Annotated in this window: 40 protein-coding genes, 1 tRNA gene and 7 pseudogenes (2 of these 48 only partly in view); 22 read left to right on the forward strand and 26 right to left on the reverse strand. The window is 63.0% G+C overall.

Going from position 1 to position 57671, the window contains the following annotated elements:
• Positions 1-709, reverse strand: a pseudogene (ppk2, locus tag EJ077_RS18720) (polyphosphate kinase 2) (it extends 211 nt beyond the left edge of the window).
• 281 nt (positions 710-990) lie between these two features.
• On the opposite strand from ppk2, the gene EJ077_RS18725 reads away from it, so the two are divergent.
• On the forward strand, positions 991-2034 hold the full coding sequence (locus tag EJ077_RS18725; protein WP_208695579.1) for an aldo/keto reductase: 1044 nt from the start codon (positions 991-993) through the stop codon (positions 2032-2034).
• 20 nt (positions 2035-2054) lie between these two features.
• Here EJ077_RS18725 and EJ077_RS18730 read toward each other — a convergent pair whose 3' ends face one another.
• Both EJ077_RS18730 and EJ077_RS18735 read right to left on the reverse strand, forming a co-directional pair.
• Positions 2055-3026 carry a glycosyl transferase family 90 gene (locus EJ077_RS18730; RefSeq protein WP_208703039.1) on the reverse strand — a complete coding sequence of 324 codons (972 nt, stop codon included), beginning with the start codon at positions 3024-3026 and terminating at the stop codon, positions 2055-2057.
• A 252-nt stretch (positions 3027-3278) separates the two neighbouring features.
• The gene (locus EJ077_RS18735; protein ID WP_208695580.1) at positions 3279-4250 is read right to left on the reverse strand and encodes a glycosyl transferase family 90; all 972 of its coding nucleotides are present in this window, start codon (positions 4248-4250) and stop codon (positions 3279-3281) included.
• A 198-nt stretch (positions 4251-4448) separates the two neighbouring features.
• Between EJ077_RS18735 and EJ077_RS18740 the strand changes: the two genes are divergently transcribed.
• A complete protein-coding gene (locus EJ077_RS18740) occupies positions 4449-4595 on the forward strand; it encodes a hypothetical protein (protein ID WP_084637067.1) in 147 nt (48 codons plus the stop codon).
• Positions 4596-4655: 60 nt separating this feature from the next.
• On the opposite strand, the gene EJ077_RS18745 is transcribed toward EJ077_RS18740, so the two are convergent.
• Both EJ077_RS18745 and EJ077_RS18750 read right to left on the reverse strand, forming a co-directional pair.
• On the reverse strand, positions 4656-4916 hold the full coding sequence (locus EJ077_RS18745; RefSeq protein WP_208695581.1) for a DUF982 domain-containing protein: 261 nt from the start codon (positions 4914-4916) through the stop codon (positions 4656-4658).
• 101 nt (positions 4917-5017) lie between these two features.
• A complete protein-coding gene (locus tag EJ077_RS18750; RefSeq protein WP_135918746.1) occupies positions 5018-5683 on the reverse strand; it encodes a GntR family transcriptional regulator in 666 nt (221 codons plus the stop codon).
• Between the two features lie 115 nt (positions 5684-5798).
• Here EJ077_RS18750 and EJ077_RS18755 point away from each other — a divergent pair.
• Both EJ077_RS18755 and EJ077_RS18760 read left to right on the forward strand, forming a co-directional pair.
• Positions 5799-7051: pseudogene (locus EJ077_RS18755) on the forward strand (MFS transporter).
• A 38-nt stretch (positions 7052-7089) separates the two neighbouring features.
• Positions 7090-7455: a DUF423 domain-containing protein gene (locus tag EJ077_RS18760; RefSeq protein ID WP_135918748.1), complete on the forward strand. Its 366-nt coding sequence runs from the start codon at positions 7090-7092 to the stop codon at positions 7453-7455.
• Positions 7456-7472: 17 nt separating this feature from the next.
• Here the strand turns inward: EJ077_RS18760 and EJ077_RS18765 are convergent, their stop codons facing one another.
• Together EJ077_RS18765 and EJ077_RS18770 are read right to left on the reverse strand one after the other, a co-directional pair.
• The gene (locus EJ077_RS18765) at positions 7473-7619 is read right to left on the reverse strand and encodes a hypothetical protein (protein ID WP_189524437.1); all 147 of its coding nucleotides are present in this window, start codon (positions 7617-7619) and stop codon (positions 7473-7475) included.
• A 57-nt stretch (positions 7620-7676) separates the two neighbouring features.
• Positions 7677-7820: a hypothetical protein gene (locus EJ077_RS18770; RefSeq protein WP_208695582.1), complete on the reverse strand. Its 144-nt coding sequence runs from the start codon at positions 7818-7820 to the stop codon at positions 7677-7679.
• 161 nt (positions 7821-7981) lie between these two features.
• On the opposite strand from EJ077_RS18770, the gene EJ077_RS18775 reads away from it, so the two are divergent.
• On the forward strand, positions 7982-9058 hold the full coding sequence (locus EJ077_RS18775) for a substrate-binding domain-containing protein (protein ID WP_208695583.1): 1077 nt from the start codon (positions 7982-7984) through the stop codon (positions 9056-9058).
• A gap of 16 nt (positions 9059-9074) precedes the next feature.
• On the opposite strand, the gene EJ077_RS18780 is transcribed toward EJ077_RS18775, so the two are convergent.
• Positions 9075-10274: an OpgC family protein gene (locus EJ077_RS18780; RefSeq protein ID WP_208695584.1), complete on the reverse strand. Its 1200-nt coding sequence runs from the start codon at positions 10272-10274 to the stop codon at positions 9075-9077.
• A gap of 201 nt (positions 10275-10475) precedes the next feature.
• Here EJ077_RS18780 and EJ077_RS18785 point away from each other — a divergent pair, with 201 nt between their 5' ends.
• A complete protein-coding gene (locus EJ077_RS18785) occupies positions 10476-11141 on the forward strand; it encodes an alpha/beta hydrolase (protein WP_208695585.1) in 666 nt (221 codons plus the stop codon).
• Positions 11142-11169: 28 nt separating this feature from the next.
• Here the strand turns inward: EJ077_RS18785 and EJ077_RS18790 are convergent, their stop codons facing one another.
• Positions 11170-11790, reverse strand: a complete 621-nt coding sequence (locus EJ077_RS18790) for a TetR/AcrR family transcriptional regulator C-terminal domain-containing protein (protein WP_208695586.1) — start codon at positions 11788-11790, stop codon at positions 11170-11172.
• 85 nt (positions 11791-11875) lie between these two features.
• Here EJ077_RS18790 and EJ077_RS18795 point away from each other — a divergent pair, with 85 nt between their 5' ends.
• Together EJ077_RS18795 and EJ077_RS18800 are read left to right on the forward strand one after the other, a co-directional pair.
• Positions 11876-13075 carry a TCR/Tet family MFS transporter gene (locus tag EJ077_RS18795; protein ID WP_208695587.1) on the forward strand — a complete coding sequence of 400 codons (1200 nt, stop codon included), beginning with the start codon at positions 11876-11878 and terminating at the stop codon, positions 13073-13075.
• Between the two features lie 25 nt (positions 13076-13100).
• Positions 13101-13295, forward strand: a pseudogene (locus EJ077_RS18800) (hypothetical protein); the annotation flags it as partial.
• Between the two features lies 1 nt (position 13296).
• On the opposite strand, the gene sthA reads toward EJ077_RS18800, so the two are convergent.
• On the reverse strand, positions 13297-14685 hold the full coding sequence (sthA, locus tag EJ077_RS18805; RefSeq protein ID WP_208695588.1) for a Si-specific NAD(P)(+) transhydrogenase: 1389 nt from the start codon (positions 14683-14685) through the stop codon (positions 13297-13299).
• 213 nt (positions 14686-14898) lie between these two features.
• On the opposite strand from sthA, the gene EJ077_RS18810 reads away from it, so the two are divergent.
• From EJ077_RS18810 to EJ077_RS18820, 3 genes are all read left to right on the forward strand, one after another.
• Positions 14899-15369: an RDD family protein gene (locus tag EJ077_RS18810; protein WP_208695589.1), complete on the forward strand. Its 471-nt coding sequence runs from the start codon at positions 14899-14901 to the stop codon at positions 15367-15369.
• A gap of 140 nt (positions 15370-15509) precedes the next feature.
• Positions 15510-16268 carry an arginyltransferase gene (locus EJ077_RS18815; RefSeq protein ID WP_208695590.1) on the forward strand — a complete coding sequence of 253 codons (759 nt, stop codon included), beginning with the start codon at positions 15510-15512 and terminating at the stop codon, positions 16266-16268.
• A 134-nt stretch (positions 16269-16402) separates the two neighbouring features.
• A complete protein-coding gene (locus EJ077_RS18820; RefSeq protein WP_208695591.1) occupies positions 16403-17299 on the forward strand; it encodes a DMT family transporter in 897 nt (298 codons plus the stop codon).
• A 9-nt stretch (positions 17300-17308) separates the two neighbouring features.
• On the opposite strand, the gene EJ077_RS18825 is transcribed toward EJ077_RS18820, so the two are convergent.
• On the reverse strand, positions 17309-18523 hold the full coding sequence (locus tag EJ077_RS18825; RefSeq protein ID WP_208695592.1) for an AI-2E family transporter: 1215 nt from the start codon (positions 18521-18523) through the stop codon (positions 17309-17311).
• A 252-nt stretch (positions 18524-18775) separates the two neighbouring features.
• A complete protein-coding gene (gene parC, locus EJ077_RS18830) occupies positions 18776-21028 on the reverse strand; it encodes a DNA topoisomerase IV subunit A (protein WP_208695593.1) in 2253 nt (750 codons plus the stop codon).
• Positions 21029-21359: 331 nt separating this feature from the next.
• On the opposite strand from parC, the gene EJ077_RS18835 reads away from it, so the two are divergent.
• Positions 21360-22550 carry a hypothetical protein gene (locus EJ077_RS18835; RefSeq protein ID WP_208695594.1) on the forward strand — a complete coding sequence of 397 codons (1191 nt, stop codon included), beginning with the start codon at positions 21360-21362 and terminating at the stop codon, positions 22548-22550.
• Positions 22551-22661: 111 nt separating this feature from the next.
• Here EJ077_RS18835 and aspS read toward each other — a convergent pair whose 3' ends face one another.
• Together aspS and EJ077_RS18845 are read right to left on the reverse strand one after the other, a co-directional pair.
• Positions 22662-24452: an aspartate--tRNA ligase gene (aspS, locus tag EJ077_RS18840; RefSeq protein WP_208703040.1), complete on the reverse strand. Its 1791-nt coding sequence runs from the start codon at positions 24450-24452 to the stop codon at positions 22662-22664.
• Between the two features lie 134 nt (positions 24453-24586).
• Positions 24587-25345 carry a DeoR/GlpR family DNA-binding transcription regulator gene (locus EJ077_RS18845; RefSeq protein ID WP_208695595.1) on the reverse strand — a complete coding sequence of 253 codons (759 nt, stop codon included), beginning with the start codon at positions 25343-25345 and terminating at the stop codon, positions 24587-24589.
• A 115-nt stretch (positions 25346-25460) separates the two neighbouring features.
• Here EJ077_RS18845 and EJ077_RS18850 point away from each other — a divergent pair, with 115 nt between their 5' ends.
• The 3 genes from EJ077_RS18850 to rnd all read left to right on the forward strand — a co-directional run bounded on the left by EJ077_RS18850 (position 25461) and on the right by rnd (position 29297).
• Positions 25461-26687: an MFS transporter gene (locus EJ077_RS18850; RefSeq protein ID WP_208695596.1), complete on the forward strand. Its 1227-nt coding sequence runs from the start codon at positions 25461-25463 to the stop codon at positions 26685-26687.
• Between the two features lie 138 nt (positions 26688-26825).
• Complete coding sequence (locus EJ077_RS18855) at positions 26826-28070, forward strand: MFS transporter (protein ID WP_208695597.1); 1245 nt, start codon at positions 26826-26828, stop codon at positions 28068-28070.
• Positions 28071-28145: 75 nt separating this feature from the next.
• Positions 28146-29297: a ribonuclease D gene (gene rnd, locus EJ077_RS18860; protein WP_127279863.1), complete on the forward strand. Its 1152-nt coding sequence runs from the start codon at positions 28146-28148 to the stop codon at positions 29295-29297.
• Positions 29298-29350: 53 nt separating this feature from the next.
• On the opposite strand, the gene EJ077_RS18865 is transcribed toward rnd, so the two are convergent.
• From EJ077_RS18865 to guaB, 3 genes are read right to left on the reverse strand one after another with little or no spacing between them, the layout of a single operon-like run.
• Positions 29351-29770, reverse strand: coding sequence for an MAPEG family protein (locus EJ077_RS18865; RefSeq protein WP_208695598.1), 420 nt, complete (start codon positions 29768-29770; stop codon positions 29351-29353).
• Between the two features lie 25 nt (positions 29771-29795).
• Entirely contained in the window at positions 29796-30338 is a 543-nt protein-coding gene (locus tag EJ077_RS18870) for a hypothetical protein (protein ID WP_208695599.1), read from the reverse strand.
• A gap of 31 nt (positions 30339-30369) precedes the next feature.
• Positions 30370-31872 (reverse strand): IMP dehydrogenase, encoded by a 1503-nt coding sequence (guaB, locus tag EJ077_RS18875; RefSeq protein WP_127279866.1) that lies wholly within the window; start codon positions 31870-31872, stop codon positions 30370-30372.
• Positions 31873-32153: 281 nt separating this feature from the next.
• On the opposite strand from guaB, the gene EJ077_RS18880 reads away from it, so the two are divergent.
• Entirely contained in the window at positions 32154-33575 is a 1422-nt protein-coding gene (locus tag EJ077_RS18880; protein ID WP_208695600.1) for an MFS transporter, read from the forward strand.
• Positions 33576-33585: 10 nt separating this feature from the next.
• Here the strand turns inward: EJ077_RS18880 and EJ077_RS18885 are convergent, their stop codons facing one another.
• Together EJ077_RS18885 and EJ077_RS18890 are read right to left on the reverse strand one after the other, a co-directional pair.
• Positions 33586-34383 (reverse strand): RlmE family RNA methyltransferase, encoded by a 798-nt coding sequence (locus EJ077_RS18885; RefSeq protein WP_208695601.1) that lies wholly within the window; start codon positions 34381-34383, stop codon positions 33586-33588.
• A gap of 376 nt (positions 34384-34759) precedes the next feature.
• Positions 34760-36118: a Ppx/GppA phosphatase family protein gene (locus EJ077_RS18890; protein WP_208703041.1), complete on the reverse strand. Its 1359-nt coding sequence runs from the start codon at positions 36116-36118 to the stop codon at positions 34760-34762.
• A 411-nt stretch (positions 36119-36529) separates the two neighbouring features.
• On the opposite strand from EJ077_RS18890, the gene EJ077_RS18895 reads away from it, so the two are divergent.
• Entirely contained in the window at positions 36530-37462 is a 933-nt protein-coding gene (locus tag EJ077_RS18895) for a lysylphosphatidylglycerol synthase domain-containing protein (RefSeq protein ID WP_208695602.1), read from the forward strand.
• 161 nt (positions 37463-37623) lie between these two features.
• Positions 37624-37697 (forward strand) — tRNA-Gln (locus EJ077_RS18900).
• Positions 37698-37982: 285 nt separating this feature from the next.
• Here EJ077_RS18900 and EJ077_RS31600 read toward each other — a convergent pair.
• Complete coding sequence (locus EJ077_RS31600) at positions 37983-38252, reverse strand: hypothetical protein (protein ID WP_210212119.1); 270 nt, start codon at positions 38250-38252, stop codon at positions 37983-37985.
• Between the two features lie 410 nt (positions 38253-38662).
• Between EJ077_RS31600 and EJ077_RS18905 the strand changes: the two genes are divergently transcribed.
• The 3 genes and pseudogenes from EJ077_RS18905 to EJ077_RS18915 all read left to right on the forward strand — a co-directional run bounded on the left by EJ077_RS18905 (position 38663) and on the right by EJ077_RS18915 (position 41900).
• Positions 38663-39169 (forward strand): hypothetical protein, encoded by a 507-nt coding sequence (locus tag EJ077_RS18905; protein ID WP_208695603.1) that lies wholly within the window; start codon positions 38663-38665, stop codon positions 39167-39169.
• A gap of 268 nt (positions 39170-39437) precedes the next feature.
• Positions 39438-40067: a hypothetical protein gene (locus EJ077_RS18910; RefSeq protein ID WP_208695604.1), complete on the forward strand. Its 630-nt coding sequence runs from the start codon at positions 39438-39440 to the stop codon at positions 40065-40067.
• Between the two features lie 148 nt (positions 40068-40215).
• Positions 40216-41900: pseudogene (locus EJ077_RS18915) on the forward strand (hypothetical protein).
• A 14-nt stretch (positions 41901-41914) separates the two neighbouring features.
• Here the strand turns inward: EJ077_RS18915 and EJ077_RS18920 are convergent.
• Positions 41915-42601: a D-lyxose/D-mannose family sugar isomerase gene (locus EJ077_RS18920; protein ID WP_127278655.1), complete on the reverse strand. Its 687-nt coding sequence runs from the start codon at positions 42599-42601 to the stop codon at positions 41915-41917.
• Between the two features lie 186 nt (positions 42602-42787).
• On the opposite strand from EJ077_RS18920, the gene EJ077_RS18925 reads away from it, so the two are divergent.
• Complete coding sequence (locus EJ077_RS18925; RefSeq protein WP_208695605.1) at positions 42788-43846, forward strand: D-TA family PLP-dependent enzyme; 1059 nt, start codon at positions 42788-42790, stop codon at positions 43844-43846.
• Between the two features lie 336 nt (positions 43847-44182).
• Here the strand turns inward: EJ077_RS18925 and EJ077_RS18930 are convergent, their stop codons facing one another.
• From EJ077_RS18930 to hutU, 5 genes and pseudogenes are all read right to left on the reverse strand, one after another.
• Positions 44183-44941, reverse strand: coding sequence for a heme ABC transporter permease (locus EJ077_RS18930; protein ID WP_208695606.1), 759 nt, complete (start codon positions 44939-44941; stop codon positions 44183-44185).
• A 99-nt stretch (positions 44942-45040) separates the two neighbouring features.
• Positions 45041-46812 (reverse strand): annotated as a pseudogene (locus EJ077_RS18935) (glucan ABC transporter ATP-binding protein/ permease).
• Positions 46813-47184: 372 nt separating this feature from the next.
• A pseudogene (locus EJ077_RS18940) lies at positions 47185-55772 on the reverse strand (glucoamylase family protein).
• A gap of 289 nt (positions 55773-56061) precedes the next feature.
• Positions 56062-56639 (reverse strand): annotated as a pseudogene (locus EJ077_RS18945) (HutD family protein).
• An 11-nt stretch (positions 56640-56650) separates the two neighbouring features.
• Positions 56651-57671: the 3' portion of a urocanate hydratase gene (hutU, locus tag EJ077_RS18950; RefSeq protein WP_208703042.1), read on the reverse strand. It continues 650 nt past the right edge of the window; the window shows 1021 of its 1671 coding nt (coding positions 651-1671); its start codon lies beyond the right edge, outside the window; it ends in the stop codon at positions 56651-56653.

A 57671-nucleotide genomic window follows, 5' to 3' on the forward strand; every position in this document is an offset into this window, starting at 1 on the left:
AAGGTTTCTTCCTTGGCCTTGGTGTACTGCTCCCAGCGCACGCTCGACTGCAGATCCATCGGCGACAGCTTCCACTGCTTCATCGGATCGTGGATGCGCATCAGGAAGCGCATCTGCTGTTCCTCATCGGTGATCGAGAACCAGTATTTGACCACGGTGACGCCGGAGCGCACCAGCATGCGCTCGAACTCCGGCACGTCGTGGAAAAACTCCTCGACCTGATCGGGGCTGGCAAAACCCATCACCCGCTCGACGCCCGAGCGGTTATACCAGGAGCGGTCGAACAGCACGATCTCGCCGCCTGCCGGCAAATGCGGGACATACGTTGGAAATACCATTGCGACTTCTCGCGTTCGGTCGGCGCTGGAAGCGCCACGACGCGACAGATCCGCGGATTGAGCCGCTGGGTTATGCGCTTGATAACGCCACCCTTGCCGGCGGAATCGCGCCCCTCGAAAATCACCACGAGCTTCTTCTTGTGATAGGCGACCCAGGATTGCAGCTTGATCAATTCGGACTGCAGGGTGATCAGGTCGCGAAAATATTGCATGCGATCGATCGAAGGCGGATGCGAGTTTTTGTAGATCTTGGCGATCTCCATCGACAGCGCCGGCTCCGACAATTCGAGCTCATAATCTTCGTCGAGCGTGTCGGCGAGTTCGGCTTCAAGCCAGTCCTTGGCAGGGGAATTCTGTCTTAGCTCGGTCATATCAACTGCTCCGCTTGCAAGCCTGTCGGGTCCCTGGGGCGTCCCCAAATTACCTGCCAGCGGCCAAGAATGGAAACACCTGAGCCGACTTCAATATAGGCCGGCAATGACGGTTTTATTGCAGCCCGGGCGCGATTGCCGCCATTGCAAATTCCGCAACGCATGATCGATCGACGTCATCGCATGGCGACAAGCCGACCGAGTTGTCCTACAAATCCCCGGTCGCGTTCCAGGCCTGCCCTTGGCGGCGCGCCTCTTCAACGAAATCCTGAGGATATGACATGGAATACCGCACCCTTGGCCGCTCCGGCCTGAAGGTTTCGACACTGACGCTTGGCACAATGACCTTCGGCGGTGCCGGGCCTTTCGCTGCGGTCGGCAACAGCGATCTCGCCGAAGCAAAGCGGATGATCGACATGTGCATCGACGCCGGCATCAACCTCATCGACACCGCAAATGTCTATTCGAACGGCCTGTCGGAAGAGATCATAGGCGAAGCGCTCGGCGGCAAGCGCAAGAACGACGTGCTGATCGCGTCCAAGGCCCGGATGCGGATCGGCAAGGGTCCGAACGACGAAGGCCTGTCGCGCCATCATCTGATCCGCGAATGCGAGACAAGCCTGAAGCGATTGAAGACCGATGTCATCGACATCTATTTCGTCCACCAGTGGGACGGCCTTACGCCGCTCGAGGAAACCGTTGCCGCGCTCGACACTTTGGTGAGCCAGGGCAAGGTGCGCTACATCGGCTGCTCCAACTATTCGGGCTGGCAGGTGATGAAGGCGCTTTCCATCAGCGACAGCCGCCACCAGCAACGCTTCGTCACCCAGCAGATCCACTATACGCTGGAAGCGCGCGAGGCCGAGTACGAGCTGCTGCCGATCTCGGTCGACCAGGGGCTGGGCGTGCTGGTCTGGAGCCCGCTCGCCGGCGGCCTGCTATCGGGTAAATACCGCCGCGACAGCCCGACCGCCCGCCAGCTTGCCGGCTGGTCCGAGCCGCCGATCCGCGACGAGGACCGGCTGTGGCGGATCGTCGATGTGCTGGTCGAGATCGGCAGGGATCGTGGTGTGTCGGCGGCACAGGTGGCGCTTGCCTGGCTGCTCGGCCGCCCTGCCGTCTCCTCGCTGGTGATCGGCGCCCGCAATGACGTCCAGCTGAAGGACAATCTCGCTGCCGCCGCCCTGGACCTCGGCACCGAGGAACGCCAGCGTCTCGACGCCGTAAGCCGGCCGCCCCTGCTCTACCCCTACTGGCACCAGCAACTGACAGCGAACGATCGCTTCGGCCCCGCCGATTGGGTTCTCGACCGCAGTGAGATCTGATCAACGTCACGTCGAGAGAGCTAGCTCTCGATGAACCGCCAGAGTTCGGGATCGGGTTCGATCTGGCCGCCGAGCACGAAATATTTGTAGAGGACGAGCAGGGAGATTGCCTGCTCGTCCCGTTCATTGGAGAATTTGCGGCAATAGGCATTGGCCGTGGCGATGATGCGCTCCGCCGCGGCCGGATGCCGTTCGAAATAATCTACCTTTTCACGGAGATCGGAGAAGTCCGGGTCGAGCGGCGCATAGTGGACTCCAGCCTCGAGCTGGCTCTCGCCAAACCATGTCTCGTAGGTCGGCGGCGGCATCAGACAGAGCGAGTTGGAGTTCATGATCCATTTGAGGTTGGTCGCCACGTCATTGCCCTCCAACGAGACGATGTAGCGATAGCGCAGGTGCTGGCTGATGCTGAGGAAGGGCTTGCTGTACTCAGCCGGTGCATTGCGCTTGTGCGAACCGACGTCGCAGAACGGCAAGTCGCACGCGACATCCAGGAACCGTGTCCGGATCGGATTGTTGAGGTCGCCGCGCCAGACCATGACCGGGCGTTTGTCGGTGAAGGCGACGGCGTCGGCGGGCATGTGAAAGTGGCGGAACTTGTTGAACTTCATGATGACAGCGTTGCCGTTGTCGGCGCGGATCGGCCGGTCCTTGACGAGCGTCGGCAGCTCGGGCACGCCTTTGACGTCGCCGAACTTCAGGTCGATGAGCAATGACGGATCGAAATAGCGGGCAAATTCCTTGAGGTCGTAATAGTACATGCTCGGATCAAAAGGCAGCTGGTCGATGCGCACGGCATCCGGGCTTGGCGTAAAAGCGTCCTGCAGCTTGTTGTAGTGATTCAGCCGTCGGCGCACGGCCCCATCCGAGAGCCTGGCCTGTTCCAGGCGGCCCGCCAACCGTCGTCGGAAGACCGCCTGGGGTGCTATATCGCGCATGACGTTTCGCGCGTAGTAGAAGACCCTTGCCGTCGTTCGTTTTATGGTGGCCATCGCTCTCGTGATCAAAACAAGCGTCACTAAACAGACAACAGCCGGGATGGTTCCGGCGGCATGATCGCGCATCATTGGGTCACGCAATCCGGCGCTGCCCAAACACGTGGCGGCCGGCCGCGACGAGGCGGACCGGGGATGCACCGGCAGCTAAAGCGGTTCAGCGTTTGATAGAATCGCCGACCCGCTCTAACTCTTTGTTTTCACGCAATTCCGGACGGAAAACCGTTACACACTTTTCCTGGAATTGCTCTAGCCCGCTATGTAGCGCCACACCTCGGCATCAGGTTTGATCTGGCCCGAGAGCACGAAGTATTTGTAAAGGACCAGCAGAGAGATCGCCTGTTCGATCCGCTCGTCGTCGAATGTCCGGCAATAGGCGTTCGCGGCGGCGATGATGCGTTCCGCCTTGGCCGGATTCCGCTCGAAATAGGCCACATGGTCCGCTAGGTTCGAGAAATCCGCATCGAGCGGCACATAGTGCACATTGGCTTCGAGCTGCCGCTCCGCGAACCATGTCTCATAAGTCGGCGGCGGCATCAGGCAAAGCGACTTCGAGTTCATGATCCATTTGAGGTTGGTCGCTACATCATTGCCTTCGAGCGAGACGATGTAGCGGTAGCGCTGGTGCTGGCTGATGCTGAGAAAAGGCTTGGCGTATTCGGCCGGCGCGTTCGGCTTGTGCGAGCCGGCATCGCAGAACGGCAGGTCGCGCACGGCCTTGAGGAATCTTGTCCTGATCGGATTGTTGAGATCGCCGCGCCAGACCACGGTCGGCAGCTTGTCGGCGAACGCAATAGCGTCAGCCGGCATCTGGAAGTGACGAAACTTGTCGAGCTTCATGATGACGGCGTTCCGGTCGTCATCGCAGATTGGCCGATCCTTGACGATAGCGGGCACCTTAGGCACGTTCCTGACGTCGCCGAATTCGAGGTCGATGAACAAATCCGGATCGAAGTAGCGGGCGAATTCCTTCAGGTCGTAATAGTACATGGTCGGCGTGAAGGGCAGCTTGCTGATGCGCTTGGCACTGGCGCTTGGCGCGAAACCATCCTGCAGCTTGTTGTAATAGTTCAGCCTGCGGCGCGCCGCCTCACCGGAAAGCCCGGCCCTTTCGAGACGGCCGGCCAGCCTGGCGCGAAACAGCGCCTGCGGAGCGACATCGCGCACGACGTTTCTCGCATAATAGAAAACTCTTGCTGCGGTCCGCGAAATTGTGGCCATCGGTCACTTGATCAAAACAAACAGGCAGCTCTCAATTCATTGGCGCCCCGCATTTCCTACATCATTGTGGCGCCCATCTGGCAAGCCCCCGCATCTCTTCCAGCCAGCATCCAGGCATTGTCGCTTCAGCTGTTGTGTTTGACGGCTAATGCTCCTAGGCAGGTTCAGGGCCGCAAGGCAGGGATAAAAGGAGCCGATATGGCGCGAGCACCAAACTACGATCAGGAACGCAAGGAGCGCGACCGCCAGAAAGCGGCCAAGAAAGCTGAAAAGCTGGCAGCCAAGGTTGCCGCGCGCGAACGTTCGAAGCCTGAGACCGAGACTGAGACCGAAACCGAGGAGTAACGGCATGCAGCCCGCGAATGCGGGCCGTGCGTCAATCCGAATTGTCGGTATCAGCCTATGTCAGGCTGGCGCCTTGTCGCTGATGAAAACATCCACCTCCCGCGCCGCGGCGATGAAAGCGCGTCGGGCATTCATCGCCGGCTTGTCGCCGGCGAGTGCGTCGTGGCAGGCCTGCAGCGCCGCACGATGCTTGGCGCTGCGCTTGCCGGGCCAGCTGTTGAGCAGGTAATCGGAAGCTTCCCTTGCCGAACGCAAGAGCTGAGTGCTTCCCGCCGTGACGGACTTGACGGTCACGGATGTTTCAAACCGATTGTTTTCCATCGCCGCTCTTACGCCATCGGCTTGCTTGAAGCGAGGCCGAAAGTGCGCTTCGCGTCAGATGCCGCCTGTTTTCCGGCGAATGCTGCGCTGCATAGACCGCACTAGGCGGCGACGACGGCAAACCCCCTGGCGCGAAGGCCACGTCGGTCGTTGGCAAGCGACGTCACCAGCCGATCACGGCTGCCGACGATGTGGGCCGACAGCAGCCGCGCGGCTTCATCGGCCTGGCCAAGGCGTGTCGCGGCAAGGATGGCGCGATGTTCGAGCCAGGCACGGCCAAGGGCCGTTTCGTCACGCACTTCCAGCCAGCGGGCGCGCGACAGCCGCGTCATGGCGTCGCGAACCGCCCGGAACAGGAATTCGTTGCCGGAGAGCCGCGCCAGCTCGATGTGAAAATCCATGCCGACACGATGCCATTCCTCACGCGGGGTACTTTCGTCGCAGGAATCGAGCATCGCCTCGATGACATCGATGGCGCTCTTGTCTGCCTGCCCGCACGTCAGCCGCAGCGCCGCGACCTCGACCGCCTCGCGATAGACCGCGATCTGCTCGAGTTCGGCCAGGTTGATTGGCGAGACCGTCCAGCCGCGCCCGTCCCTGCCGACCAGCCCCTCAGTCTCCAGCCGCAGAAGTGCCGCCCTGACCGGCGTGCGCGAGGCGCCGAAACGGCCTTCGATCCAGCGTTCGGTCAGCCGCTCTCCCGGGCCGACCTCGAGCGCCAGAATCATCTCGCGAAGCTGCCGTTCGACATTCTGCATCTGCGACATCGCGCATCCTTTCCGAAGCCGCATTGACAGCTGCGGGCTTGAAGTTCATGACGGATACCAGGTTGGTATCCCAAAATGGTATCCGCAACAAGCGCCGATACCAGGCAGGCAGGACATGACACAGAAAGACACGCGGCAGAGCGGCTACAACATTCACTGGCGGCGCAATCTTGCCGTCTGTTTCGCGGGCTCGTTCAGCACGCTCATCGCCATGACCCTGCTTTTGCCCTTCCTGCCGCTCTATGTCGAACAGCTCGGCGCACAGGGTCATGCCGCGATCGTGCAGTGGTCCGGCATCGCCTATGGCGCCACCTTCTTCGCCGCGGCAATGGTCGCGCCGCTGTGGGGACGCCTGGGCGACCGCTACGGCCGCAAGGTGATGCTGGTCCGCGCCTCCTTCGGCATGGCGATCTGCATGTCGCTGACAGGTATGGTTGAGACGGTCTGGCAATTGGTTCTGCTGCGCCTGCTGATCGGCTTCGCCGGCGGCTATTCCTCGGGTTCAACCATATTGGTTGCCATGCAGACGCCGAAGGAGCGCTCCGGCTGGGCGCTTGGCGTCTTGTCGGCGGGCATCACTGCGGGCTCGCTGGTCGGCCCGTTGCTCGGCGGCGTGCTGCCGCCGGTGATCGGCATTCGCGCCACCTTCCTCTTGTCGGGCGGCGTGATCTTCCTCGCCTTCCTGGCGACGACCTTCCTCATCAAGGAAAGCCCGCGCCCAAGGCCGGCCGAGGCCGCGCCGGCGGCAAAGCCGAAAAGCGGCTGGTCGCAGATCCCGGACAAGCGCCCGGTCGCGGCCATGCTGACCACCGGCATGCTGCTCGCCTTCGCGACGATGTCGATCGAGCCGATCATCACCGTCTATGTGCAGCAACTCATCGAGGACCAGAGCCGGGTGACGCTCGTCGCCGGCGTTGTGATGTCGGCGGCCGCGCTCGGCACCATCCTGTCGGCGTCCTGGCTCGGCAAGCTCGCGGACCGGATCGGACACTGGAACGTTGTCGTGGGAGCCCTGGCCGTCTCGGCGCTGCTGCTCATCCCGCAGGCTTTTGTCACCAACAGCTGGCAGCTTATCGGCCTGCGTTTCCTGATGGGTCTGGCGTTGGGCGGCCTCCTGCCCTGCATCACCAGTGTCATCAGGCACAATACCCCGACGGCGTTGGCGGCAACGTGCTTGGCCTGGCGATCTCGGCGCAGTATGTCGGGCAGGTCGCGGGACCGCTGGCCGGCGGTTTTGTCGGCGGCCATTTCGGCATGCCGTCGGTGTTTCTCGGCACATCGGTGCTGATGACGCTCGGTGCCGTCTACAATTGGATTGTCCAGTCGCGCCGGACGCGGCATATGGCGCTGGAAGCGGGCAAGCCCTGACGCTTGCCCGACCTGCAAAAAGAAGGAGCACGCCGACCATGAACCTCGCCGATCCAAACGGCAGCCGCCTTCTCGTGCTTGCCGGCGGCCTCGTCGGCGCGGCGGGCGTGGCGCTGTCGGCAGCGGCGGCGCACCGTGGCGGCGCCTTCACCGGCACGGCCGCATCGTTCCTCCTGATGCATGCGCCGGCCTTTCTCGCTATTGGCCTTGTCGGCGCGAACCGCTGGCTGCGAATGGCCAGCCTGGCGTTGCTCGTCGGTCTCGTGCTTTTCACGGGCGATCTTCTCGCCCGCGATTTTCTGGGATCGAGACTGTTTCCGATGTCGGCGCCAATCGGCGGCACCTTGCTCATCTTCGGCTGGCTGGCGATTGCAATTTCTGCCCTGGCTCGCCCACGTTCCTGAGGTTCAAGCCAGCAGGATCAGCGCCGACGTTCGGGTCGGATCAGCAGATCACGATTGCGCGCGGCCGGCTTCCTCAGGCGTCTTGCCTCTGGCCGCTCGGTGGCGGGCGTGATGCCCCAGTAGTTGCGGTAAATGTCGTCGAACAGATGATGGATGGGGTGCATGTCTTTTCTCCTTCCAATTGAATCGATCCAATCGCGAGCACAAAAAAGCAATGCCGATCAGCTCCGCTTGCGCCCTACGAGGAAGCGCAAGTCGCGAATCCACGGACCGGTTCTGTCGCGGCGCTTCTGGCTATTGTTCGCCGACCCGATATTCCAGTCGTTGCGATAGACGTCTTCGAACAAACAGTTGATGGGATGCATCGCTCCCTCCGAGGTCATCAAACGGGCCAAATCCGTCATTTTGGATCGATTCAAATATAGATCAACCATCAGCGCCGGTCAAGCAAAATTTGAATCGATCCAACGAAAGTGCTAGATGCAGCCCGAGAACGTGCTAAATGCATGTCAGGAGACCCGCGCAAATGGCGTCACTCACCGCAGGCAATCGACGACCCGTCCGGCTGGCCGACATCGCCAAGGCAGCCGGTGTTTCGCACGGCACCGCGTCCAATGTTTTCAGCCGCCCCGAGATCGTGCGCGAGGAAGTTCGCGAACGGGTTCGCGCAGCCGCCGAGGCCATGGGGTATGGCGGCCCCGATCCAAAGGGCCGGCTGCTGCGGGCCGGCAAGGTCAACGCCATTGGCGTTGCCACCGCCGAGCCCCTCTCCTATTTCTTCGACGATCCGTTTGCGCGCGTCATGATGGCAGGCATCTCACAGGCTTGCGATGCGACCGGAGCCGGCATCTCACTGGTCTCGGCCGCCAACAACGAACAGCTTGCCTGGAACATCCAGAGCGCGCTGGTCGACGGCTTCATCGTCTTCTGCATCGAAGGCGGCTCGCGCCTGGTGGAACTGGCACGCGAGCGCAAGCTGCCCTTCGTCGCGCTCGACCTCGATTCCGAGGACGGATCGGTCGCCGCGATCGGTGTCGATAACATCGCCGGTGCCGGCATGGCGGCCCGCCACCTCACCGATCTTGGACATCGCCGCTTCGCCGTCCTGGCGCTGCCCTTCGCCGACGACAGGACCGGCATTGTTTCAGCCGAACAGGTCCGGGCCGCTACGTATGCAGGGACGCGCAATCGCCTCACGGGTTATCTCCGGGAGCTTTCGCGTGTTGGCGTCGACATATCCAAAGTGCCCGTCTACGAGACCGCCAACGACGTGGCGACCACGAAGGCGGGGCTCGAAACCATCTTCGCCTCCGACGCGCCGCCCACCGCCATCCTTGCCATGTCGGACAGAACGGCCCTGGTGGCGCTCGAATGGCTGAGCGCACGCGGGCTCAGCGTGCCCGACGATGTTTCCGTCGTCGGGTTCGACGATGTTCCGGAAGCAGCGGCGTCCAAGCCGCCATTGACCACGATCGCCCAACCGATTGCCGAGATAGGCCGCCTTGCCGTCAGGGCGATCCTGGAGAGCGATGGGCCGGTCAGCCGGCATCAACTGCCGGTCGAACTGATCGTGCGTGGCTCGTCGGGTCCGCCCCGCCGTTGAACCGCCGCCGAACCACCTATCGATTGGCTCTTGCCATGGCGGAGAGGCCCAAAGGCGCGCGAACCGGCGCGGGATCCTTTTGGGCCGTGCGGGCCTTGGTCGAGCCGCCGATGGTCGACAGCCATTCGAGATAGAAGGCGAGTGCGAACTGCATGGCGATGCCGGCCGATATCAGCAGGCAGTCATAGACGAATCCGCCCGGATTGATCAGCTTCATCACCTGAGCGACCATGGCGATTACCGTGCCGGCGATGAAGACCGGCAGCGATCGTTTGCCCAGTATCGCCAGCGGATGGTCGGGGCTGGTGCGGAACAGGCTGGAGAGCGCCGGCAGGGCGACGACGAGGTAGCTGACCGCCAGGATGTGCAGCAGCCGCGGCAGCGACAGGAAGGTCTTGTCAAAGCCGCCGATCACCACCGGCAGGTTGAACCACGTTATCTGCCCCCAGAGCGGGCTGTGCACCCAGACCAGCGCCGCCAGCACATAAGCCGCGGCCGCGCCGACCAGCCAGCGGTTGACCGGAATGACACCGCCGCGCCTGACATGCAGCATCGCGGCAAGGCCGATGTTGAACAGGAACTGCCAGGACAGCGGGTTGAGGAACCAGAAACCGGGCTCGGGATAATTCGGCGGCGCGATCTGCCAGATACCGGCAGCGAGCCACAGCGTGCCGGATACGACAAGGGCCGCAGCGGGCCTGTAGCTGACGAACAGGACGAAGGCCGGCGCCATCAATAGCAGTGCTGCATAGACCGGCAGGATGTTGTTGTAGCCGAGCTGGTGGCCGAGCGTGACAATCCCGACCAGCACTTGCGGCGGGTTCTTCATCAGCGGCTCGATGTTGATCAGCTTGACCAGTTCCGGCCGCCTGGCAAACACCGCCACGGCGCAGAACAGGGCCATCACCACCATCGTCGTGACGATATGGGCGACGTAAAGCACGCCCGCCCGCCGCCACATCTTCAAGGTCGCCAGAAGCCGGCCACCCGGCCGGAACTTCGTGCCGTAGGCGAGCGCGACCGAGATACCGGAAATCAGCACGAACGCCTCGGCCGCGTCCGAGAAGCCGAAATTCTTGTAGGTCAGGGCCTCGAAAGCCGTGCCCGGCACATGGTCGATGAAGATCGTGAGCAGGGCCAGCGCGCGCAGTACATCGATACGCGTGTCGCGTTCGGGGATACGCAAATTGCGATCCGGCAGAACAGGGGTAGTCATCGACAAAAGGCCTCAAAGCTGGTTGTTCATGTCCAGCAATGCGACCCCCGACGCACCGCTTCGATTCCTCCCACAGGGAGTGTATCGGCGCAGAAACGGGCTGGAATGCGCCTGGTTCAATCAACTTTCGCGGAGCATGAAAATATTGCGTTTTGAAGCCGGCAAATTGAGCGGAACCTCATATAATCAAAGGGATGCGAGATGACCGGCGATAATGTTGAAAGCGGCCCGCTAACACTGGATCTGGCCTTTCCGTATCGTCTCCTCCGCCCCGGCGACAAGAGCCATGAGTGCCTGTTCCTGCTGCATGGATCGGGCGTCGACGAGACAAGCATGGTGCCGCTGGCGAGACGCATGGCACCCCACGCCGTCCTGATCGCGGTGCGTGGCCGTGTCCCCCAGGAGGACGATTTTCGCTGGTTCGAGCGAATCACGCCGACCACTTTCGACCAGCAAAGCATCCATGTCGAAACGGCCGCCTTCGCGGCATTCGCAAGCGAAGCCGCAGCGCGCCATGGGCTTGATCTCGATCACGCGACATTCCTTGGCTATTCGAACGGCGCCAATCTGGTTTCAAGCCTGATGCTGCTCCATCCCGGCATCGTCCGCAGCGCTGCGCTGTTGAGGCCGATGCCGGTGCTCGACAAGGTCCCGGCGACGGACCTTGCGGGAACACGAACGTTGATCATTGCCGGCGCCGCCGACGAGACCTACGGCCCTTTCGCGCCGGCGCTGGTGACGCTGCTCAGCCGGCACGGCACCGAGATCGACGCCCGGATTGTTCCATCGGGCCACGAAATCGGTGAGCCGGACGCCGCGATCGTCGGGCGATGGCTGCCGGGATCGGCGGCGGCGCAGGCAGGCTGACCGTCTTTCCGGACTGCTCGCTGTCCGATCAGGATTGGGTCATCATCCGAACTTCTGCTCCGGCGATCAGCAGCGCAAGCCCGCTTTCAAACAACGCCTCGTGTCCGCCAGCGCGGTAGTGCGACAAGGCTTCACGCAAAAGCGGATGATCCCGCGCCGCCGCATCCAGCGCTTCGCCACGCCCCGGGCTCGACGGATAGTCGGCCTGCTCCTCCATGACGCAGCCAACCGTGTAGCGGCCGATCGTCATCAGCAATTCCATGGCTGGAATGGCGGCCATGCCCTCGCCCGCCAGAAATTCCAGCAACCGCTCGAAATGCCCGAGCTCTTGCGGATCCGCTTCCGTGCCAGCGTGGACGCGCGCGCCATCGCGATAGGCAATCAGGGCACCTCGGAAGCTGCGGGCATTCTTGCGCACGAAATCCTGCCAGGCCTCGCCGGGCTGTGGTGTTCGATGCCGATGACCGCGCCGCAGGATTTCCTCGTTCATCGCATCGAGCAAGGCGCGCTTGCTCCTGAAATGCCAGTAAAGCGCCGGCTGCTGGACCTTGAGCCGCTGCGCCAGGAGGCGGGTCGACAGCGCATCGATGCCGACCTCGTTGAGCAAGCCCAGCGCTTCGTCGACGATCAGTGTCCTGTCCAGCTTCACGCGAATCCCTCTGCCCCCTCCGCCTTGCAAAGCCAATTTATCAGTGATAAACGCTCCTTATCAACGATAAATTTTGAGTCCGATCATGAAAAGAGCTTATCTCGTCGTCCTGATGGCGATGGCGCTCGACGCCGTGGGCATCGGGCTGATCATGCCTGTGCTGCCGGGCCTGCTGCGCACGGTGGGCCATGTCGACGATATCGGCTGGATCTTCGGCGCCTTCCTGTCCGCCTATGCCGCCATACAGGTGTTTTTCTCGCCATTGCTCGGCGCCCTGTCCGACCGCTACGGGCGCCGGCCAATCCTGCTTCTCTCGCTCGCGGGATCTATGGCGGACTATCTGTTCATGGCCTTCGCGCCAACACTGCCGCTGCTGTTCCTCGGCCGGCTGATCGCGGGCATCACCGGTGCCAGCATGGCGGTGGCTTCCGCCTACATGGCCGACATCAGCAGCCAGGACCATCGCGCCCGGGCCTTCGGCCATCTCAGCGCCGCCTTTGGCGTCGGCTTCATAGCCGGCCCGGCGCTCGGTGGCGTGCTCGGTGATATCTGGCTGCGCGCCCCCTTCCTGATCGCCGCGGCGCTCACCGGGATCAACCTGGCGCTGGCTTTCTTCCTGCTGCCGGAGCCCAAACGCGCAGGCGGCACAGGCGAAATGCCGTCTTTCAACCCACTGGCGCCGCTGCGCTGGGCTCTGACCTTTCCAGCCCTTTTGCCGCTGCTTGGTGCTTTTGCCGTGCTCGCTTTGGTCGGTGAAGTCGGCGGCACCATCTGGGTGCTCTATGTCCAAGGCAAATTCGCCTGGGACCTGTTCACTGTCGGCATCTCGCTGGCGCTGTTCGGACTTTTCCATGCCGGAGCCCAGGGCTTTGTTGCCGGGCCGATCACCGAGCGCTGGGGCGAGAAAGTAGCGTTGGTCATCGCCATCCTCGCCGACAGCACGGCCTATCTATCGATCGCGCTGGCCTGGCGGGGCTGGATGGTCTTCCCGCTGCTGCCGCTGTTCTGTCTCGGCGGCATAGGGGCGCCGGCGCTGCAATCGCTGTTGACGTCACGCGTCGGCGCCGATCATCAGGGGCGGCTGCAGGGCGTGCTCACCAGCATGAGCAGCCTGGTCTCTGTGTTCGGGCCCTTCGTCATCGCCACGCTCTATTTCCGCACACGGACATTTTTCCCGGGAACGGTATGGATAGCAGGCGCGGCCCTCTACGTTCTGTGCCTGCCCCTGCTTCTCGCGGCCGGGCAACCGGCCCCGGAGGAAGAGCACGTCGAACGCACAGGTTGAAAAACGGCTCATCTACCGGCCATGCTTGCTGGAGGCGCTGACAAGCCCGAAGCTGCAGGAACTGGCCTGGTCCAAACACGGGTTCCGCGGACCGCTCGGCACCGTCACCGGCGGTGCCGATGCCGCCATCGCCGGCGTGCGGCCGGCGGAGATCGAGGCGGTGCTGCCGATGCCATCAGCCGAGGTGATGCTGGCGCTGCTCGCCCAGATGAAGGGGTAGCCTACCCCCGCCCCATCCTGTTCCAGGCGTCGAGGCCCGCGATCTTGTAGGCCTCGGCCAGCGTTGGGTAGTTGAAGGTGTTGTTGACGAAGAAGTCGACCGTGCCGCCGAGATTGATCACCGCCTGGCCGATGTGAATGAGTTCGGTGGCGCCCTCGCCGACGATGTGCGCGCCGAGCAGGCGCCGCGTCTCGATCGAGAACAACAGCTTCAGGAAGCCGGTGTCGACGCCCATAATGTGGCCGCGCGATGTCTCGCGGAAGCGTGCGACGCCAACCTCATAGGCGGCGCCGCTTTGGCGCACCTGTTCCTCGGACTGACCGACCGTCGAGATCTCCGGCACCGCATAGATGCCGTAGGGAAAGGTCTCCGGCGGCGCCGGCAGGGTCACGCCAAAGGCATGGCAGGCGGCCACCCTGCCCTGCTCCATCGAGGTGGAGGCGAGGCTCGGAAAGCCGATGACGTCGCCGGCGGCGTAGATATTGGGCACGCTGGTCTGAAACGTCTGCGGATCGACCTTGATGCGGCCCCTGGAGTCGGCTTCGATGCCGACCACGTCGAGGCCGAGGCTGCCGACATTGCCGGTGCGGCCGGCGGCGTAGAGCACGACCTCGGAGCGGATGGTGCGGCCATCGGCCAGTTCCACCTCGGCGGCTTCCGGCTTGGAGCGGATTTCCTTGACCGCGCTGCCCAGCCTTATCGTCATGCCACGGTCGCGCATCTGGTGGATGAAATCATCGACGATCTCGCGGTCGACAAAATCAAGGATGGAGTTGCGCGGCTCGACCAGCGTCACCGGTACGTCGAGCGCGGAAAAGATCGTGGCGTATTCGACGCCGATGACGCCAGCGCCGATCACCGTCAGCGTGCGCGGCAATCGGTCGAGTTCAAGCATCTCGTCGCTGTCGAAGACACGGGTCTTGTCGAAGGGCACGTCGCGCGGCCGATGCGGCCTGGTGCCGACGGCGATCAGCGCATTGGCGAAGCCGACTTCGCTATAGTCGCCATTGTCCGATGTCAGGCTGACCTTGTTGGGGCCTAGAAATTTCACCGCCGCGCGCGCGCTTTTGACCGTGTTGCGCATGAACTGATGTTGCAGCACCTCGACCTCGTGGTCGAGCGTCTTGTGCAGGCGCTCGATCAGGTCGCCGACCGAGATGTCCTGCTTGACCCGGTAGCCGCGTCCATAAAAGCCGCGCTCGCGCCAACCCGAGAGATTGAGCACAGTTTCGCGCAGCGTTTTCGAGGGAATGGTGCCGGTGTGCACCGAGACGCCGCCGAGACGCCGGCCGCGGTCGACCACCAGCACCGATTTGCCGAGTTTGGCCGATTGCACCGCCGCGCGGCGGCCCGAGGGGCCGCTGCCGATGACCAGCATGTCGTAATCCATATGTCCCCGTCCCTGCCCCCTCGGCGCCCATTTTGTTGCGCCGCAACAAGCTAACGCCATCCGTGCCGCGAATTCAACCTATTCGGACTGTCGGGCGTCTGGCTCCGCCGTGCGAGCCGACGAAAGGCCCGATCTTGATTCCGCGGCGAGCCCTTACCATTTCATCATCGAGCGGTCCGCACCCTATGTCGGACCCTGTTACGAGGAAATGACATGAACGCTCGCGTTCTCGACGGCGAAATCATCAACACCCGGCTCGACGATGTCAGGGCTTATGAAGGCGTGCGCACAAGGCGCATCCTGGCCTTCGTGCTCGACTATATCATCGTTGCCCTGCTCACCATTCCGTTCGCCATCCTGGTGTTCTTCCTCGGGCTTTTGACCCTCGGCCTTGGCTGGATGCTGTTCGGCGTCCTGGTGCCGGCAGTCGCCATCCTCTACATCTGGAACACGCTGGGCAGCGCCGACCAGGCCACTACGGGCATGAAGATGATGGGCATCCGCCTCGACCGTCTCGACGGCCGGCCGATCGACGGCCTCACCGCAGTCGTCCATTCCGTACTGTTCTGGGCCGGCAACGTCATCTTGTCGCCGCTGGTCCTGCTGGTGACCCTGTTCTCCGACCGCAAGCGCACGCTGCATGATCTTTTGCTCGGCACCGTGGTTAGCCGCAACGGCCGCTAAAAACCGGTCCTCAAGAGAAGTCGCAGCCCCTTGAGCGCAAATGTGAAGGTGTTCAGGCAACCACACCTTCACAATCCTGTTGAATTTTTCGCCGCCCGAGCCAAAGGTAGAGCGATTCGAAGGAGTGTTTCCAAGGCTCGATGACGCAGCATCCGACCCATTCGCCGCAGTTCTTCCTGACCGCGCCGTCGCCGTGCCCTTACCTCGACGGCCAGTTCGAGCGGAAGGTGTTCACGCATCTGGTCGGCGACAAGGCCTCGGAGATGAACGACCTGCTCACGCAAGGCGGCTTCCGGCGCTCGCAGAACATCGCCTACAGGCCAGCCTGCGAGACCTGCCGCGCCTGTGTGTCCGTGCGCATCCTGGCCCAGGAGTTTAACGCCAGCCGCAACATGAAGCGTGTGCTGCAGCATAATTCCGATCTCGTCGGCGCCATGCACAATGCCGAGCCCTCGACCGAACAATATTCGCTGTTTCGCGGCTATCTCGATGCCCGCCACCGCCGTGGCGGCATGTCCGACATGACGGTGCTCGACTACGCCATGATGGTCGAGGACACGCATGTCGACACCAAGGTCATCGAATACCGGCGGCGCGGGCCCGATACCTTCATCACCGGCAAGGGTCAGGGTGAACTCATCGCGGTGGCGCTCACCGACAAGATGGCCGACGGCCTGTCGATGGTCTATTCCTACTTCAATCCCGATTTCGAAAGCCGCTCGCTCGGCACGTTCATGATCCTCGACCATATCGCCCGTGCCAAGGCGATGGGGCTGCCCCATGTCTACCTTGGCTACTGGGTCAATGGTTCGCGCAAGATGAATTATAAGATGCGTTTCATGCCGCAGGAGCATCTCGGCCCGAAAGGCTGGGAGCGCTATACTAACGAAGCGGTCTGACGCTGAGTTTTCCCACGATCCACGCTTAAACTGTTTCAAGGCAGGGGATGCTGGTCTTTCAGCCGCTCGGCTGGAGAGAGTGCGCGCTTGCGCCGATCGGCCGCCGCCTGCAATTCGATTGCGAAAGTTCCTGCATGTCCTCTCACCACGATCACCAGAAGGGCCTTTTGATAACCGCCATCGGCGGACTGATACTGACCGTCGACATACCGTTGATCCGGCTTGCGGATGGCGGCGCGTGGACGATCCTTTTGCTGCGCACCGGAACCACTTTCATCGCCGCGATGATCATCTGGTCGGTCTGGCGCGCGCTGAGCCGCAACGCCCCGCCGCTCATCCCCGGTTGGGACGGGCTGATCGTGGCGATATGCTATGGGCTGACCTCGATCACCTTCGTCACCGCGGTCTTCCACACCTCGACCGCCGATCTGGTTTTCATCCTGGCCTTCAACACCGTGTTCGCGGCGCTTCTGTCGTGGATATTCCTGCGGGAACGACCGCGGACGGTGACCATCGTGGCGATGCTGGTCATGATCCTCGGCGTGCTGCTCATCGTCGGCGGTTCGGTCGGCACCGGCAAGCTGTTCGGCGATTTCATGGCGCTCTGCTCGGCCTTCTTCATCGCGGTCGCCATCACCATCTCGCGCGCAAGCGGCAAGGATATGGGGTTCACCTCGCTCATCGGCGTCCTTCTGCCGCTTGGGCTGGCCGCGTTCATGGTGACAGGCGAAGGCTTCCACGTGAACGCGCCAGGGTGGATCATCTTCAACGGCGCCGTCATCATGCCGATTTCGTTCTTCTGCCTCGCCGCCGGGCCGAAGTACATTTCAGGACCGGAAGTGGCGATGTTCTACCTGCTCGAAACGGTGCTCGCGCCGATCTGGGTGTGGATGATCTTTGCCGAGACGCCGACCCGCAACAGCCTGATCGGCGGCGGCATCCTGATCGTCACGCTGGTCGCCCATTCGCTCTGGCAGCTGCATGATGGACGCAAGCGTCGCGGCGACCTTGCGGTGCATCATCCAGCGTAAGGTTCGAGATCAGGCGCTGGCCTTCTTCGCGGCGCTTGGTTCGGGCAGGACCTCGATTCGCGGACCGGCCTCGATCTCGGCGGCCGATCCGGCCGCCGTCTCATCGGCCATCTCCACCTCGCGCAGCCACTCGCGCCAGATCGCGACCAGCAGCGCCATCAGCACCGGACCGATGAACAGGCCGAGAAAACCCATGGTCTTGACGCCGCCGATCAGGCCGAAAAAGGTCGGCAGGAAGGGCAGTTTTATCGGTCCGCCGACGAGCTTCGGCCGCAAGGTCTTGTCGACGATGAACAGCTCGACCGTCCCCCATATGAACAGCGCCAGGCCGGCCATCGGCGAGCCGCTGGCGGCGAGGTAGATCGACACCAGCGTGAAGGACAATGGCGCACCGCCGGGGATGAGCGCCATCACGCCGGTCAGCGCGCCCAGCGTCACAGGTGACGGCACCCCGGCCAGCCAGTAGGCGACGCCCAGCACCAGACCCTCGCCGATGGCAATCACGGTCATGCCGGTCACGGTCGAGGAAATGGTCGCCGGCACGACGCGCGAGATCCGCTCCCAGCGGGTCGGCAGGATGCGTTCGCCGAGGCGGTCGATCTGGCCGGCGAAATTCTCGCCGTCGCGATAGGCGAAAAACAGGGCGATCATCATGAACAGCAGCGTCAGAAAGAGGCTGAAAGCGCTGCCGCCGGCGGCGAGCGCGCCTCGGTAAATGCTGCCGATATTGGCGCCGCTGACCAGTTGGATCAGTTCGCCGATGCCGCCGGGATGGCCGAGATTGGTCGTCCACTGCTCGTTCAGCCACTCACCCACGACAGGCATGGTTGCGATCCAGTGCGGCGTCACCGCACCGTGGCGGTTGGTCTCTATCGCCCAGCCGACCCACTCGCGCACCTCGTTGATGGCATAGGTGCCGGCGAGCGCGATCGGTATGACCAGGAAGGCGAGGATGAACAGGATGGCAAATGTGGCGGCGATGGTGCGGTTGCCGCCAACGCCGACCAGCAGGCGACGGTAGAGCGGCCAGCTGGCGAAGGCGATGACCAGCGCGGCCAGCACAGGGAACAGGAAACCGTGGAAGAAATAGACGCCGGCGGCAACGATCAGCACCAACAACCAGCGCGCCGCCGACAGTGGCGGGATGACAGCCGAACGGAGCGGCGTCGACAGCCCGAACAGGCGCTGCTGCCGTTCCGGTTTCTGGATCTTTGCTTCCTTCAAACGCCCTGTTCTCCCTGACCCATCCGGTCAGTTATGCGCCGATATAGTGCAGCAATCGTGACGATAGTCCAAATGAATGGGAAGCGTGTTTTCCTTCTCCCCCTGTGGGAGAAGGTGGATCGGCGCGCAGCGCCGAGACGGTTGAGGGGTGTTCCAGCGGAGTGAGGCGTCGGTGTTCCCTGGAGCACCCCTCATCCGACCTCGCTTCGCGAGGCCACCTTCTCCCACAAGGGGAGAAGGAAAGGCGCTTGGCTACCCAAATTTGCCCGTCCTCGGGAAACCTTTCGGCACCATACGCCCTGCCGACGCCCTCGCGCCGATCCACTCGGCCAGTTCCTCGCGCGACCGGGTGAAAGTACGGTCGGCCGAATCCTGCCAGGAAAGACCGGTCTCCAGCGTGAACGGCTTGAGGTCGAGAAGGCCGCCGTCCTTGTATTTCTGCAGCCGCACACCCTTGCCGCGACCCATCTCCGGAATTTCCGAGAGCGCGAACACCAGCATCTTGCGGTTCTCACCGACGATGGCCAGATGATCGCCGATGACCGGCACGCAGCGCTTGGCTTCGTCGGGAGCCTTGACGTTCATCACCTGCTTGCCCTTGCGGGTGTTGGCGACCACCTCTTCCTCCGGAACGATGAAGCCGTTGGCGTCGAACGAGGCGAGCAGCAGCTTGCGCTTGGGATCGTGGACGAAGGCGGTGACGATGTCCTGGTCATTGTCCATGTCGACGATGATGCGGATCGGCTCGCCATGGCCACGGCCGCCCGGCAACCGGTCGGCGCCGATCGTGTAGAACTTGCCGCCGGTGGTGAAGACCAGCACCTTGTCGGTCGTCTGGGCATGGAAGGCGAGCTTGAGGCTATCGCCCTCCTTGAAGGTCAGCGTCGAGAGATCGGCCAGATGGCCCTTCATCGCCCGCAGCCAGCCCTTTTCCGAAACCACCACGGTGACCGGCTCGCGCTCGATCATGGCGTGGGCGATGTCGGTCAGGTCGTGCTCGGGCGCATCGGCGAACTGGGTGCGGCGCTTGCCGAGCTCGGTCTCCGGGCCGAACTTGTCGCGAACCTGGGTGACTTCCCACTTGATCGTCGACCACTGCTTGGCGTCGGACGCCAGCAGCGCCTCGATCTGCTTCTTCTCGGCGGTCAGGCCATCGAATTCCTTGCGGATCTCGAATTCCTCCAGCTTGCGCAAAGCGCGCAGCCGCATGTTGAGGATCGCTTCGGCCTGGGTGTCGGTGAGCGACCAGCGGGCCATCATGACCTGCTTAGGCTCATCCTCCTCGCGGATGATCTTGATCACCTCGTCGATGTTCAGATAGGCGATCAGGTAGCCGGCTAGGATTTCCAGCCGCCTCTCGATCTCGCCAAGGCGATGTTTCGAGCGACGGATGAGGACATCGCGGCGGTGATCAAGCCATTCCTGCAGCACGCCTTTCAGCGACAGCACATTGGGCACCTTGCCGCGCGACAGCACATTCATGTTGAGCGGAAAACGGCTTTCGAGCTCGGTCAGCTTGAACAGCGATTCCATCAGGATGCCTGGGTCGACGGAACGGCTCTTGGGCACCAGCACGACGCGGATGTCCTCGGCACTTTCGTCCCTGATATCCTCGAGCAGCGGCAGCTTGCGGGCCATCAACAGCTCGGCGATCTTCTCGATCAGCCGCGCCTTCTGCACGCCATAGGGGATTTCGGTGACAACGATGCTCCAGGTGCCCCTGCCCTGGTCTTCCTGGCTCCATTTCGAGCGCACGCGAAAGCCGCCGCGGCCGGTCTCGTAGGCTTCGAGGATGGAAGCGCGGCTGTCGACGATGATGCCGCCGGTCGGGAAATCCGGGCCCTGGACGAAATCCATCAGCTTCGCCACCGGCGCATCGCGATGCTCGATCAGGTGCAGCGCGGCGTCGCAAAGCTCGGCCGCGTTGTGCGGCGGGATCGACGTCGCCATGCCGACCGCGATGCCGGACGAGCCGTTGGCCAAGAGATTGGGGAAGGCACCGGGGAGCACGACCGGCTCCTCGTCCTCTTCATTGTAGGTCGGCCGATAGTCGACCGCGTCCTCGGTGATGCCGGCAAGCAATTCGGTCGCCACGTCGGTCATGCGCGCTTCGGTGTAGCGCATGGCGGCCGCGTTATCGCCGTCGATGTTGCCGAAATTGCCCTGGCCGTCGACCAGGGGGTAGCGCATCGAAAAATCCTGCGCCAGCCGCACCAGCGCATCATAGATCGACTGGTCGCCATGCGGGTGGAACTTGCCCATCACCTCGCCGACGATACGGGCGCATTTGGCAAAACCCTGGTCGGGATTGAGGCGCAGCAGGCGCATGGCGTGCATGATGCGGCGATGGACCGGTTTCAGCCCGTCACGCACGTCCGGCAGCGCCCGGTGCATGATGGTCGACAGCGCATAGGCCAGATAGCGCTCTTCCAGCGCCTTCTTCAGATCGACCGGTTCGATATGATCGCCACCGCCATTGTCAGGCGGCAAAAGCCTTTTTCCCATGGGCTGGACCTAGCCGAGCGGGTGATTCGCGGCAAGAGGCGCACGCCGGACCGGTCGATTTGCGCACGTTTCCGCAACAGGAACCCGCAAGGTCGAGCTTGCCGTCCAACATCATTCTGTTACATGCCGCATCTATTGCGAAGCACGCTGGCGGCCCGACCTTCATGCCAAATTCACCGCATTCTCCAATAGCGTTCGGATCGGGTTTGCCTTTCACCGCGATTTTCGACCATTGTGCCGGAACACGCCTTTTTCCCGTCCAGTTCGTCACGGAATGGTGATGGCGCAAAGAATTGAAAAACAATTTCAGGACACTCTCAGGGACCTTGCGATGACAATCAAACGCTCAACTCTCCGGAAATTCGCTCTTTCGACCTTCTTGCTCACACTGCCGCTGAATGCGGCCCTTGCCCAGGACGCTGCGGTCGCGGACCGGCTGAAGGCAGCGCTCTCCGCACAGGGTGTCGACATCTCCTGGACCGGCGTGACCGGCGACAACACCAGCATGGTGCTGCAGGGCGTGTCGGTGAAACCGGCCGCGGAAAAGGAAGCGCTGGCGATCGGCGACGTCAAGCTCGAGAACGTCACCGAAGCCAATGGCGGGTATGAGATCGGCACCGTGTCGACCTCGGCCTTCGAACACAGCAAGGACGGCGTCACCCTCGATCTCAGTCCCTTCGTCATCCACGACATGACGGTACCGGCCGACGGCTCCACCAGCCCGCTTGGTTCGCTGATGATGTACAAATCCGCCGAACTGTCGAACATGACGGTCAAGGTGGCCGACAAGACCGCCTTCTCGATGGACGGCCTTGCCATCGAGATCACGCCGCCCGCCGACGGCAAGGCGATGGAATTCACCGCCAATACCGAGAAGTTCACGGCCGACCTCTCGCTGGTCGACGACCCCAAGTCCAAGGAGGTCATCAACGCGCTCGGCTACCAGAACATCTCGGGCAATCTCGAGATGGCCGGCACCTGGCAGCCATCGGACGGCAAGATGGAACTGTCGAAATACGACATCTCCGTCGAGAACGCCGGCACACTCGGCATGACCTTCGACCTTGGCGGCTACACGATCGACTTCATCAAGTCGCTGCAGGAAATGCAAAAGAAGATGGCCGCGCAGCCGGAAGGCGCCGACAATTCGGCGCAAGGCATGGCGATGCTCGGCCTGTTGCAGCAGCTTTCGTTCAACAGCGCCTCGATCCGCTTCGACGACGATTCGCTGACCGGCAAGGTGCTGGACTATGTCGGCAAGCAGCAAGGCATGTCTGCCAAGGACATCGCCAACCAGGCCAAGGCAATCGTGCCGTTCGGCATGGCGCAGCTCAACAATCCGGAGTTGACCGCTCAGGTGACCGCTGCGGTCAGCAAATATCTCGACGATCCGAAGAGCCTCGAAATCTCGGCCGAGCCGCCGGCATCGGTGCCGTTCGCGCTGATCATGGCGGGCGCCATGTCCAACCCGCTCGACCTGCCGAAGACGCTCGGCGTCAGCGTCAAGGCGAACGAGGACTGATCGAAACGGCCTCAGGACAAAAAAAGCCCGGCAGCGATGCCGGGCTTTTTGTTGGATTGCCGAATCGAAAGAACCGGTTCGAGCAAGTTCCTGAAGTGAAAACCGAAGCGGTCAGGCGTCCTTCTTGGTCGGCGCGACGCGCAGCGCCAGTTCGCGAAGCTGCTGCGGCGAAGCTTCCGACGGCGCGTTCATCAACAAATCATAGGCCTGCTGGTTCATCGGGAACATGGTGATTTCGCGCAGGTTCTTGGCGCCGACCAGGAGCATGACGACGCGATCGACACCGGCGGCCATGCCGCCATGCGGCGGCGCGCCATACTGGAAGGCGCGATAGAGGCCGCCAAAGCGTTCCTCGACCGTGGCGCGGTCCAACCCGACCGTCTCGAACGCCTTGACCATGGTTTCGGGCAAATGGTTGCGGATACCGCCGCTGGCGATCTCGAAACCGTTGCAGACCATGTCGTACTGGAACGCCTTGATGCCGAGCAGGTCCTCCCCGTTCAGCGCATCGATGCCACCTTGCGGCATGGAGAACGGGTTGTGGGCGAAGTCGATCTTCTTCTCTTCTTCGTTCCATTCGAAGAACGGGAAGTCGACGATCCAGCACAGTTCGAAGCGTTCGCGATCGACAAGATTGAGTTCCTCGCCGGCACGGCTGCGCGCAGCGCCCGCGAAAGAGACGAACTTCTTCGGGTCGCCGGCGACGAAGAAAGCGGCGTCGCCGTCGGCAAGGCCGAGCTGCAGGCGGATCGCTTCGGTGCGTTCCTCGCCGATGTTCTTGGCGAGCGGCCCGGCGCCTTCGAGCTTGTCGCCCTCCTTGCGCCAGAAGATGTAGCCCAGCCCCGGCTGGCCCTCGCCTTGCGCCCAGCTATTCATGCGGTCGCAGAAGGCGCGGCTGCCGCCGGTCTTGGCGGGAATGCCCCAAACCTCTGCCCTCGGGTCGTTGGCCAGGATGTTGGCGAATACCTTGAAGCCGGAATCGCGGAAGTGATCCGAGACGGCCTGCATCTCGATCGGGTTGCGCAAATCGGGCTTGTCGGAACCGTATTTGCGCATGGCGACATCATAGGGGATGCGCTGGAACTTCTGCGTCACCGGCTTGCCGTTGGCGAAGGTCTCGAAGACGCCGCGCATCACGGGTTCCATGGTCGACAGCACGTCGTCCTGCTCGACGAAGCTCATTTCGAGGTCGAGCTGGTAGAATTCGCCGGGCAGACGGTCCGCGCGCGGATCCTCGTCGCGGAAGCAGGGCGCGATCTGGAAATAGCGGTCGAAGCCCGACACCATGATCAATTGCTTGTACTGCTGCGGCGCCTGCGGCAGCGCGTAGAAAGTGCCGGGATGGATGCGCGACGGCACCAGGAAGTCGCGCGCGCCTTCCGGCGACGACGCGGTGAGGATCGGCGTCGAGAATTCGGTGAAGCCGACCTCGCCCATGCGCTTGCGCATCTCTGCGATGATTTTCGTGCGCGCCACGATGTTCCGATGCAACGTCTCACGGCGCAGATCGAGGAAGCGGTATTTCAGGCGGATGTCCTCGGGATAGTCCGGTTCGCCGAACACCGGCAGCGGCAACTCCTTGGCGGCGGACAGCACCTCAATCTCGCGGGCGAAAATCTCGATCTCGCCGGTCGGCAAATTGGCGTTCGTGGTCTCCGGCAGGCGCGCCTTGACCTCGCCGTCGACGCGGATCACCCATTCGCCGCGCACGGTCTCGGCGACCTTGAAGGCAGGCGAATCGGGATCGGCGACGATCTGGGTCAGGCCGTAGTGGTCGCGCAGGTCGATGAAGAGCAGGCCGCCATGGTCGCGCACGCGATGCACCCAGCCCGACAGCCGGACGGATCTGCCGACGTCGCTCTTTCTCAACTGGGCACAGGTATGGCTGCGGTAACGATGCATTGTCATGGATAAAGTCCGGGGTGCTGGGTGGCAGGCCAAAGCATTACGGCCCGGCCTCAAAATTTGCGCGAAAAGCGCATGGGAGGCCGGATTTGTCAAGGCAAGCGGTCACACAGGCTCGCGGCTTCTACCGTTCACGCGAAGTGGATTTGGGCGCCCTGACGTTCAAAATCGACAAGGATGGCAGCGGGCGCGGTCTTCTCGACGACGAGGTGGCTGATCATCCCGGCAGTAGCGACGCGGTACGGCGCCGCGGTGGCCAGCTTGTCATTGGTGACGGCAATGAGGATGCCGGCGCTGTTCCCCGCCATGGCCCGCTTCACCTCGGCCTCGGCCGAATCGAAGGCAGTCACGCCTCGCGTGGCATCAAGGCCGCAGGATCCCAGGAAAAACAGGTCGGCGCCAAGCTGCGCCACGGCGGCCAGCGTATCGGCTCCGACACAGGTGCCAAGGTCGCGGACATACCTGCCGCCGAGCACGATCAGTTCGACCAGCGGATGATCCGACAGGACCGAGGCGACGCCAAGCGAATTGGTGGCTACGGTCAGCTCGATGTCGCGCGGGATGGCCCTGGCGATCGCCTCATTGGTCGTGCCGCCATCGATGAACAGGCTTTTTCCAGCGCAGAGCAACGCGACCGCCGCATTTGCCAGACGCGCCTTCTCCTCGATCGCATGACCGCCTCGCTGGCTGATCGTTGCCGCTGCAAAGGGCGCGGAAGCGACCGCGCCGCCGTAAACGCGACGGCACTCGCCGGCCTTCGCCAGTTCCCTCAGGTCGCGGCGTACGGTGTCTTCCGAAACACCGAAGCGGCTTGCCAGTTCGCCGGCCAGGACACTCCCCTCCGCAGCAAGGCGGTCACGGATAAGCTGGTGCCTTTGATCGGTGAGCATTGCCGAATCCTGTTTTCTTGTTCTGCACGTTCTTGCATGTTTTGCACGTTTATGCAAGAAGTCGACATGTCTGGCTGCTGGACAAAGTAGCCGCCTTTTTTTTGAAAGCACCGCGATGAGCTTCAGCCTCGACCTTGCCCCTCAACACCGGGTCTATGCCGGGTTTGCGACCTATTCGTTCGCCATGGGCAACATCTTCCCGCGACTGCCCGACATCAAGCATGCCATGGGCATCGCGGACGGCACGCTGGGGCTCAGCCTGATCGGGACACCGATCGGCACCCTCACCGCACTGACGCTGGCCACGCCCCTCCTGGAGCGCATCGGCTTTCGCCGCGCGCTGCTCACGCTGGTTCCGCTGCTGGCGCTTCTCTATGCCATCGCCGTGCATGCGCCGGATCCCGTCGCACTGTTCCTGATGCTGTTTCCCATCGGCCTGATGATCGGCAGCGTCGAAATCATCCTGAATGTCGAGGCCGACAGGACGGAATTCCAGCTCAAACGCCGGATCATGAACCGCGCCCATTCGTTCTGGAGCGCGGGCTTCTTCGGTGCCGGACTGTTCGGCGGCGCGATGGCGCATCTCGGCCTGTCGCCGCAACTCCATCTGACGCTGGTCGTCCCCATAGTGGCTGTCTCGATGGCGATCTTTCTCGGCGGCTACGAGCCGGCCCCTGCCCGTTTCGCCGCTACCGGCGACAAGGCGCCCATGCTCGCCCGGCCGACATTGCCTATACTCGTCCTCGTCGCGGTGACGCTTTCGGCGATGCTGCTGGAAGGCGCCAGCATCGACTGGTCGGCAATCTACATGCGCACCGTGTTCGAATCCGGCCCCTTTGTCGCCGGCTTCACAGTGGCGCTGTTTGCATTCTCGCAGGCGACGACGCGCTTCTTCGCCGACAGCTTCGTCGACCGCCATTCGCCAAGCGGCGTGGCGCGCGTCCTCCTGGCGACGATGGCCGCCGGCGTTTTCCTGGTCTTCTTCTCGCCCGCGCCATTTATCTCGATGCTCGGCTTGGCGCTTCTGGGCGTTGGCAGCAGCGCCATCTTCCCGCTGGCGATTTCGGCCGCCGCGCAGCGAAGCGATCGCCCCGCGGCGATCAACGTAGCGGCATTGTCACAAATCTCCTTCACTGCCTTCCTGCTCGGCCCGCCGCTGCTTGGCTTCGTCTCGGACCATTGGGGCATCCGCTCGGCCTTCGGCATCGGCATCCCATTCATCATACTCAGCCTGCTGACCGTCGGCTCGCTTGGCACCAGGCCATCTTCTTCCGCCACCTCCGCAAGGGCAGGCTCCAGCGGGACGCGGGAGGAGGCACTGGCGCGGGCCAACGAGGCATAGGCGGCTCGCCTACCCGTCCACCGGACGGCTGGCGCGGCCTGCCCAAGGCAGGTCGCCTCGCAAGAACTAAGGATTGTCCGCTGGCATTGACGGTCGCTTTGGTTCAAGAAGGGATCACCGATACCTGATCGCCGCTTCATGTCCTCCATCCGCCCGCTGATTCCGCTCCTTCTCGCCGCAGGCATCCTGCTCGGCGGCAATGGGCTGCAGAGCACGCTGATCGCGCTGCGCGGCGCGCAGGAAGGGTTTTCGGCGTCCGACATCGGGCTGATGGGCACCTTCTATTTCGCCGGCTTCCTGCTCGGCTGCCTGGCCATCACCCGCATCATGAAGGCGGTCGGCCATATCAGGGCGTTCTCGGCGCTGGCGGCGATCGCCTCGGTCGGCACCTTGCTCCTGGTACTGGTCCTCGACCCGGTGATGTGGTGCGCCGTGCGCTTTGCCGGCGGCTTCTGTTTCGCCGGGCTATTCACCATCGTCGAAAGCTGGCTGAATTCAGGCGTCACCAACCACGACCGCGCCCGCGTGCTGGCCATCTACCGGATGGTCGATACCGGATCGGTGACATCAGCCCAGTTCCTGATTCCGGTCTTCGGTGCCGGCGGCTTCAGCATCTTCGCCATCATGTCGATCATGATCACGCTGTCGCTGGTGCCCGTCTCACTTGGCGACCGTTCCAACCCGACGCCGCCGGAAGAGGTCAAGCTAGATCTGGCACGCGTCTGGCGGATTTCGCCGCTTGGCTGCTTCGGCTGCATTGCCGTTGGCGTCACCAACAGCGCGTTTCGCACCTTGTCGCCGGTCTATGCCGAGCAGATCGGCATGTCGGTCGCCGACGTCGTCACTTTCGTCAGCGTCGGCATTTTCGGCGGCGCGGTCATCCAGTATCCGCTCGGTTATCTCTCCGACCGCTGGGACCGGCGGCGGGTGCTGCTGATGACAACTTGCTGTGCGATGCTTTCGGCACTGGCGCTGGTGTTCATAGCCGGCAGCAATCCGCTGCCCAACTTCATCGCCATCTTCATCTTCGGCTGTTTCGCCATGCCGCTCTATTCGCTGTCGGCGGCGCATTCCAATGATCGCGCGGATGCCGGCGAGTTCGTGCTGATCAATGCAGCCCTGATGCTGTTCTATTCCTTCGGCGCTATTAGTGGCCCTTTCGCGGCCTCGACGGCGATGCAGTATTTCGGGCCAAGCGCGCTGTTTGTCTTCAGTGCCGCGGTCTACGCGGTGTTCATCGCCGTTATCCTCTACCGCATGCAGGCCCGGTCCGGCGTGCCGGCCGGCAAGCGCAGCCGCTTCACCGCGCTGTTGCGCACCTCGACCATTTTCGCGCGGCTGGCCAGGAGAAATAGTGATCCAGACAGTCCGGAAGGGCCGTGACGGTGGCAGCACAGCTTGACGAAAGCCTTCCCGGCTGAAATCTAGGAAGACCCTACTCCTGCCAAAAGCGATTTGATGCACGTCATCACCACCCAGAAAGAACTCGAGACCGTTCTCGCCGCTTTCGAAAAGTCGGATTTCGTCACCGTCGACACCGAATTCATCCGCGAAACGACCTTCTGGCCAATCCTGTGCCTGATCCAGATGGCCGCGCCCGGCGTGACAGCGCTGATCGATCCGCTGTCATCAGACATCGACCTGGCTCCGTTCTTCAAGTTGATGGCCAACGAGGCGGTGGTCAAAGTCTTCCACGCCGCCCGGCAAGACATCGAAATCATCGTCCATCTCGGCGATCTCGTTCCGCATCCGGTGTTCGACACCCAGGTGGCGGCAATGGTCTGCGGCTTCGGCGACAGCGTTTCCTATGATCAACTCGTGCAGCGCATCACCGGGGCGCGGCTCGACAAGTCGTCGCGCTTTACCGACTGGCGCCACCGGCCGCTGTCCGACAAGCAGCTCGACTACGCGCTGGCCGACGTTACCCATCTGATCGAGGTGTATCAGCACCTCAACGCCGAGCTGGCGCGGGAAAACCGTGCTCACTGGCTGAATGAGGAGATGGACGTCCTGACCTCGCGCGAGACCTACGATCCGCACCCCGAGGATGCCTGGAAGCGGCTGAAGATGCGACTTCGCAAACCGCAAGAGCTGGCGATCGTGCAGACCGTGGCGGCATGGCGCGAACGCGAGGCGCGCGAGCGCGACGTGCCGCGCGGCCGCGTGCTCAAGGACGACGCGATCTACGAGATCGCGCAACAAGGGCCGCGCGATGCGGCAGCCCTGGCCAAACTCCGTACCACGCCAAAAGGCTGGGAACGTTCCTCGACGGCGACCGCACTGCTCGGCGCGGTCAACACGGCGCTCGCCTTGCCCAAGGAGCAGATGCCGAAACTGCCGAAAAACTTCCAACCGCCCGAAGGCTCGAATGCGGCCGCGGAACTCTTGAAAGTGCTGCTCAGGATCGTCGCCGAAAAACAGGGCGTCGCCTCGAAGGTGCTGGCCTCCAGCGACGATATCGACCGTATCGCTGCCGAAGGCGAGGATGCCGATGTGCCGGCGCTGCAAGGCTGGCGCCGCGCCGTGTTCGGCGAACAGGCGCTGAAACTGGTGCGCGGCGAGATCGGCATCAAGTTCGACAAGCGCAAGATAGCCGTGTTCGATCTGTAGAAATCGGGCTCTCTTCCTCCGCCACGGGAGAAGAGAGCCAGCGCCGCTTCTGCTCAAACCACCTGGAGCAGGTGAAGAGCGAACCAGATCCAGCCCAACAGGATAATGATCGCGCCGAGAAAGAAAGACCGCCTGCGCAGGCGCAGATCGTTGCTGGTCAGGTGAACCCAGGCGTGGAAGTAGCGCGAGGCGACAAAGATCCACATCAGCGCCAGGGTCAGATAATTGACGCCGTTGGTGACGTGCAGCGCCAGGCACAGCACGTAGAAAAGCACCGGCAATTCGAACTGGTTGTTGAGATTGGCGGCGACCGTGACGCTGGACGCCGGCTCGGTCGAACGCACTTTGTATTGGCCTGTCTTGGCTTCGCCTGACTTGACCGCACCGTATCGGCGACGGCCGAGGACGCAGTAGACGATGTAGATCAGCAGCACATGCGCCAGGACCGGCCAGAAGATGGTGGTCTGGTTCATGAAGTGGCCCCTGCCCTTTTCGGCTTCAATTCTGACGTCTTTGGCCCGTCAGCCAGAAAGCGGCAATGACGATGACCGGGACGGCGAGAAGCGCGAATTTGGTGACGATCAGCGCCGAGGCGAAAGACAGCGAGTCCGGGTTGGCATAGAGGAAATCTGACAGAAGCCGCGCCACGGCGATATTCTGGACGTAGTCGGCGAGCGTGTAAGGCAGCACCAGGACCAAGGCGAAGATCGACTGCATCTGCGCCGGCAGCACACGGAAAACCTTCAGGCGCCGACCAGTTGCCAGGATCAGGCTGACCAGCGTCAGCGACAGCAGCGCCGGAAACAAAAGATCGAAGGTCAGGTAATGCCAGACCAGGATGATCTCGCTGCCGCGTCGGCCAAGCGCCGTCAGCCAGGCCATGCCTTCGTCGGGCGTGAATCCGAAATAGCGCATGTCGAGCGAGGCCAAGCCCCCGCTCAACTGGCGGAAATAGAAGAACTCCATCCCGGTCATGGCAATGAAAACCGCCGCCGAAAGAAAGCAGAGCGCCCCGACATGGCGCGACAAGCGCAGCACCATGGCGGTCAAGTTGCGCCAAAGCCCGGAAGAATCAGGCTCCGCCGGGATAGTTGGGGCTTTCGCGGGTAATCGTGACGTCATGGGCGTGGCTCTCACGAAGTCCGGCGTTGGATATGCGCACAAAGGTGGCGCGGTCGCGGAAATCGGCAAGGTCGCGGCCACCGACATAACCCATAGCGGCTTTCAGCCCGCCTGCAAGCTGGTGCAGCACGCCAGACACAGGTCCTTTGTAGGGAACCTGCCCTTCAATGCCTTCCGGCACCAGTTTCAGCGTGTCGCGCACCTCGGCCTGGAAGTAGCGATCGGCGGAGCCCCGCGCCATGGCGCCGACCGAGCCCATGCCGCGATAGGCCTTGAAGGAGCGGCCCTGGTGCAGATAGACCTCGCCCGGGCTTTCGTCGGTCCCGGCAAGCAGCGAGCCGATCATGGCGGCACTGGCGCCGGCGGCGAGTGCCTTGGCGAGATCGCCGGAATATTTGATGCCGCCGTCGGCGATCACCGAGGCGCCGGATTTATGCGCCGTCTCGACCGCCGACATGATGGCCGAAAGCTGGGGAACGCCGACCCCGGCCACGATGCGGGTGGTGCAGATCGAGCCCGGACCGATGCCGACCTTGACGGCGTCGGCGCCGGCGTCGATCAGCGCCTGCGTGCCTTCGGCGGTGGCGACGTTGCCGGCCAGGATGCGCACGGAATTGGAAAGCTTCTTGGCCCGCGTTACCGCGTCCAGCACGCGCTGCGAGTGGCCATGCGCGGTGTCGATCACCAAAAGGTCGACGCCGGCCTCGATAAGACGCTCGGCGCGTTCGAAGCCGTCATCGCCGACGCTGGTGGCGGCCGCGGCGCGCAGTCGCCCCTGCGCATCCTTGGTGGCATGCGGGTTGAGCTGCGACTTCTCGATGTCCTTGACGGTGATCAGCCCGACGCAATTGCCCGCCTTGTCGACCACGACCAGCTTCTCGATGCGGTGCTGATGCAAGAGCCGCTTGGCCTCGTCCTGGTCGACATTCTCCTTGACCGTGATCAGGTTCTCACGGGTCATCAATTCGTAGACTTTTTGCGCCGGATCGGAAGCGAAGCGCACATCGCGGTTGGTCAGGATGCCCACCAGCCGGCCGGTCTTGTGGCCGCCGGCGCCGCCATTCTCTACCACCGGAATGCCTGAAATCGAGTAGGTGCGCATCAGTGACAGCGCATCAGCAAGCGTGGCGTCGGGACCGATGGTGACCGGGTTCACCACCATGCCGGATTCGAATTTCTTGACCTGCCGCACCTGCTCGGCCTGCTCGGCGGGCGAGAAATTGCGATGGATGACGCCGATGCCGCCGGCCTGCGCCATGGCGATGGCAAGCCGTGCCTCGGTGACGGTGTCCATCGCCGCCGACAGGATCGGCACGTTGAGGTCGATGTCGCCGGCGATGCGGGTGCGGATGTCGGTCTGGCCGGGCATCACCTCGGAATGACCGGGCTGTAAAAGCACGTCGTCAAAGGTCAGCGCCAGTGCGCCGGTGGACGTTTCGATGATTTTTGCCATGGCCAGCCCTTTGAATGCGAAAAAGCGCTGGACCGGAATGGGCAGCGCCGACTCGTTATTCCCTTTCAGGATTGGCGGTGGCTGGTAACACGTCCCGGGACGGATGAAAAGCCGATCATTGCGTTGCACAACAGGATCACGACGAGCCTGGCAACGCCACCCCTGGTTGCGATCGCACAAAAGTGACAGCAAATTAATGCGACATCGGGGTCCAGCCGTGATACCCGCCCTGCGTGCCGGCAAGGTCGGCAACATCTGGAATCAAGCCCGGACGCGTTTTTGTGAACCGCACCATTCCGCTCATACTGGCGGTCGCTCTTTTCATGGAAAACATGGATTCGACCGTCATCGCGACATCGCTGCCGGCGATCGCCATCGACATCCATACCAGCCCGATCGCGCTCAAACTGGCGCTGACGGCCTATCTGGTGTCGCTGGCGATCTTCATTCCGATCAGCGGCTGGATGGCCGACCGCTTCGGCGCCAAGAACATCTTTCGTGCGGCGATCGCGGTATTCATTGCCGGTTCGGTCGCCTGCGCGCTGTCCGGTTCGCTCCCGGCCTTCGTGGTGTCGCGCTTCCTGCAAGGCATTGGCGGCGCCATGATGACCCCGGTCGGGCGCCTGGTGCTGGTGCGCGCCACGCCCAAGAGCGATTTGGTCGCCGCCATGTCCTGGCTGACCGTTCCAGCACTCGTCGGCCCGCTGGTCGGTCCGCCGATCGGCGGCTTCATCACCACCTATTTTACCTGGCACTGGATCTTCCTGATCAATGTGCCGATCGGCCTGATCGGCATCTGGCTCGCCACACGCTTCCTGCCGGAAACCGAAGCAACCGAGACGCCGCCGCTCGATGTCATCGGCTTCGTGTTGAGCGGGCTTGCCGCATCCGGCGTCGTGTTCGGCCTGTCGGTGGTCAGCCTGCCTTATCTGCCGCCGGCCACCGGCTTCATCACGATCGCGGTGGGGCTGCTGTCGGGCGCGCTCTACCTGACGCATGCGCGCCGCGCCAGGAATCCGCTGCTGGCGCTTGAGCTGTTCCGCAACCAGGTGTTCCGCTCGTCGGTGCTTGGCGGCAGCCTGTTTCGCATCGGCATTGGCGCCGTACCGTTCCTGTTGCCGCTGATGTTCCAGATCGGTTTCGGGCTGACCCCGTTCCAGTCCGGGATGATCACCTTCGTCTCGGCGGTCGGCGCCATCGGCATGAAATTCGTCACCGCGCTGATCTTCCGCGTCGTCGGCTTCCGCCGCGTGCTGATCGTCGGCTCGCTTGTCGCTGCCGCATCGATCGCCATCTACGGCCTCTTCACCCCCGAAACGCCTTACGCGCTGATGCTGGCCATTTTGCTGGTCGGCGGCTTTATCCGTTCGATGTTCTTCACCGGCGTCAACGCACTGTCCTATGCCGAGGTATCGGCAGAGGACACCAGCAAGGCGACGCCGATCACGGCGGTGTTTCAACAGCTCTCGATCGCGCTCGGCGTGGCACTCGCCGGTGGCGTTCTGGAAGTCTCGACCTCGATCCATGGCGGCCCGCTGACGCTGGGCGATTTCCATACCGCCTTCTTCATCGTGGCGGCAGTATCGGCGGCGGCGTCACTGTCGTTCATGCGGCTGGCACCCGACGCCGGCAACGCCGTGTCAGGCCATGGCCGGCTGACGACACCCAAGACGCTGGAACCGGTGAGATCGCCTGGAGAGTGAAGCGGCCAACTCAGCCGTCTGCGTCCCCCGGCCCTTCGCCATGGCTCCGGGCGCTCGAGCCCTTCGGAACGTCCACTGGGCGTTCCGATCCGCCTGACGGCGGACCAGCCTCTCGCCCCTTAAAATCCTTGGCCAAGAGATAAAGCTCCACCGACTCGTCGCGCGAGGCCGGTGGCTTGACGTGGTGGACGGAGCGGAAATTCTTCTTGAGCATCGAGAGAAGTTCGTTTTCGGCGCCGCCCTGAAAAGTCTTGGCCAGGAAATGGCCGCCGGGCTTCAGCACGGACACCGCGAAATCGGCGGCCACCTCGCACAGATGCATGGTGCGGATGTGGTCGGTTCTCCTGTGGCCGGTGGTCGGCGCCGCCATGTCGGAGAGCACGACATCCGGGTCTCCGCCCAGCGCCTCGGCCAGCTTTTGCGGAGCCTGCGGATCGAGAAAATCCATCAGCAGCACCGGCGCACCGGGCACGGCGTCCATTTCCAGATAATCGATGCCGACGACATGCGGATTTTCGGCCGTCGATTTCGTGCGCGCGGCCGCGACCTGGCACCAGCCGCCGGGGGCGGCACCCAGGTCGATCACCTTCATGCCGGGCTTCAAGAGATGGTGCTTGTCGTCGATCTCGATCAGCTTGTAGGCCGCGCGGGAACGATAGCCGTCAGCTTTCGACCGTTGGACATAGGGATCGTTGATGTGGCGCTGCAGCCAGCGGCGTGACGATTCCTTCAGGCCGCTTTTCTTCTTGATCCGCGTCTTCAGCACGCGAATGCTCGCCGAACCTGGTTTTTCCGGTTTCTTGGTCATCGCTTGATTTCTCGTTCGCCGAATTGTGGCCGCGTTCCGGCGGCTGCGCGTTTCGTGAACGGCTTCCCCACTCCGTCGCTGCTTCGCAGCGCCACCTCTCCCCCTCTGGAGGCTAGGAGATTCAGACATCTTCTGTGATTGGCGTGAATGATCGGCCGCGGGGCTTGATTGCCACGTGGTTCCCCCAATCCGTCGCTGCTTCGCAGCGCCACCTTTCCCCCTCCGGAGGGAAAGGAAGGGAGCTTTGCTGGACTAGCGTCGACGGCAAAAAGATTGGTGCCTTTCCTCTCCCCCGTCGATCGGGGGAGAGGTGGCTCGGCGAAGCCGAGACGGAGTGGCGGTCGACTGTTCGCCGACGCGGTCCCTCGGTTCGGGTTCATGCCCTGCCCCGCCCGTCATTGCGCCAGACGCCGTCATCGGCCATCAGTTCGCTCAATATGCCCTCGCGCAGGCCCCGGTCGGCGACGCGCAGCCGCTCCGAGGGCCAGACGGCTCGGATCGCTTCGAGGATAGCACAGCCGGCCAGCACGAGATCGGCGCGGTCGGCGCCGATGCAGGGGTTGGCGCAGCGCTGCTGGAAATCCCAGCCGACCAGTCTCTCCACCATGCGGTCGACGCTGTCGCGGTCCATCCATAGGCCGTCGACCCGGCGGCGGTCGTAGCGCTCGAGATCGAGATGGACGCCGGCCAGCGTCGTCACCGTGCCCGAAGTGCCGAGCAGATGGAAATTCGGGCTCGCCGTGAGATGGCTCAGCCGGTCGCGGCCATCGAAAGTGGCCAGCCTGCCGGCGACATCGTCGACCATGGCGGTGAAGATCTCGCGCGTCACGGTGCGGCCGCCAAAGCGTTCCGCCAACGACACGACGCCGACCGGCAGCGATGTCCAGGAGACGATATGGTTGGCCAGCCGCGGCGAGCGGCGGCCGCTGAGATCGATCAGGGCGATCTCGGAGGAGCCGCCGCCGATGTCGAACAGGACGACGCCTTGCGTGTCGCGCTCGACCAGCGAGCCGCAGCCGGAAACCGCAAGGCGGGCTTCGGTCTGGCGATCGATGATCTCGAGCTTCAGGCCGGCTTCGCGTTCGACACGATCGAGGAACTCAACGCCGTTTTCGGCGGTGCGGCAGGCTTCGGTGGCGATCAGCCTTGCCTTCCTGATCTTGCGGCCGCGCAATTTGTCACCGCAGACCTTCAGCGCCTCGACCGCGCGGTCCATCGCCGGCTGGCCGAGCCGGCCATTGGCGGTGAGCCCCTCGCCCAGCCTGACAATGCGCGAGAAGGCATCGATGACACGGAACTGGCCGTGACGGGTGGGAACGGCGACCAGGAGCCGGCAATTGTTGGTGCCGAGGTCCAGCGCCGCGAAAACCGGAAGCTCGTGAACCGGCGGCCTGCGGTTGCCTTGTTCGGGGCGTGGCATTGGAACGACGGGCGAGATCGTCTGAGCCGTCACCGGCTTCAGGTCGACTGTCGCGGCAGTGGCCTTGCCTTGTACCGGCGATCGATTGTCCTCGGGGCGCGCATCGTCGCGCGCAAAAACCTTGCGCCCACGCCTTCGCTTGCGCCGTTTCTTGGGCTTGCCCTTCTGAGGCGCGTCGCCCGCCTGCCCATTCGCGGAGCGAGGGTCCGTCGGGCGGCGTTGCTGCCAACCGGCTGTCCCCGGGCCTGATGATCCCGGAGAAGCGCTGGACGCGCCCACCTCCGGCGCGCCTGCGCCGGTGTCGCGGTCTTCCACTGTCGTTCCTTCCGGCGCCGCGCGAACCGGTGACGGACGCAGCAGGCGCTTTGGCATGTTTCAAGTTGCCGCCAGACTAACAGTGCCGCGCCCGATCACCAAGAGCCCATGCCGAATTTTGCCGGCTGGGCCCGCAACCCCGCCTTTCGCTGCGCCTCCGTAATGTACCCGCAAGGCTGGTTTGATAACGCAACGCCGGCGGAGACGCCCGTCGAAGCCGCTGCCCTCGCCGCTTGCAGGCGTTTTGCGCCGCGTCCGGTGCAGGCAGGCCTTGCCGGCATCAGGCGCGACAAGTGTTCGCGGTTGAATAGCCGGCTTCAATGAGGCATTTCTGAAATGAATGGGGAATTCGGGGCGCGGTCAGCCTCTCGACAGAAAGGAAGCGGATACGCAACGCATGACGGTCGGGCAATGAACTGGAAACGCTATTTCTGGCCGGTCGTCGGCATCGGCGCGGTGATCTTCTCGCTGCTGCTGCTCTGGCATGAATTGCGTGGCATCTCGCTCGACGACGTCTGGGACGGGCTGGCGGCCATTCCGGCTCGCGGCTGGACACTGGCGGGCTTGAGTTCGGTCGTCGCCTATGCCGCGCTCGCCGGCTACGACCACATCGCGCTGCTGCATATCGGCAGGCGAGTGTCGTGGCTGTTCGTGACGCTGTGCTCCTTCACCACCTATGCGCTGTCGCACAATATCGGCGGCTCGGTGTTTTCCGGCGCCGTCATCCGCTACCGGGCCTATGGCACCAGGGGCCTGACCGGCCAGGAGGTCGGCGTGCTGGTGGCGGTCTGCTGGATAACCTTCGTACTGTCGACGATTCTCGCGTCGGGCCTCGTGCTGGTGTTCGAGCCGCAGATTATCGACCGCTTTTCCGGCATCGCCCATCACGGCCTGTCGGAAGCGGCGGGCATCTCCATGCTGGTCTTCGTCGCGGCCTATATATTCGGCAGCTGGCTGCATCTGCGCCCGCTGAAGATCGGCAGCTTCCAATTGCACTATCCGGCGCTGCCGATCGTCGCCCGGCAGTTGCTGATCGGCCCGATCGAACTGCTCGCCGCCGCGGCGATCATCTTCTTCGCCCTGCCCGAGATGCACAATCCCGGCTATTTCGTCGTGCTGGGCGTCTTCCTCGTCTCCTTCTCGGTCGCCCAGATCTCGCACGCGCCGGGCGGCCTCGGCGTGTTCGAGGTGGTGTTCCTGGCCGGGCTTTCCGACATGGACCCAGTCGGCGTGCTGGCCGCCCTGCTGGTGTTCCGGCTGTTTTATCTGATCATCCCGCTGTTTCTGGGCCTGGGCATCGTGCTGTTCTTCGAACGCTCGCAATTCAGCCGCAAGGAGAGCTGAGGCCCGGAGTTCTCACGTCATTGGAGGGGCGGCGTTTGGAACCGATGACAAAAGCTGACGATTGAACCGCGGAGCAGGCTTGACTATTTTCCACTGGCGGCTACAAGGCAGCGCTCAAGCGGCTCAGCCGTTCGGCCCGCGCGGTCCATGACCGCGCCTGCTGGGGAATAGGTTAACGGTAGACCCACGGACTCTGACTCCGTTAGTCCTGGTTCGAATCCAGGTTCCCCAGCCACTAGGTTAAGCTAGCGCAAACAATCACTTAGCCGGAACGATAGCTTCATGTTCGTGTTGCATAGACTTTTGCAACACGCTCCACCTAACATCTTGTTTTTCCACGCATTACAAAACGCACCCACTAACTGCGTGGAACACCAATGGAACACGGAATCAATGGTTTGTTCTCCGCAAGTTCCTCCCCCGGAAGCCGAAGCTTCCGAGCCCTTGCCTGTGCCTTCCACATGAAGCCGGAACAGGGAAACATCCGAAACAGAAGGCCCCGAAGCGAAGCCGCCGTCAATTATAGCCAGTTCGAAAACCACGGACTGGTTTCATACCCTAAGCGCGGATTATAATGATCAAGGAAGTTTGCGGCCCGATTTGACGGTCGCGCAATAACAGTGCCCGTCGATTTGCAATCGCGTTTCGCGGTCGTCTTGTTGCCAGCCCTAAGATGCGCCGAAGAACACGAGGTCGCAGCTTGAGCGGTGGCCACCTTTTTCTTCTCTTTCGCAACAGCTGCTCCGGTGGCTGCCAATACCATTGCTACGCCAAAGACAACAAGTTTCATTGAAACGCCCTCACCCTGCACAATCCGAAATGATTGCGCCTAGCTAACGTGACGTCAACCACATTTTGTCCGCAACGACGGCGAATAGTGCCAGTAAAAAGAGCCCGCCACCGTCAGGCAGCGGCCAAGTTCACCCCCTTTGGTCGTTGCGCCTCCTGTCGGCTCCGCCATAGTCCGGAATGCAGGTGAATGGCACCGGCCTTGATCCCTGCCAGCGGATTTGCACCGCTCGCATGGCGCCGCGGTCGAGCCCAGGCGCTTGCCTAGCGCCTCCAGATCGATCTTACGCGTGTGCTGGCACATGGGATGCCCGCAGTTGACGTTGAGCGTCTCTCGCTTGCGAAGCGCGTCGGCGATTGTCTTTTCGGGCATGGCGCGGCCTCAAATGATGAAATCGCCGCGTATGGAATATGTTCACCGTCAGAAGGGAAGACACGGAAAGGCAGCCGATAAAGAGGGCGAAGTACAACTTCCATGCCCTGCGCCACGCCGCTGCGAATTTGTTCATTGAGCACAAGCTATCACCGAAATGTGTGCAGACCATCGAACAGCCTTGCATCCGTCGCAATTTATTAAGACTATTACTACAACAAATTCATAATGACGGCGAAACTGATTTTTTGGTAGAGAAGCTATTTATTATTTGTCGATTTTCGAATTCAATCTACGCAGCAATCCGCCTCGCATGCATGGGACTAATCCTCGACTCGATGGGTTGTCTGAAAACAGCATTCGAAGCGCTGCAATACAGTCGATTAATTTCGTTAAAACCGGATGAGGCGCCCACCTTCCTCGATCCAGAGAAGTCTTTGCGGCCGGTCGAAGTGCGTAAGCGTCTAGAGGCAGTAGGGCACGACGTGGAGGCGCAAACGCTATTCGATGCTGAGCACCTTTGCTCACGTTGGCGGAATGGGTGAAACACTGACACTTGAACAAATTGACGAGAACGTGTCTTTTCGAATCGGCGGCTACATCGATCCCGATCTTCAACGCGGAATCATTCGTGACTGCCATCGGGCCACAGCGAGCTAATCGCTTTCAGCGCCGGCCTCTCCAGAAGAGATAATGCGACGTATACCCGACAGGTGAAGGCTCATTCATAACTAACGGGAGCGAAAATAGGTGGCCGTTGGCGCGTGCGACTGGCTAAGCTTTCGTGAAAGATTCTTGGCACAAGGCCGCGTCATGCCCACTGACAGCCAGTACATTCTCGAAAGCATCAAGCAGGGCTGCGTGATGCTTTCCGAGGACGAGTTCTTCATCGACAGGCTGGTGAAGTATGTCGGCAACGGGCGGGTCCGGTGGCACGTCGAATTTCGGGGGCACCGCATCGAGTTGACGACCGGTCAGCTCAAGAAGCAGCCTACCTTCCGCAGGAAGATGCTTGAACAGGCCGGCGTGCTGCCGCCCCAGCGTGCCGGGGCCAACTACAGGCGATGGGCCATCGATCTGCGGAAGAACGCCATCGAGCTTCCCTGGCGGGACAGACCGGTCGATATCGGCTTCGCCATCGACAGGCTTGTCAGCCATGGGGGCGACCGCTGGACAGTCGAATACCAAGGCAAGGCAATCAAGTTCACGACGACAAAGCTGCGCAGGCAAACCAGTTTCCGCAAGAGGATGCTGCTCAAGGCCAAGGTGCTGCCGCCCCAGTTGGACCCGGTTGCCTATCGGAAGTGGGCGGACTGGTTGATTCAAAACGCCACGGAGGCCGCACCGCAGGCCGGCGATGCCGTGATGACCGAGAAAAGTTGGCTTGACGACCTGCCGGAGCTTGCCGGCTGGCAAAGCGACGCATCACCCGAAAGCGACTAATGAGCGCCGGGCGCCGGTCAGATCGCATCAACGCCAGAACAACGATGGCCCTCATCGCGTTTGCCATGCCTAAAGATTTTGGCACACATTCATGGCGAAGAATCTGGCCGGGGCTTGGCTCGCGGCCGACCAGCTTGAATGAGACCACATGGATCGCTTCAATCTCGGCGCCTACCGCCGCCCCATCTCTACCCGTGCCGCTGAGGCCCAGCGCTGGTTCGATATCGGGCGCAACTGGTGCTACGGCTTCAACCATGAGGAAGGCATCAAGTGCTTCGAGAAGGCGCTGGAGACCGATCCCGGCTGCGCCATGGTTCATTGGGGCATCGCCTATGCCGCCGGGCCTTTCTACAATTTGACCTGGAAGGAGCATGGCGAGGCCGAGGCTGACAGCGCGGCGAAGCGTTGTTTCGAGCACGTCCAGCTGGCACGTGCCGGTGCGGATGCCGCCAGCGACGTCGAAAGGCAACTGATCGAGGCGCTGGCCTGCCGCTTTCAGAAGCCGCACCGGGTGAGTCCCAGGAATTTGAGCTGTGGGACGACGCCTATGCCGCTGCGATGCGGCGGGTCCATGAAAACTTTCCCGACGATCATGACGTGATGGCACTGTTCGTCGAGGCGCTGATGATGCGCACGGTGCGGCGTCTGTGGAACCTCAAGACCGGTGACCCGGCGCCAAATTCGGGTGTGATCGAGGCGCTGGAGATTTGCGAGCGATCAATCCGGCTCGCGGACGAGGCCGGTATCGCGCAGCATCCGGCGATCGTCCATCTGCACATTCATCTCCTGGAAATGTCCACCATGCCGGAACGCGGCATGCGCTCGGCCGATCTGCTCGGCGAGATGTGCCCCGATGCCGGACACATGAACCACATGCCGGGGCATATTTATGTGCTGTGTGGCGAATATGAAAAAGCCAAGCTTGCCAGCGAGAAGGCGGTTCGGGCCAACGACCTCTATCTCGCCTATGCTGATGAGCCGACCTATTATCTGCTCGGCTGCTGTCACGATCTGCACCTGATGATGTTCACCTGCATGTTGTCAGGCCAGTACCAGCCGGCATTGTGGGCCGCCGACAAGGTGCGCAGCCTGGTGACGCATGACGTGGTTGCCATCCGGGACCGGCCAAAACTCACCCAGACCGTGGAAGGCTATCATGCGATGAAATCGCACGTGCTGGTGCGCTTCGGGCGCTGGCAGGACATCATCGATGAACCAATGGTCGCCGAGCCCGACCTCTATGTGCTGACGGCGGCTATGCAGCACTACGCCAGGGGCGTCGCGCATGCGAAGTTGAGGCAATTCGCCGAGGCCGAGCGCGAGCGCGAACTGTTTCACCAGCACCTCGAAGGCATTGCGCCCGAGCGGCGTTTCCTCAGCAACCCGACCCGCGCCTCGCTCGCTGTGGGTGCCGCCTTGCTCGACGGCGAGCTTGCCTACCATCAGGGCCGGCACGAGGAGACCTATGGCCATTTGCGCCAAGCGGTCGAGCTTGACGACAATCTCTCCTACACCGAGCCGTGGGCGTGGATGCACCCGCCGCGCCATGCGCTGGCCGCGCTGCTTCTCGACCAGGGGCATGCGGCGGAAGCCGAGCAGGTCTATCGCGACGATCTCGGCCTGAGCGGCAAGGTGCAGCGCTGTGCCCAGCATCCGGACAATGTCTGGGCGCTGCACGGGCTGGTGGAATGTTTGCGCCGGCGTGGCGAGACCGAAGAACTGCCGGCCCTGCAGGCAAGGCTTGCCACGGCGCTAGCTAGGGCCGATGTGCCGATCAGCTCGTCCTGCCTGTGCAGAACGAGCGTGCAATCTGGTGCAAGCTGCTGCCGTTAAGGGCGATGCCGTAACTAGCCCAGCCATTTGTCATAGTCGGCCACCAGCAGGTGCAGCGGCGGCGTGTCTTCCTCGATATCGGCGAAACGGCCGATCGGCTCGCGGAAGACGTTGTCAGTGCGATCGTCATTGACGGTTGATACCTCGCCGATCAGCACGTCCTTGCCCTCGGCCCAGAAGGCGTGCCAGACGCCCGGCAAAAGCGTCACGCTCTGGCCCGGGTCGAGTTTCAAGAGCCCGCCCGCCGGCAGCCTGTGGATGGTTCCGTCGACAGGCACCGACACCTCGGCCCTGGGGTCGATGCCGCCGTCGCGGTCATGCATGAACAGTTCCAGCACCAGCTTGCCGCCGCCGCGGTTGATGATGTCCTCGGCCTTGATGTTGTGGCGGTGCATCGGCGACATCTGCTCCTTGCGGGAGATCATAATCTTCTCGGCATAGAGCATGCCCATGCCCTTCTTCATGTCCTCGTAGCGGCCGTTGCGAACGGTGAACAGGAATAGACCGAGATCGTCGAACTTGCCCTGGCCGTAGTCGGTGATGTCCCAGCCGAGCCGTGAGGTGAAGATGGCCGAGGAATCGACCTGGCGCGCCTTCATCTCTTCCGGCGACCAGTAGGCGAAGGGCGGCATGATATAACCGAACGAGCGGATGAAGGCGTCGGCTTCGCGGATGATGTCGTTGATGGCGGAGCGTTTCATGATCATGACCCTTCGTGTCGATTTTTCCGGTAAATCGCATAGCCGAACGCCGGTGCGGTGTCGATCCATTCTGCCTGTTCGAGCCCTGCGCGTTCCCGCCCATGGCCCACCGATCGGGTTGGTGTGCGGCGTGACATCGCGTGCTTTCCGGCTCATAACCCCTGCGAATTTTCACAGAGACAACCGATGCCGACCATCCATGATCTCGATACGCCGTCGATCCTGATCGACGTCGCACGCGCCGAAGCCAACATCGCCCGCGCGCAGGCCCATGCCGACAAGAACGGATTGAAGCTCAGGCCGCACATCAAGACCCACAAGCTGCCCTACTGGGCGAAGAAGCAGGTGGCTGCCGGGGCCGTCGGCATCACTTGCCAGAAGATCGGCGAGGCCGAGGTGATGGCGGATGCCGGGCTGACGGATATCTTTCTCCCCTACAACATCCTTGGCCGCGCCAAGCTCGAACGGCTGAAGGCGCTGCACGGCCGCGTGACGCTGTCGGTGACGGCCGACAGCGCACACACGCTGGAAGGGCTCGCCGCGACGTTCACAGATGCCGGGCATCCGCTGTCGGTACTGGTCGAATGCGACACCGGCATGGGCCGTTGCGGCGTGCAGACAGCCAATGAAGCGGTTGCGCTGACGAGGGTGATCGACAAGGCGGGCGGCCTTGTCTTTGGCGGGCTGATGACCTATCCGGCCGCCGGCCGGGCAGTGGAGGCCGAGACCTGGCTTGCCGACGCCAAACGGGCGCTGGCCGCTTCAGGGCTCGCCTGCGAGCGCGTCTCCAGCGGCGGCACGCCCGATATGTGGCGTTCCGCCGATGCCTCCGTCATCACCGAATACCGGCCCGGCACCTATATCTATCTCGACCGCTACCAGGTCGCCAAAGGCGTCGGCGGCCTCAACGATTGCGCGCTGACGGTGCTCGCGACCGTGGTCAGCCATCCGACAGCTACGCGCGCCATCCTCGATAGCGGCAGCAAGGCCCTGTCCAGCGATACGCTGGGGCTAAAGGATTTCGGAGAGTTGATGGGCATCCCGGGGGCGCTGGTGACGGGACTGAGCGAGGAGCACGGCACGGTCACGCTTTCCGGCGACGGCAAGCTGCGCATCGGCGAGCGTGTGCGCGTGGTGCCGGACCATTGCTGCGTGGTGACGAACCTGTTCGACCAGGTGCATCTCATCGACGGCGACAAAGTGCTGGAAACGCTGCCGGTCGCGGCAAGGGGGCGGATGGGGTGAGCGGCCTTCCCTTTCCACCTGCCAAGCTAGACACAGATCTTGTGCGACTGGCGTGACTGATCGGCGCGATGCTTGATTGCCACGTGGTTCCCCCAATCCGTCGCTGCTTCGCAGCGCCACCTTTCCCCCCTCCGGAGGGAAAGGAAGGGAGCCTTGCTCGACGAGCGTTGACAAAAAAGGCTTGGCGCCTTTCCTCTACGCCGTCGATCGGGGGAGAGGTGTCGAGCGAAGCTCGACGGAGTGGGGGTCGACCAGCGCAGCATAGGAAAACGAATTCGCCAAGCTGCCACCGAAGACCCGCTGCTTGAAATGGCGTAGCTTCCCTTGTGGAGAAGGTTAAGTCCGCTCCGCCTGCCGCGCCGCCACCCGCCGCATGGCAATAACCCGCCGGCGCCGGATCTCGGTGCGCATGGCCATCAGATGCAGCGCGAAGAACAGCACGGTGAAGCCGACGGCCATCACCAACAGCGGCCAGAGCAGGCTGGGGTCGATCGTCGGGCCGCCGAGCCTGAACACCGAGGCCGGCTGGTGCAACGTGTTCCACCAGTCGACCGAGAACTTGATGATCGGAATGTTGATGAAGCCGACCAGCGTGATGATGGCGGCGGCCCAGGCAGCGCGACTGGCGTCATCGAGCGCGCGGGTCAGTGCGATGATGCCGAGATACATCAGGAACAGCACGAAGACGGAAGTCAGGCGGGCATCCCAGACCCACCAGGTGCCCCACATCGGCTTGCCCCAGATCGAACCGGTGATCAGCGCCAGCGCGGTGAAGACGGCGCCGATGGGGGCCGCTGACTTCAGTGCCACATCGGCCAGTGGATGCCGCCAGACCAGCGTGCCAAGGGCAGAGACGGCCATCAGCGTGTAGCACATCATGGCGAGCCAGGCGAAAGGCACGTGGATGTACATGATGCGCACCGTGATGCCTTGCTGGAAATCCTCGGGCGCGGTGAAGCTCATGTAAAGGCCAACCGCGAGGACGAGCGCGGCGAGCGTCGCCAGCCACGGCACAAGCTTGTCGGCCAGCCCGACGAACCGCGTCGGATTGGCAAGATCGGTCCAGCCGCTCAGGCGTGAGGTGGTGTCACTCATGCGGCTTTACATAGACCGCCGGCGCGTTTGGGGCAATCGAGCGGCGGTGTCGCAGGCCTTGCCTTCTCCCATTCGGGAGAAGGAAGAACCATTAAGTGCTCAAGCGGCCTCGCCCTGCACCGAGCGGCTGAGACGGCGGACTTCCTCGTCGTTGAGCAGGCCGCCGGCGCGCAGCAGGCTGGCGAAACGGCCGTTGCGTAGCGACAGTTCGGCAAAGCCACCCATCTCGACCACCTTACCCTTGTCCATGAACACGACCAGATCGGCGTCGCGGACGGTGGTAAGGCGGTGGGCGATGATGAAAGTGGTGCGGTCGCGGCGCAATTCGTCGATCGCTTCCTTGACGCGATCCTCGGTCTCGACGTCGAGCGCGCTGGTCGCCTCGTCGAGCACCAGGATCGGAGCATCCTTCAGCACGGCACGGGCAATGGCAATGCGCTGGCGCTCGCCGCCAGACAGCTGGCCGCCACGTTCGCCGACCACCGTGTCGTAGCCATTGCTCTTGGCCAGGATGAAATCCTGCGCCGCAGCCGCGGTGGCGGCGGCATGGATCTCGTCATTGGTCGCGTCGGCACGGCCGACCCGGATGTTGTCCTCGATCGAGCGGTTGAGAAGCCCGGCATCCTGGAACACGGTGGCGATCGAATGGCGCAGCGACTTGCGGGTCACGGTGCGGGTATCGATGCCGTCGATCAGGATACGGCCGCTGGACGGCGAGAAAACACGCTGCAGCAGGTTGATGAGCGTGGTCTTGCCCGCCCCGTCGGCCCGACGATGGCGACGGTCTGGCCAGCCTGGACCTCGAAGGATACGTCGCTGACGCCCTGCCCCGAATTGGCGAACTCGAAGCTGACATCCTCGAAACGGACATGGCCGGTAACGTTGGCAAGGTCGCGCAGGCCATCCGGCTCGGCGGTATCGGCGGCCGAGTCCTCGAGCTTGTAGAAATCCTCGAGCTTGGCGCGGGCCTCCGAAATCTGGTTCGCGAAAGCCGACATCTGGTCGAGCCGCGAGATCAGCAGCGTGGCGAAGCCGGTGAAGGCGATGACGTCACCGATGCGCAGCTGGCCGTGGGTGACCAGATAGGCGCCAATCAGAAGCACCACCATCATCGAGATTGTCGACGACAGGCGATTGAGCGCATTGGCGATCGCCCACCAGTCGAGCACCGGATTCTGCGCGTCGAGCAGGTTCTTGACATAGCTGCGCAGCGCGTCGGCTTCGTAGCCAAGACGATTGTAGCTCTGCAGCACGGCGACGTTGCTCACCGAGTCCGTCACGTGCGCGAAAACCTTGTGATAGTGGCGCTCGACGGCGGCCTGGCCTTCCTTCGTGCGCTTCATCACCAGGCGGCCAATGCCGACATAGAGAACGCCGAGGACCAGCAGGACCATCGACATGCGCACGTCCATGCTGAGTGCCGTCGGAACCAGCAGGACGAGTGCAACAGCGGTGGACAAATGCTGGCGCATGAATTCGAGCCAAAGGCTGAACAGCGTCTCGACGGCGCGCAGCAGCGTGTGGAGGGCGTTCGAGGTGCCGCGCTGATGATGCCAGGCGAGCGGCATGGTGATGACGCGCTCGAAGGACTGGCAGAGCACTTCGCTGCGCCGGGCGTGCGCGAACCGGTCGGCGCCGCGGGCCACCAGCACGAAAGCGAGAACGTTGAAGGCGCCAATTCCGGCCCACACGGCAAGCGTAGAGAAGACCGAGCCCTTGGTGGAAATCGCGTCGATGACCCGGCCGAACAGGATCGGCTCGAGGATCGCGATGGCTGCCAGAGCGACGTTGGCCGCACAGATCAGCGCGACGCGCTTCTTGTCGGCAGCCAGATATCCCAGCGCTCTCCAATAGATCTGCAGAAGTGACACTTCAGCTACTCCGCCAACTCTCTATTGTGCCCAACACCAATATTGTGCACTGCACCATTTCCTGACACGTAACGGTTGATGCGTCGCAAAACAATGCCCGTCTATCCCTTCCGTTCCCATTTAGCGAACAAAAGATGACGACGATACGAAATCTGACGTGATCACCTAACGGTTTGAGATAAAAGGTGAAATGTCAGCCTTGCGGCAAAATCATGGCAGTAGCCGAGCACTGCCACATTTTTAATCACGGCAGGATGAAGAGGCCCGGTTTCAAGGCGGCCAGCCGGCGCCGCCACGGATTGCGCGCAAGTAACGGGGGACGGCTTCGCGCGTCCCGCAGGACGCGCGACCTGTTGATCCAACCTGTTGATTTTACGCCGGTATCTTGACCACGACCTCGGTCTGGCCACCAGCTTTGGGTTCAAAGGACGCCGATTTTGTCTTCGAACCATTGACTTCAAGCGAGATCGTCTTGGTTTTTTTATCGCGAATGACCTGCACCTTGATCTCGGCGCCCAGCATCTTGAGTGAAGCTTGATAGCCGTCCCAATGACTGGGCAGCTTCGGCCGGAACGTGATCTGCTTGCCGCGCCGTTCGATGCCCAGAATGCCTTCGACCGCAGCCCGGTAAAGCCAGCCCGCCGAGCCGGTATACCACGTCCACCCGCCGCGCCCTCCCTTGTCGTCCCCGGCATAGATGTCAGCCGCCACCACATAGGGTTCGACGCGGTAGTGCTCGGTCGAGGCCTCGTCGAACGCGTGGTTGACCGGGTTCAGCATCGAGAAGCAGCGATAGGCTTCATCGGTCTGCCCCATCTCCGCCAGCGCAATGACGAACCAGGTGGCGGCGTGAGTGTACTGGCCGCCATTCTCGCGCACGCCAGGCGGGTAGCTCTTGATGTAGCCGGGATCCTTGTCCGTCTTCGAGAAGGGTGGCGTGAACAGCTTTACAATCTTGAGATGATCGTCGACGAGCAGCTTCGTCGCCTGCTGCATCGCCGTGGTCGACCGCGCCGGGTCGCCCTCTCCTGAAAGCACGCTCCAGGATTGGGCGATGGAGTCGATCTTGCACTCCTGCGATGTGCGTGACCCCAAAGGCGTGCCGTCGTCAAAGCTGCCGCGCCGGTACCATTCGCCGTCCCATGCCGTGCTTTCGAGCGCCCGCTTCAGCGCTTCGGCGTGCTTTGCCCAGGCCTGTGCGCGCTTGGTGTCGCCCTCGGTCTTGGCGACCGCGGCGAAGTCGCCCAGCGTCTTCAGCAGGAACCAGCCCAGCCACACGCTCTCGCCCTTGCCGTGCTCGCCGACACGATTCATGCCGTCGTTCCAGTCACCCCGAGGATCAACGGCAGGCCGGCTGGACTGCTGCGCTTGATGGCAAGGTCGAGCGCACGCGCGCAGTGATCGTAGAGGGACACGGTCTTCTTCGAGATTTCCGGAGTGAAGAAGGCGTCGTGCTCGCCTTCGCCCAGTGCCTGTCCGTCGAGGAAAGGCAGTTGCTCCTTCAGGATGGTGGCGTCGCCGGTCACCGTTAGATAGCGGGCCGTGGCGTGGGCGAGCCACACCACGTCGTCGGAGATCAGGGTGCGCACGCCAGCGCCGGTGCGCGGCAGCCACCAATGCTGCACGTCGCCTTCCGGGAACTGCCGCCGTGCGGCGTTGAGGATCTGGTCGCGCGCCAGCGTCGGATCATGCGCCAGCAGGGCGAGTGTGTCCTGCAACTGGTCGCGGAAGCCGAAGGCGCCGCTTGCCTGATAGAAGGCCGAGCGGGCGCGGATGCGGCAGGCAAGGCTCTGATAGGGCAGCCAGTGATTGACCATGGCATCGAGTGCCTTGTCGGGCGTCTCGACCTGGATGGTGTCGAGGAAGGCGCGCCATTCGCGCTCATTGTCGGCCAGGCGCTGGTCGAAATCCTTGCCCCGATGCTTCTGCACCAGGGCGCTCGCCTGTGCCGGGGACTCGGCATCGCCGAGCAGCCAGATCAGCGTGACGTCCCCGCCGGCGGGGATTTCAATGTCGCGGGCGATCGCCGCGCAAGGATCATCTCCGGCTTCGACGCGACCCGACAGCGCCGAACCGCTCAGCACCGCCTGCGGCAACTCGCTGGACCCGTGCCGGCCGAGGAACTCGGCCCGGTCAGTCGTCACCGAGTGGACGCCGGTGTCGGCGGCGAGGAAGGCCACCCGCTCGCTGAAATCGAGCCCGTAGGGATTTTGCGCCAGCAGCGCGCCGGTGGCACCGTCGCGGGATGGCACTATGGTTGCCGCAGTACGCGACCGATGCCCGCCAAGCACCCATTCGGCATAGGCATAGACGCGCAGCCGGGCCGGTACCGGGCCCGAATTCTGGATGCGCAGCCGCGTGATCTTCACCGGATCGATGGGATCGACGACATGGGTCAAGTCCATCGACAACGGTCCGCGCTTCGAGCGGAAGGTCGAGAAGCCCTGGCCGTGCCAGGCTTCGTAGGTCATCGAGGGATCGCGCACCACTGCGGCGATCGGCGAGAACGCCCTGCCGCTGGCCTGGTCGTAGATATAGATGCCCTCGCCCGGTCGGTTAGAGACCGGGTCGTTCGACCACGGCGTCAACTGGTAGTCACGGCTGTTGCGGCTCCAGGTGAAGGCCGCACCCTCGGCCGAGGTATGGAAGCCGAACGAGGCGTTAGAGACGACATTGATCCAGGGCTGCGGCGTGGTGCGCCGGCCAGCCAGGCGCACCACATAGTGCCGCCCGTCGCCATCGAAGCCGCCGAAACCATTCCACTGGCTGAGACCGGAGCCATCGGCGCTGACGTCGGCCCCCGCCTGCGACGCGAATGCATGCATCAGCGGTACGGGCGCAGGAATTTCGCGCGGGCCTGGAAATCCTGCCGGCGGCAGGCCATCGCGTGCCTGCAGTGCGGCCGCCTCGGCCCGTTCGATCTGGTCGAAGATGGTGCCGTTGCGCGTATGAAGCACAACCCGGGCGACGGCGAGCAGCGTCTTGTAGGTGGTCTCCTCCATCAGGTCGCGGCGCACCGCGAAAATGTGCTGGCGGGGTCCGAGTTCCTTGCCGCGCAAGCGGCTGTTTTCGCACAGCGTCTCGACCGCGCGCTGCAGATCCTGGACATAAGACGAGGCCTGCTCGTTGACGACGACGAAGTCGATCATCATGCCGCGGGTGCGCATATATTCCTGGAAGCGCAACGCCTGGGCAACGATCTCCAGATCGGCGACGTCGCCGATCCTGACCAGGAAGATCGGGTAATCGCCCGAAATGCTGGTCGGCCACAGGCTCGACTGCTTGCCCAATCCGGACGCGATGGACTCGGCCGGCAGCCGCAGGAACGGATCAGGATAGATCAGATAGCGCGCCAGTTTCTGCACATTGGCCGCATCGGTCAGGCTGAGGCCCATATGGCGGGTCTGCACCTGGCTGCGCGTCCAGGCAAGCATGGCCTGGCGGGCAAAGCTCTCCTGATGGTCGAGCCGGTTTATGGCCTCCTCCAGTTCGGCGCGGTTGGCCCCGACGACGGTCCAGAAGGTCAGCGATATCTTCTTGTTGGCGGGCACGCGCACCTGACGGCGCAGCGATGCGATGGGATCGAGCGTGAAGCCAGAATGGCCGCCCAACCTGGCACCCGGATCGAAGGCTGCGGCATCGACGATGGTGCGGCCACGGCCGATGAAGGCGCGCCTGTCGGTCTCGGCCTCGGCATCACGAGCCGGCCCCGACGGATCGGTGACGAAATGCACCAGGGCGACATCGGGCTCGCTGGTTTCGCGCTTGCGTCGCGTGGCGAAGATCGCGCCATTGTTGGCGGCGATTTCCGTTTCCACGAACATTTTCGAGAAGGCCGGATGCGCGTTGTCGGAAGCCTCCGACCCCAGCACCAGCTCGGCAAAGGACGTCACTTCGATGTGACGGTCGGACGTGCTCTCATTGTAGAGCGTGATGCGGCGGCCTTCGCCATTGCCCTCGGAGACGACGATGCATTCGACCTCCGAGCGTAACGTGCCGGCCGATTTGACGAAGCTCGCCTTGTCGTCGGAAAACAGGGTCTGCGTCTTTTCCTCGGGCGCGCGCCTTGGCTCCGCCGTTGCCGACCACCAGTCGCCGGTGCTGACGTCACGCAGGAAGATGTATGAGCCCAGACGGTCCTCGACCGGGTCGGGCTGCCAGCGGGTCACCGACAGATCGCCCCAGCGGCTGTAGCCGGAGCCGGTCGCGGTCACCATGACCGAATAGCGGCCGTTCGACATCACATTGGTCGAACGCAGCGCCCGCCCGGGATCGAGCACGATGCGGGTGTCGGGGCTCTCGGTTTCGGTCTCGTCCTTGGAGCGCTCGTCGGCCTCGGTGCGGACGGTGGCGGTCGGAATGTCGCGCGGCGCCCTCTCCTGCAGCAGCAGTTCAGCTGATTCAATGACTGGATCGCTGTGGAAGCGATCGCGCAGGCGACCTTCGAAGATGGCGTCGGCAACGGCGGCGATCGACATGCCCGAATGGTGGGCATAGTAATTCAGCACGACCGCGTGGTTGGTGCCTTCCGGCACGCGCTGCGGGGTGAAGTCGACCGCATCATAATAGCCATGACGGCCAAGCGCGCCGATCTCGCGCAGCCGTGCCAGATTCTGCACCGCTTCGCGCGGGTTGAACTGCGCCGCCATGATCGTCGCGTAAGGCGCGATCACCGTGTTCTGGCCAAGGCCGCGCTTCAGCCCCAGCCCCGGCACGCCGAAATTGGTGTACTGATAGGTCAGTTCGCGGTCGCGGGCATTGTAGGCTGCTTCCGAGATCCCCCACGGCACGTTCTTCTGGCGGCCGTACTGCATCTGACGCTTGATGATCAGCTTGCTGGTCTGGTTAAGGATCGAGCCTTGCGGTTCCTTCATCACCAGAGGCGGCATCAGGTACTCGAACATCGAGCCGGACCACGACATCAGCGCGCCCTGGAAGCCGATCTCGACGATGGGGCGGCCGAGCCTGAACCAGTGTTCGGTCGGCAGATCGCCCTTGGCGATGGCGAACAGGCTGGTCAGCCGTGCCTCGGAGGCGAGAAGGTCGTAGCAGCTTTCGTCGAGCTGATGTTCCTCGACCCGGTAGCCGATCGACAGAAGCTTGCGCTCCGGCCGCATCAGGAAGGCGAACTCCATCTCGAAGGCGAAACGACGGGTGCGCTCGCGCAAGGTGAGCAGCTTGGCACGCAGAGCCTCGACTGCGTTTTCGTCGCTGTGGGCGTCGTGGACGTGCGCCTCGCAGGTGGCTTCGAGCCTTGCAGCCCAGTCGACGATGACGTCACTCTGCGGCGATGCGGCCTCGGTGTGAATGGCGGTGGCGAGCTTGCGGATTTCGCCGGCCAGCACCGCCAGGTTGATGGTGCGGATCGAGGCCATTTCCGGCTGCGCCTTGATCGTATCGACGGCCCGCCGCATGCCGTCGAGGCGATCGACGAGGCGTTGGCGCAATGGGCGCAACTGACGGCGATCGTCAGGCAAGTCATCGAGGCTTTCACTCAGGATGGTCACGGTGTCGAGAATGCCTTCGAAATCACCCTGCAGGTGGACGGAAGGCGCTTCCGCCCATTCGGCGCAGGCCGCCGCCACCGCCACCAGGTGACCGGCGAGATTGCCGCTGTCGACAGCCGAGATGTAGAGCGGGTAGAGCGGCTTCAGGGTCGTTGTGTCGTACCAGTTGAACAGATGGCCGCGGCTGCGCGGCATGCTCTCGATGGTCGTCATGGTGGCATCGATGCGGGTGATGGCATCGGACAGGCTGATCCAGCCGAAATCGCGCGCCGAGACGACCGAGAGCAGGTAGACGCCGATATTGGTCGGCGAGGTGCGGGGCGCCACGACGGGCGCGGGGCTCTCCTGGAAATTGTCCGGCGGCAGATTGTGATGTTCGGCCGTCACGAAGCTCTCGAAATAGTGCCAGGTGCGCCGCGCCACGGTGCGCAGAGTGTGAATGTCGGCCTGCGATATACGCAGCCGGTCCTCGGTTTCGGCGGAGCGGCTGATCCAGCTGGCGATCGCCGGCGAGCCGATCCAGAACAAGGCAAAGAAGAAGGCCACAAAGGCACCGGTGGAATCGGCCAGCACCGGAATGGCGAGGCCGACAAAGCCGATGATCACGGCGCCATACATCATGCCGTAATAGGAGCCGACATCGTTGTCGCCCGCCTTGTGCGCCTGCGAGGCGGTGCGCCATTCCAGGAGGTTCTGCCGGCTGACGAACAGCCGGTAGAGCGTGCGCACGATGGCGTCGCCCATCATCCAGGCGTTGTGCGCCATCAGCACGATCTTCAGTGCCACCATGGCGGTGCCGAAGGCGACGTCGCGCGCCAGCGCCGAGAAATGGCCGCGCGGCGTCTGGTCGCCGCTCTTGGGCAGGATGGCGTTGACCACGTCGAAAGTCGGCGCCATGAACAAGCTGAGGATCAGCAAGGCCTGCCACTGCGCGGCCTGCGTGAAGGGCAGCAAGGTCCAGCCGGCGATCGCCGCCATAACCCAGAAGATCGGCGTCAGCGAGCGGCGCAGATTGTCGACCATCTTCCAGCGCGACAAGGCCGGAACGCCGGAACGGGGGTTGAAGATGTATCCCAAAAGCTGCCAGTCGCCGCGCGCCCAGCGATGGTGGCGCGAGGCGTCGACCGAGTAGCGGGTCGGGTAGTCCTCGACCAGTTCGACGTCGGTGACCAGTGCGGCGCGCGCCAGAGCGCCTTCGAGCAGATCGTGGCTGAGGATGGTGTTTTCCTCAATACGGCCCTGCAAGGCGGCCTCGAAGGCATCGACATGATAAAGGCCCTTGCCGGTGAAGGACCCATCGCTGAAGACGTCCTGATAGAGGTCCGAAACAGCAAAGACGTAGGGATCAAGGCCGCGATTGGCCGAGAACACGCGCTGGAAGAAGGAGGCTTCATCGCCGCTGGTGAGTGAAGCGGTGATGCGCGGCTGCAGGATGGTGTAACCGGCGGTTACGACGCGCCTGGTGGCGTCGAAATGCGGGCGGTTGAGCGGATGGCAAAGCTTGCCGACAAGGCTCGATACCGCATCGCGGGTGGTGCGGGTATCGGCGTCGAGCGTCATCACATGGATGACTTTTTCCGGCAGCGGCACTTCGAGCGGCAAGAAGGTGGTATCGCTGTCGCCGCGCAGCAACAGGTCAAGCTCGTGCAGCTTGCCGCGCTTGCGTTCCCAGCCCATCCAGCACCCTTGAGCGGCATTGTAGAGCCGGCGGCGGTGCAGAATGTAGAAGCGCGGCGCGCCGTCGGAGGGATAGCGCGCGTTGAGGCGAGCGATTTCGGCGCGGGCGAAGTCGAGGATCTCGGTGTCCGCCGCATCGATCTCGATCTTGCTGTCGGGCCAATCCGAAAGCAGCGCGAAATGGATTTCGTCCGCCAGGTTGGCAAGATAATGCACTTCGATGTTGCGGATGTTTTCCTCGACATCGTCACGCGAGCCGATCAGCGACGGCACGACCACCAGGGTGCGCGCCTCGGGCGGCACGCCGTGCCTGTAGTCGTAACCGATCAGGCGAGTAGGCTTGAGGAACAGCGAGACCACGGTGTTGAAGAAGGCAAGCGCGCCTTCGCTGGCCGGCACGGCAAACAGAGCCAGCATCAGCACGATCGACGGCACCGACAGACCGAGATTGGAAAGGGCGTTGCCGGACAGGACGAGCAGCAGGGCGGTCAGCGCGAAGACGGGCAGCACGATGCCCAGCCAGCCTGTCTTGGCGAAGGTCCGCTTGACCGTCTGGCTGACCGTAGGCCGGTACTCGATTGCCTTTTCCAGCTCCAGCCGGCGCGGGCCAACGAGATAGAAACCGACGTCGGTGTGAGAGGATGCGGCCTGGGCATCCACCCCTTCAACGCCCTCCGGGGCGGTTTCACCGGCGGCGTGGCCGGCCAGTTCGATGGCTTTTTCGGCGACACGGTACTCCGACAGGTTCGAGCGGCGTGCCAGTTCCTCGATCGCGGTGCGGTATTGATCGCGCGAGAAGAAGTCGAGCGCGGCGAAATCGGTGCGCTCGCGCAGCACGGTATCGATGCGGCTGACGCCTTCGAACCACACCGTCCAGTCGACGTCGTTGATGAGGCGCAGACCGCGCACGATGTTGCCGGTCGTCACATTGCCGCTGGACAGCGTCTGGTGCTCGGAAATGATGATTTCCTCGGCATCCGAGCCGGTCTTTTCGAGTTCGCCTTCCAGCCACTCCAGCGCCTTGCCGGCGTTCTGCGATCCGTCACGCAGGCGATAGAGAAGCTGAGTGGCGAAGGTGGTGTCCTGCGCATGCGCGCTGAACTTGGCGAGGATCGCCTGCCGATCCGGATTGTCGTCGGTCGCCAGCACCTTGTCGGCCACGTCATTGGCGATCTGGCGCATCTGGCGGGTGCGGTTGACCCTGACCGCCAGGCGGCGGAGGTTCTCGATCAGCACGAAGCGCAGCAGTGACGGCAAGGCCCAGAGTTCGCCGATCTTCAGCGGCTCGACCGACTGAAAACCCTGGACGATGGACTTGAACATGGTCGCCGAGACGGAACTGTCCGAATGCGCGACATAGGTCCAGGCCAGCGCCAATGCGCGCGGCACGGTGCCGCCGTCGGGCAGTTTCAACGTCGGCAATTGCCGGTAGAAGCGGCGCGGCAGGTCGCGTTTGACCTGGAAAATGGTTTCCTCGATCAGATAGTTGTTGTCGAGCAGCCATTGCGCGGCCGGCGTGATGGTTTCGCCCCTCGCCTGCGCGGCATTGGTCGACCGGTAGACTTCGAGGATCTTCTTGGCGCTGTCGCGGATGCGGGCCTGGAAGTCGAATGGTATCAGTCCGAACAGGTCCGCCAGGTCGCCATTGGCCAGGCTTTCGCCGAGCAGCCGGAGCCGTTCCTCCGGCAGGAATGTCGATCTTATCGGCTCTTCCGTGATGGCTGGAAAGCTCGCGCTTGTCTTCTCGATCTGGGCTGGATTCGTCTGAATATTCATTGAAAATTCCGTAAGCGGGCACTCAGCGGCATCACCGCCACGGCAATGGCCCTAAAACCGGTTCAAATGCAATCGGTTGCATCAACCCCTATGCCGAAAGTTTGTTTCCGCACCACGACAGGGCGTCATCTTTCGAGCAAACTCAAAGACGAGCGCCCCTCGCTCCCGTCAGGACCGATCGACGGGGAGGATTCGGGCTTTTTCGTGATGCCACCGCCAGCTTACGCTATATTTCGCCGGCGTCGCGATCATGTTTGGAAACAGGCGGTAACCGTTGGCGCCAAACGCGTCAGGCGGCAGCAATTATCCGGATCACGAAAAGGGTCGTATCCGGTGCGGGCTGAACCCGCAAGACAGAGGCATCAGGTCCGAGCAGCAGGGTGTCGAGCGGCCCGAGACGAATGGGCGCGGCGCCGGGGAAAATGGCATGGCCCCTGTGACAAAGGATGAGGGTGGAACCGGCCTCGGTCGGGATTTCCACGGGCGTCGAAATCGCCAGACGCTCGACCTGATGCAACATGCGGCCGCGGCGGGTCATGACGTTGAGATCGGTGATCGGGCCGTCGATCATCGCGGCACTTGTAGGCTGGTCGGCCGGAAAAGAAAATGGCTGGGAGGCCGCGGTCATCCGCTCCGGCGGAAGGCCGGCGACATCAAGCACGATCCCTCGCCTTCCAGCACCGACAGCGTGCGGTCGATGCCGGCAAAGCTGGAGAACGGCCCGCTGCTTTCGACCCGAGCCATCGAGACGCGCCAGTCGAAATCGTCGAGCCCGGCGCCATCGGGCGAGACGGCGATCTCGGTCGTCGTGCCGCCGCCGTTCTTCCACGGCATGACGCGGTAATCGGCGGCACGAAGGACGCGCATGATGTCAGCCGCTATCCGAGAATGCCGGGCAGGTTGAGCTGGCGCTCCTTGGCGCATTCGATGGCGATGTCATAGCCGGCATCGGCATGGCGCATGACGCCGGTCGCCGGGTCGTTCCACAACACCCGTTCCAGGCGCCTGGCGGCGTCGGGCGTGCCGTCGGCGACGATGACCATGCCGGCATGCTGGGAGAAGCCCATGCCGACGCCGCCGCCATGGTGCAGCGACACCCAGGTGGCGCCCGAAGCTGTATTGAGCAGCGCGTTGAGCAGCGGCCAGTCGGAGACCGCATCCGAACCGTCCTTCATCGCTTCCGTCTCCCGGTTCGGCGAGGCGACCGAACCCGAATCAAGGTGATCGCGGCCGATGACGACCGGCGCCTTGAGCTCGCCCTTGGCCACCATCTCGTTGAAGGCGAGGCCCAGCCTGTGCCGGTCGCCGAGACCGACCCAGCAGATGCGTGCCGGCAGGCCCTGGAACGAGATGCGCTCGCGCGCCATGTCGAGCCAATTGTGCAGATGGGTGTTGCCGGGGGTGAGTTCGCGCACCTTGGCGTCTGTCTTGTAGATATCCTCCGGATCGCCTGAGAGTGCCGCCCAGCGGAACGGGCCGATGCCACGGCAAAAGAGCGGACGGATGTAGGCCGGCACGAAACCGGGGAAGGCAAAGGCGTTCTCGAAACCTTCGTCCTTGGCGACCTGACGGATGTTGTTGCCATAGTCGAGGGTCGGCACGCCGGCGTTCCAGAACGCCACCATCGCCTCGACATGCTCGCGCATGGAGGCGCGGGCCGCCTTCTCGACCGCCTTGGGGTCGCTGACGCGCTTCTCACGCCACTCGGCCATCGTCCAGCCCTTCGGCAGATAGCCATTGATGGGGTCGTGCGCCGAGGTCTGGTCGGTGACCATATCGGGGCGGATGCCGCGCTTGAACATTTCGGGCACGATCTCGGCGGCGTTGCCAAGCAGGCCGACGGACTTCGCCTCGCCGGCCTTGGTCCAGCGCTCGATCATTTCCATGGCCTCGTCAAGC

The organism is Mesorhizobium sp. M8A.F.Ca.ET.057.01.1.1 (assembly GCF_003952565.1).
Taxonomy (GTDB): Bacteria; Pseudomonadota; Alphaproteobacteria; order Rhizobiales; family Rhizobiaceae; genus Mesorhizobium.

Coding starts and splice junctions, on each gene's coding strand:
- EJ077_RS18850 (WP_208695596.1), top strand. CDS start 25,461: ATGAGCTTCAGCCTCGACCTTGCCCCTCAACACCGGGTCTATGCCGGG.
- EJ077_RS18885 (WP_208695601.1), bottom strand. CDS start 34,383: ATGACCAAGAAACCGGAAAAACCAGGTTCGGCGAGCATTCGCGTGCTG.
- guaB (WP_127279866.1), bottom strand. CDS start 31,872: ATGGCAAAAATCATCGAAACGTCCACCGGCGCACTGGCGCTGACCTTT.
- EJ077_RS18815 (WP_208695590.1), top strand. CDS start 15,510: ATGACGCAGCATCCGACCCATTCGCCGCAGTTCTTCCTGACCGCGCCG.
- EJ077_RS18750 (WP_135918746.1), bottom strand. CDS start 5,683: ATGTCGCAGATGCAGAATGTCGAACGGCAGCTTCGCGAGATGATTCTG.
- EJ077_RS18870 (WP_208695599.1), bottom strand. CDS start 30,338: ATGGTGCTGCGCTTGTCGCGCCATGTCGGGGCGCTCTGCTTTCTTTCG.
- EJ077_RS18925 (WP_208695605.1), top strand. CDS start 42,788: ATGCCGACCATCCATGATCTCGATACGCCGTCGATCCTGATCGACGTC.
- aspS (WP_208703040.1), bottom strand. CDS start 24,452: ATGCATCGTTACCGCAGCCATACCTGTGCCCAGTTGAGAAAGAGCGAC.
- EJ077_RS18920 (WP_127278655.1), bottom strand. CDS start 42,601: ATGAAACGCTCCGCCATCAACGACATCATCCGCGAAGCCGACGCCTTC.
- rnd (WP_127279863.1), top strand. CDS start 28,146: ATGCACGTCATCACCACCCAGAAAGAACTCGAGACCGTTCTCGCCGCT.
- EJ077_RS18855 (WP_208695597.1), top strand. CDS start 26,826: ATGTCCTCCATCCGCCCGCTGATTCCGCTCCTTCTCGCCGCAGGCATC.
- EJ077_RS18725 (WP_208695579.1), top strand. CDS start 991: ATGGAATACCGCACCCTTGGCCGCTCCGGCCTGAAGGTTTCGACACTG.
- EJ077_RS18765 (WP_189524437.1), bottom strand. CDS start 7,619: ATGCACCCCATCCATCATCTGTTCGACGACATTTACCGCAACTACTGG.
- EJ077_RS18820 (WP_208695591.1), top strand. CDS start 16,403: ATGTCCTCTCACCACGATCACCAGAAGGGCCTTTTGATAACCGCCATC.
- sthA (WP_208695588.1), bottom strand. CDS start 14,685: ATGGATTACGACATGCTGGTCATCGGCAGCGGCCCCTCGGGCCGCCGC.
- EJ077_RS18865 (WP_208695598.1), bottom strand. CDS start 29,770: ATGAACCAGACCACCATCTTCTGGCCGGTCCTGGCGCATGTGCTGCTG.
- parC (WP_208695593.1), bottom strand. CDS start 21,028: ATGGGAAAAAGGCTTTTGCCGCCTGACAATGGCGGTGGCGATCATATC.
- EJ077_RS18735 (WP_208695580.1), bottom strand. CDS start 4,250: ATGGCCACAATTTCGCGGACCGCAGCAAGAGTTTTCTATTATGCGAGA.
- EJ077_RS18760 (WP_135918748.1), top strand. CDS start 7,090: ATGAACCTCGCCGATCCAAACGGCAGCCGCCTTCTCGTGCTTGCCGGC.
- EJ077_RS18785 (WP_208695585.1), top strand. CDS start 10,476: ATGACCGGCGATAATGTTGAAAGCGGCCCGCTAACACTGGATCTGGCC.
- EJ077_RS18740 (WP_084637067.1), top strand. CDS start 4,449: ATGGCGCGAGCACCAAACTACGATCAGGAACGCAAGGAGCGCGACCGC.
- EJ077_RS18730 (WP_208703039.1), bottom strand. CDS start 3,026: ATGGCCACCATAAAACGAACGACGGCAAGGGTCTTCTACTACGCGCGA.
- EJ077_RS18895 (WP_208695602.1), top strand. CDS start 36,530: ATGAACTGGAAACGCTATTTCTGGCCGGTCGTCGGCATCGGCGCGGTG.
- EJ077_RS18930 (WP_208695606.1), bottom strand. CDS start 44,941: ATGAGTGACACCACCTCACGCCTGAGCGGCTGGACCGATCTTGCCAAT.
- EJ077_RS18910 (WP_208695604.1), top strand. CDS start 39,438: ATGCCCACTGACAGCCAGTACATTCTCGAAAGCATCAAGCAGGGCTGC.
- EJ077_RS18795 (WP_208695587.1), top strand. CDS start 11,876: ATGAAAAGAGCTTATCTCGTCGTCCTGATGGCGATGGCGCTCGACGCC.
- EJ077_RS18770 (WP_208695582.1), bottom strand. CDS start 7,820: ATGCATCCCATCAACTGTTTGTTCGAAGACGTCTATCGCAACGACTGG.
- EJ077_RS31600 (WP_210212119.1), bottom strand. CDS start 38,252: ATGAAACTTGTTGTCTTTGGCGTAGCAATGGTATTGGCAGCCACCGGA.
- EJ077_RS18810 (WP_208695589.1), top strand. CDS start 14,899: ATGAACGCTCGCGTTCTCGACGGCGAAATCATCAACACCCGGCTCGAC.
- EJ077_RS18845 (WP_208695595.1), bottom strand. CDS start 25,345: ATGCTCACCGATCAAAGGCACCAGCTTATCCGTGACCGCCTTGCTGCG.
- EJ077_RS18780 (WP_208695584.1), bottom strand. CDS start 10,274: ATGACTACCCCTGTTCTGCCGGATCGCAATTTGCGTATCCCCGAACGC.
- EJ077_RS18775 (WP_208695583.1), top strand. CDS start 7,982: ATGGCGTCACTCACCGCAGGCAATCGACGACCCGTCCGGCTGGCCGAC.
- EJ077_RS18905 (WP_208695603.1), top strand. CDS start 38,663: ATGTTCACCGTCAGAAGGGAAGACACGGAAAGGCAGCCGATAAAGAGG.
- EJ077_RS18745 (WP_208695581.1), bottom strand. CDS start 4,916: ATGGAAAACAATCGGTTTGAAACATCCGTGACCGTCAAGTCCGTCACG.
- EJ077_RS18835 (WP_208695594.1), top strand. CDS start 21,360: ATGACAATCAAACGCTCAACTCTCCGGAAATTCGCTCTTTCGACCTTC.